The sequence below is a fragment of the Acinetobacter sp. FDAARGOS_494 genome, from assembly GCF_003812225.1.
Lineage (GTDB): Bacteria > Pseudomonadota > Gammaproteobacteria > Pseudomonadales > Moraxellaceae > Acinetobacter > Acinetobacter baumannii.
In genome coordinates this window covers 3,802,590-3,860,260 of the sequence record NZ_CP033866.1, presented here as the reverse complement: position 1 = coordinate 3,860,260, position 57,671 = coordinate 3,802,590, and the positions used below count along the sequence as shown (strand labels likewise).

Annotated in this window: 56 protein-coding genes (2 of these 56 cut by a window edge); 46 read left to right on the top strand and 10 right to left on the bottom strand. The window is 39.6% G+C overall.

Annotated features, from left to right (window positions below):
- The 4 genes from clpS to EG365_RS18735 all read left to right on the top strand — a co-directional run.
- Positions 1 to 357 carry the 3' portion of an ATP-dependent Clp protease adapter ClpS gene (gene clpS / locus EG365_RS18750; protein WP_001260033.1) on the top strand. Its footprint begins 57 nt before the window's first position, so only the last 357 of its 414 coding nucleotides appear in the window; its start codon lies beyond the left edge, outside the window; its stop codon occupies positions 355 to 357.
- Between the two features lie 9 nt (positions 358 to 366).
- Positions 367 to 2,643 (top strand): ATP-dependent Clp protease ATP-binding subunit ClpA, encoded by a 2,277-nt coding sequence (clpA, locus tag EG365_RS18745; RefSeq protein ID WP_000952702.1) that lies wholly within the window; start codon positions 367 to 369, stop codon positions 2,641 to 2,643.
- Between the two features lie 3 nt (positions 2,644 to 2,646).
- Positions 2,647 to 3,009, top strand: coding sequence for a YnfA family protein (locus EG365_RS18740; RefSeq protein WP_000904308.1), 363 nt, complete (start codon positions 2,647 to 2,649; stop codon positions 3,007 to 3,009).
- 427 nt (positions 3,010 to 3,436) lie between these two features.
- Complete coding sequence (locus EG365_RS18735) at positions 3,437 to 4,492, top strand: 3-deoxy-7-phosphoheptulonate synthase (RefSeq protein ID WP_000993015.1); 1,056 nt, start codon at positions 3,437 to 3,439, stop codon at positions 4,490 to 4,492.
- Between the two features lie 47 nt (positions 4,493 to 4,539).
- On the opposite strand, the gene EG365_RS18730 is transcribed toward EG365_RS18735, so the two are convergent.
- Both EG365_RS18730 and EG365_RS18725 read right to left on the bottom strand, forming a co-directional pair.
- Positions 4,540 to 5,457 (bottom strand): alpha/beta fold hydrolase, encoded by a 918-nt coding sequence (locus tag EG365_RS18730; RefSeq protein ID WP_001147222.1) that lies wholly within the window; start codon positions 5,455 to 5,457, stop codon positions 4,540 to 4,542.
- Between the two features lie 2 nt (positions 5,458 to 5,459).
- The gene (locus EG365_RS18725) at positions 5,460 to 6,020 is read right to left on the bottom strand and encodes a PadR family transcriptional regulator (protein ID WP_000056571.1); all 561 of its coding nucleotides are present in this window, start codon (positions 6,018 to 6,020) and stop codon (positions 5,460 to 5,462) included.
- Positions 6,021 to 6,155: 135 nt separating this feature from the next.
- Here EG365_RS18725 and EG365_RS18720 point away from each other — a divergent pair, with 135 nt between their 5' ends.
- From EG365_RS18720 to EG365_RS18705, 4 genes are all read left to right on the top strand, one after another.
- Positions 6,156 to 8,180, top strand: a complete 2,025-nt coding sequence (locus EG365_RS18720) for an NADPH-dependent 2,4-dienoyl-CoA reductase (RefSeq protein ID WP_000061160.1) — start codon at positions 6,156 to 6,158, stop codon at positions 8,178 to 8,180.
- Between the two features lie 70 nt (positions 8,181 to 8,250).
- Positions 8,251 to 8,658 (top strand): nuclear transport factor 2 family protein, encoded by a 408-nt coding sequence (locus tag EG365_RS18715; RefSeq protein WP_000171431.1) that lies wholly within the window; start codon positions 8,251 to 8,253, stop codon positions 8,656 to 8,658.
- Positions 8,659 to 8,700: 42 nt separating this feature from the next.
- A complete protein-coding gene (locus EG365_RS18710; protein ID WP_000266287.1) occupies positions 8,701 to 9,417 on the top strand; it encodes an SGNH/GDSL hydrolase family protein in 717 nt (238 codons plus the stop codon).
- A gap of 19 nt (positions 9,418 to 9,436) precedes the next feature.
- Positions 9,437 to 10,531: a YheT family hydrolase gene (locus EG365_RS18705; RefSeq protein ID WP_000513044.1), complete on the top strand. Its 1,095-nt coding sequence runs from the start codon at positions 9,437 to 9,439 to the stop codon at positions 10,529 to 10,531.
- Between the two features lie 52 nt (positions 10,532 to 10,583).
- Here the strand turns inward: EG365_RS18705 and EG365_RS18700 are convergent, their stop codons facing one another.
- The gene (locus tag EG365_RS18700; protein ID WP_000844944.1) at positions 10,584 to 11,429 is read right to left on the bottom strand and encodes a metal-dependent hydrolase; all 846 of its coding nucleotides are present in this window, start codon (positions 11,427 to 11,429) and stop codon (positions 10,584 to 10,586) included.
- A gap of 235 nt (positions 11,430 to 11,664) precedes the next feature.
- Complete coding sequence (locus tag EG365_RS18695; RefSeq protein WP_001284535.1) at positions 11,665 to 12,153, bottom strand: hypothetical protein; 489 nt, start codon at positions 12,151 to 12,153, stop codon at positions 11,665 to 11,667.
- Between the two features lie 223 nt (positions 12,154 to 12,376).
- Between EG365_RS18695 and EG365_RS18690 the strand changes: the two genes are divergently transcribed.
- Genes EG365_RS18690 through eno form a run of 3 tightly spaced genes read left to right on the top strand, consistent with a single transcriptional unit; the run spans position 12,377 to position 16,238 of the window.
- Positions 12,377 to 14,014, top strand: coding sequence for a CTP synthase (locus EG365_RS18690; RefSeq protein ID WP_000148660.1), 1,638 nt, complete (start codon positions 12,377 to 12,379; stop codon positions 14,012 to 14,014).
- A gap of 31 nt (positions 14,015 to 14,045) precedes the next feature.
- Complete coding sequence (gene kdsA, locus EG365_RS18685; RefSeq protein WP_000080538.1) at positions 14,046 to 14,903, top strand: 3-deoxy-8-phosphooctulonate synthase; 858 nt, start codon at positions 14,046 to 14,048, stop codon at positions 14,901 to 14,903.
- A 45-nt stretch (positions 14,904 to 14,948) separates the two neighbouring features.
- Positions 14,949 to 16,238, top strand: coding sequence for a phosphopyruvate hydratase (eno, locus tag EG365_RS18680; protein WP_000078452.1), 1,290 nt, complete (start codon positions 14,949 to 14,951; stop codon positions 16,236 to 16,238).
- Positions 16,239 to 16,334: 96 nt separating this feature from the next.
- On the opposite strand, the gene EG365_RS18675 is transcribed toward eno, so the two are convergent.
- On the bottom strand, positions 16,335 to 17,012 hold the full coding sequence (locus EG365_RS18675) for a DUF421 domain-containing protein (protein ID WP_000366082.1): 678 nt from the start codon (positions 17,010 to 17,012) through the stop codon (positions 16,335 to 16,337).
- Positions 17,013 to 17,639: 627 nt separating this feature from the next.
- On the opposite strand from EG365_RS18675, the gene ftsB reads away from it, so the two are divergent.
- The 19 genes from ftsB (at position 17,640) to EG365_RS18580 (ending at position 36,168) form a co-directional block, all read left to right on the top strand.
- Positions 17,640 to 18,029, top strand: a complete 390-nt coding sequence (ftsB, locus tag EG365_RS18670) for a cell division protein FtsB (protein ID WP_000895054.1) — start codon at positions 17,640 to 17,642, stop codon at positions 18,027 to 18,029.
- Positions 17,995 to 18,711, top strand: a complete 717-nt coding sequence (gene ispD, locus EG365_RS18665) for a 2-C-methyl-D-erythritol 4-phosphate cytidylyltransferase (protein WP_001216217.1) — start codon at positions 17,995 to 17,997, stop codon at positions 18,709 to 18,711. Before ftsB ends, ispD begins: the two co-directional genes overlap by 35 nt.
- Positions 18,712 to 19,059: 348 nt before the next feature.
- On the top strand, positions 19,060 to 19,731 hold the full coding sequence (locus EG365_RS18660; RefSeq protein ID WP_000565989.1) for a 3-oxoacid CoA-transferase subunit A: 672 nt from the start codon (positions 19,060 to 19,062) through the stop codon (positions 19,729 to 19,731).
- 18 nt (positions 19,732 to 19,749) lie between these two features.
- Positions 19,750 to 20,403, top strand: coding sequence for a 3-oxoacid CoA-transferase subunit B (locus EG365_RS18655; protein ID WP_000121755.1), 654 nt, complete (start codon positions 19,750 to 19,752; stop codon positions 20,401 to 20,403).
- Positions 20,404 to 20,415: 12 nt separating this feature from the next.
- Positions 20,416 to 21,627: a 3-oxoadipyl-CoA thiolase gene (pcaF, locus tag EG365_RS18650; RefSeq protein ID WP_000172918.1), complete on the top strand. Its 1,212-nt coding sequence runs from the start codon at positions 20,416 to 20,418 to the stop codon at positions 21,625 to 21,627.
- A gap of 2 nt (positions 21,628 to 21,629) precedes the next feature.
- The gene (locus EG365_RS18645; protein ID WP_000080989.1) at positions 21,630 to 22,985 is read left to right on the top strand and encodes a 3-carboxy-cis,cis-muconate cycloisomerase; all 1,356 of its coding nucleotides are present in this window, start codon (positions 21,630 to 21,632) and stop codon (positions 22,983 to 22,985) included.
- A complete protein-coding gene (gene pcaD, locus EG365_RS18640; RefSeq protein WP_000814777.1) occupies positions 22,982 to 23,767 on the top strand; it encodes a 3-oxoadipate enol-lactonase in 786 nt (261 codons plus the stop codon). Before EG365_RS18645 ends, pcaD begins: the two co-directional genes overlap by 4 nt.
- A 42-nt stretch (positions 23,768 to 23,809) precedes the next feature.
- Entirely contained in the window at positions 23,810 to 25,165 is a 1,356-nt protein-coding gene (locus EG365_RS18635; protein ID WP_000168125.1) for an MFS transporter, read from the top strand.
- Positions 25,166 to 25,180: 15 nt separating this feature from the next.
- Positions 25,181 to 25,594 (top strand): 4-carboxymuconolactone decarboxylase, encoded by a 414-nt coding sequence (gene pcaC, locus EG365_RS18630; RefSeq protein WP_000997505.1) that lies wholly within the window; start codon positions 25,181 to 25,183, stop codon positions 25,592 to 25,594.
- A 10-nt stretch (positions 25,595 to 25,604) separates the two neighbouring features.
- Positions 25,605 to 26,330, top strand: a complete 726-nt coding sequence (pcaH, locus tag EG365_RS18625) for a protocatechuate 3,4-dioxygenase subunit beta (protein WP_000077912.1) — start codon at positions 25,605 to 25,607, stop codon at positions 26,328 to 26,330.
- Positions 26,331 to 26,344: 14 nt separating this feature from the next.
- A complete protein-coding gene (gene pcaG / locus EG365_RS18620) occupies positions 26,345 to 26,974 on the top strand; it encodes a protocatechuate 3,4-dioxygenase subunit alpha (RefSeq protein WP_001067206.1) in 630 nt (209 codons plus the stop codon).
- Between the two features lie 68 nt (positions 26,975 to 27,042).
- A complete protein-coding gene (gene aroD / locus EG365_RS18615) occupies positions 27,043 to 27,870 on the top strand; it encodes a type I 3-dehydroquinate dehydratase (protein WP_014462804.1) in 828 nt (275 codons plus the stop codon).
- Between the two features lie 19 nt (positions 27,871 to 27,889).
- A complete protein-coding gene (locus tag EG365_RS18610) occupies positions 27,890 to 29,341 on the top strand; it encodes a right-handed parallel beta-helix repeat-containing protein (RefSeq protein WP_001094713.1) in 1,452 nt (483 codons plus the stop codon).
- Positions 29,342 to 29,400: 59 nt separating this feature from the next.
- Positions 29,401 to 30,720 carry a carbohydrate porin gene (locus EG365_RS18605; RefSeq protein ID WP_001134254.1) on the top strand — a complete coding sequence of 440 codons (1,320 nt, stop codon included), beginning with the start codon at positions 29,401 to 29,403 and terminating at the stop codon, positions 30,718 to 30,720.
- Positions 30,721 to 30,802: 82 nt separating this feature from the next.
- Complete coding sequence (locus EG365_RS18600) at positions 30,803 to 33,232, top strand: glucose/quinate/shikimate family membrane-bound PQQ-dependent dehydrogenase (protein ID WP_000004234.1); 2,430 nt, start codon at positions 30,803 to 30,805, stop codon at positions 33,230 to 33,232.
- 630 nt (positions 33,233 to 33,862) lie between these two features.
- The gene (locus tag EG365_RS18595) at positions 33,863 to 34,330 is read left to right on the top strand and encodes a DUF6438 domain-containing protein (RefSeq protein WP_001211835.1); all 468 of its coding nucleotides are present in this window, start codon (positions 33,863 to 33,865) and stop codon (positions 34,328 to 34,330) included.
- A 135-nt stretch (positions 34,331 to 34,465) separates the two neighbouring features.
- Complete coding sequence (locus tag EG365_RS18590; protein WP_000095339.1) at positions 34,466 to 34,879, top strand: YeeE/YedE family protein; 414 nt, start codon at positions 34,466 to 34,468, stop codon at positions 34,877 to 34,879.
- A 4-nt stretch (positions 34,880 to 34,883) separates the two neighbouring features.
- Entirely contained in the window at positions 34,884 to 35,297 is a 414-nt protein-coding gene (locus EG365_RS18585) for a DUF6691 family protein (protein WP_000789128.1), read from the top strand.
- A gap of 4 nt (positions 35,298 to 35,301) precedes the next feature.
- Positions 35,302 to 36,168 carry an MBL fold metallo-hydrolase gene (locus EG365_RS18580; RefSeq protein WP_001187023.1) on the top strand — a complete coding sequence of 289 codons (867 nt, stop codon included), beginning with the start codon at positions 35,302 to 35,304 and terminating at the stop codon, positions 36,166 to 36,168.
- Between the two features lie 53 nt (positions 36,169 to 36,221).
- On the opposite strand, the gene pcaU is transcribed toward EG365_RS18580, so the two are convergent.
- Positions 36,222 to 37,034 (bottom strand): IclR family transcriptional regulator PcaU, encoded by an 813-nt coding sequence (pcaU, locus tag EG365_RS18575; RefSeq protein ID WP_000030961.1) that lies wholly within the window; start codon positions 37,032 to 37,034, stop codon positions 36,222 to 36,224.
- 42 nt (positions 37,035 to 37,076) lie between these two features.
- On the bottom strand, positions 37,077 to 37,997 hold the full coding sequence (locus EG365_RS18570) for a LysR family transcriptional regulator (protein ID WP_001059569.1): 921 nt from the start codon (positions 37,995 to 37,997) through the stop codon (positions 37,077 to 37,079).
- A gap of 88 nt (positions 37,998 to 38,085) precedes the next feature.
- Here EG365_RS18570 and EG365_RS18565 point away from each other — a divergent pair, with 88 nt between their 5' ends.
- From EG365_RS18565 to EG365_RS18550, 4 genes are read left to right on the top strand one after another with little or no spacing between them, the layout of a single operon-like run.
- Entirely contained in the window at positions 38,086 to 39,327 is a 1,242-nt protein-coding gene (locus EG365_RS18565) for an acyl-CoA dehydrogenase family protein (RefSeq protein WP_000462463.1), read from the top strand.
- Positions 39,328 to 39,344: 17 nt separating this feature from the next.
- Positions 39,345 to 40,466 (top strand): phosphotransferase family protein, encoded by a 1,122-nt coding sequence (locus EG365_RS18560; RefSeq protein ID WP_000110882.1) that lies wholly within the window; start codon positions 39,345 to 39,347, stop codon positions 40,464 to 40,466.
- The gene (locus tag EG365_RS18555) at positions 40,463 to 41,161 is read left to right on the top strand and encodes a histidine phosphatase family protein (protein WP_000208322.1); all 699 of its coding nucleotides are present in this window, start codon (positions 40,463 to 40,465) and stop codon (positions 41,159 to 41,161) included. The genes EG365_RS18560 and EG365_RS18555 overlap by 4 nt, the downstream gene beginning before the upstream one ends.
- Positions 41,162 to 41,176: 15 nt before the next feature.
- The gene (locus EG365_RS18550; RefSeq protein ID WP_001140456.1) at positions 41,177 to 41,920 is read left to right on the top strand and encodes an SDR family oxidoreductase; all 744 of its coding nucleotides are present in this window, start codon (positions 41,177 to 41,179) and stop codon (positions 41,918 to 41,920) included.
- Between the two features lie 35 nt (positions 41,921 to 41,955).
- On the opposite strand, the gene EG365_RS18545 is transcribed toward EG365_RS18550, so the two are convergent.
- The 3 genes from EG365_RS18545 to EG365_RS18535 form a co-directional block, all read right to left on the bottom strand.
- Positions 41,956 to 43,212 (bottom strand): OprD family outer membrane porin, encoded by a 1,257-nt coding sequence (locus EG365_RS18545; protein WP_000418541.1) that lies wholly within the window; start codon positions 43,210 to 43,212, stop codon positions 41,956 to 41,958.
- 116 nt (positions 43,213 to 43,328) lie between these two features.
- Positions 43,329 to 44,678: a spinster family MFS transporter gene (locus EG365_RS18540; RefSeq protein ID WP_001076617.1), complete on the bottom strand. Its 1,350-nt coding sequence runs from the start codon at positions 44,676 to 44,678 to the stop codon at positions 43,329 to 43,331.
- Between the two features lie 412 nt (positions 44,679 to 45,090).
- Positions 45,091 to 45,558: a MarR family winged helix-turn-helix transcriptional regulator gene (locus tag EG365_RS18535; protein ID WP_000884019.1), complete on the bottom strand. Its 468-nt coding sequence runs from the start codon at positions 45,556 to 45,558 to the stop codon at positions 45,091 to 45,093.
- Positions 45,559 to 45,707: 149 nt separating this feature from the next.
- Here EG365_RS18535 and EG365_RS18530 point away from each other — a divergent pair, with 149 nt between their 5' ends.
- From EG365_RS18530 to EG365_RS18475, 12 genes are all read left to right on the top strand, one after another.
- The gene (locus EG365_RS18530) at positions 45,708 to 46,817 is read left to right on the top strand and encodes an amidase (protein WP_001021606.1); all 1,110 of its coding nucleotides are present in this window, start codon (positions 45,708 to 45,710) and stop codon (positions 46,815 to 46,817) included.
- A gap of 36 nt (positions 46,818 to 46,853) precedes the next feature.
- Positions 46,854 to 48,002 (top strand): acyl-CoA dehydrogenase family protein, encoded by a 1,149-nt coding sequence (locus EG365_RS18525; protein WP_060706136.1) that lies wholly within the window; start codon positions 46,854 to 46,856, stop codon positions 48,000 to 48,002.
- A 28-nt stretch (positions 48,003 to 48,030) separates the two neighbouring features.
- Complete coding sequence (locus EG365_RS18520; RefSeq protein ID WP_000387550.1) at positions 48,031 to 48,390, top strand: hypothetical protein; 360 nt, start codon at positions 48,031 to 48,033, stop codon at positions 48,388 to 48,390.
- A gap of 10 nt (positions 48,391 to 48,400) precedes the next feature.
- Entirely contained in the window at positions 48,401 to 48,928 is a 528-nt protein-coding gene (locus tag EG365_RS18515; RefSeq protein WP_000130492.1) for a nuclear transport factor 2 family protein, read from the top strand.
- 29 nt (positions 48,929 to 48,957) lie between these two features.
- The gene (locus EG365_RS18510) at positions 48,958 to 50,235 is read left to right on the top strand and encodes an aromatic ring-hydroxylating oxygenase subunit alpha (RefSeq protein WP_001084467.1); all 1,278 of its coding nucleotides are present in this window, start codon (positions 48,958 to 48,960) and stop codon (positions 50,233 to 50,235) included.
- Positions 50,236 to 50,245: 10 nt separating this feature from the next.
- Entirely contained in the window at positions 50,246 to 50,731 is a 486-nt protein-coding gene (locus EG365_RS18505) for an aromatic-ring-hydroxylating dioxygenase subunit beta (RefSeq protein WP_001056936.1), read from the top strand.
- A gap of 10 nt (positions 50,732 to 50,741) precedes the next feature.
- Positions 50,742 to 51,479, top strand: a complete 738-nt coding sequence (locus EG365_RS18500; RefSeq protein ID WP_000815900.1) for an SDR family NAD(P)-dependent oxidoreductase — start codon at positions 50,742 to 50,744, stop codon at positions 51,477 to 51,479.
- Between the two features lie 34 nt (positions 51,480 to 51,513).
- On the top strand, positions 51,514 to 52,467 hold the full coding sequence (locus tag EG365_RS18495) for a PDR/VanB family oxidoreductase (RefSeq protein ID WP_000210288.1): 954 nt from the start codon (positions 51,514 to 51,516) through the stop codon (positions 52,465 to 52,467).
- 45 nt (positions 52,468 to 52,512) lie between these two features.
- A complete protein-coding gene (locus tag EG365_RS18490; protein ID WP_001989499.1) occupies positions 52,513 to 53,469 on the top strand; it encodes a p-hydroxyphenylacetate 3-hydroxylase reductase component in 957 nt (318 codons plus the stop codon).
- Positions 53,470 to 53,667: 198 nt separating this feature from the next.
- Complete coding sequence (feaR, locus tag EG365_RS18485) at positions 53,668 to 54,582, top strand: transcriptional regulator FeaR (protein WP_001077862.1); 915 nt, start codon at positions 53,668 to 53,670, stop codon at positions 54,580 to 54,582.
- Positions 54,583 to 54,790: 208 nt separating this feature from the next.
- Positions 54,791 to 57,106, top strand: coding sequence for a primary-amine oxidase (tynA, locus tag EG365_RS18480; protein WP_002000896.1), 2,316 nt, complete (start codon positions 54,791 to 54,793; stop codon positions 57,104 to 57,106).
- A gap of 142 nt (positions 57,107 to 57,248) precedes the next feature.
- A protein-coding gene (locus tag EG365_RS18475) for a hypothetical protein (protein WP_002000891.1) crosses the window boundary here: on the top strand, positions 57,249 to 57,671 show its 5' portion. 795 nt of this gene lie beyond the right edge of the window; 423 of the gene's 1,218 nt are visible here — the first part of the coding sequence; the start codon lies at positions 57,249 to 57,251; its stop codon lies beyond the right edge, outside the window.

Below are 57,671 nucleotides of genomic sequence, written 5' to 3'. Positions count from 1 at the left end.
TCTGGCTATGTCGATTGGCACTTCAATCCACGCTTAAGTGATTCGCAAAACGAAGATCATGACGGAGAGGTTGTTGTGCAAACAGCACCTCCCGAACTCAAGCGTCCTCCCTTATATGCAGTAGTATTATTGAATGACGATTACACGCCAATGGATTTTGTAATTGAAATTTTACAACAATACTTTGCAATGAATCTTGACCAAGCAACTCAAGTAATGCTAACAGTACACTATGAAGGTAAAGGTACTGCCGGGGTATATCCAAGAGACATCGCGGAAACCAAGGCAAACCTTGTTAATAATTACGCTCGATCGCAAGGTCATCCATTACTTTGCCAGATTGAGCCTAAAGCATAAGGGGGTCACATGCTCAGTCGTCAATTAGAAGTATCATTACGTTTGGCTGTTAGCATGGCTCGTCAAAAGAGACATGAGTTTCTTACAGTTGAACATTTACTATTAGCCTTACTCGATAACGATTCGGCTGTGAATGCATTAAAAGCATGCGGAGCTGATATTGTTTCTTTACGTAAAGAATTAGAAGAATATGTAGAACAACATACTCCTAAGCTTGGCGAAAATAGCGAGCAAGCTCCACATCCAACAGAAAGTTTCGACCGCATTTTACAACGTGCAATTTTCCACGTTCAATCAAGTGGTGGTGACCGTACTGTTGAAGGTGCGGATGTTTTAGTCGCAATGTATTCAGAGCGTGATTCTTTTGCTGTTTATCTGCTTAAACGTCATCAAATTAATCGATTGACTTTAACTCAATACTTGTCTCATGGGACACGTAAAGACGAAGTTCAGGTTGAAGAAGAAGTTGAAGACATTGAGGGTGAAAGCAATTCAGGCAATGCTGGACCATTAGAACTTTATACGCTCAATTTAAATGTTGAAGCGCAAAAAGGTAAAACTGATCCACTCATTGGTCGTGAGAAAGAAATTGAGCGTACAGCACAAATTCTTTGCCGTCGTCGTAAAAACAATCCATTGTTAGTAGGCGACCCGGGTGTAGGTAAAACTTCAATTGCAGAAGGCCTTGCTTGGCTCATTGTAAATGGTAAAGCACCAAAACCGCTAAGCCATGCAGAAATTTACAGCCTTGATATTGGTGCATTAGTTGCGGGTACAAAATATCGTGGTGACTTTGAAAAACGTTTAAAACAATTGTTAAATGCTTTGAAGAAAAATCCGAATGCGATTTTATTCATTGATGAAATTCATATGATCATTGGTGCAGGCTCAAGTATGGGCAGTACGATGGATGCTTCGAATCTCATCAAACCAGCTTTAGCAAATGGTACTTTACGCTGCATTGGGTCAACCACGTTCCAAGAATATCGTCAGGTATTTGAAAAGGATCATGCGTTATCTCGTCGTTTCCAAAAAATTGACGTAAATGAACCGAGCATTTCTGAAACTATTGATATTTTACGTGGCTTGAAAACGAAGTTTGAAGATTTCCACCATGTACAGTATGACGACAAAGCTTTAGTTTCTGCGGTTGAGCTTTCTGCGAAATTTATTAATGATCGTTTCTTGCCGGATAAAGCAATTGATGTCATTGATGAAGCAGGTGCACAGCGCCGTCTAAAAGCAGAAAGTGAAGACAGTTTAATTACTGTAGAGAACATCGAAGATATCGTTTCTAAGATTGCGCGTATTCCGCCTAAAACTGTATCTAAAGATGATAAATCTGTACTTGAAAATCTTGAGCGTGACCTAAAACGTGTTGTATTTGGTCAAGATGAGGCAATTACTGCATTAGCTTCTGCAATCAAGTTGTCACGTGCTGGTTTGAAATCACCAGACAAGCCTGTTGGTAGCTTTGTGTTTGCTGGTCCTACCGGTGTAGGTAAAACTGAGGTTACGAAGCAATTAGCAAAACTTTTAGGTGTAGAGCTTGTTCGTTTCGATATGTCTGAGTATATGGAGCGTCATGCTGTTTCTCGCTTAATTGGTGCTCCTCCAGGCTATGTAGGTTATGACCAAGGTGGCTTACTCACAGATGCGATTCATAAAAATCCACACTGTGTGTTATTACTGGATGAAATTGAGAAAGCACATCCTGATGTGTTTAACCTGTTATTACAAATCATGGATCATGGTGCATTAACAGACAATAATGGTCGTAAGTCAGACTTTAGAAATGTCATTATTGTGTTGACGACGAACATTGGTGCAGAAAGTATTTCTCGTGCAAGCATTGGATTTACAGAGCAAGACCATAGTTCGGACAACCAAGAAGCCATGAAACGTGCATTCTCACCTGAATTCCGTAACCGTCTAGATGGTGTTATTCAATTCAAAGCTTTACCAACCACAGTGATTGAATCTGTAGTTGATAAGTTCTTGACAGAATTGCAAGCGCAGCTAGATGAAAAACGCGTAGTTTTAGATGTCGATCAAAGTGCACGCGACTGGTTGGCGACAAATGGTTATGATCGCTTAATGGGCGCTCGACCAATGCAACGACTCATTCAAGAACACTTGAAGAAACCATTAGCTGAAATGATACTGTTTGGTGAACTTGCAGATCATGGCGGTAATGTGGCGGTATCAGTGAAGAAAGAAGATGGTAAAGCAGTGGGTCTAAAACTTGAAGTGTTTGAAGATCACCATACGGCAGAACCAGCTTAATTTATGTTAATTGATAGTCTTTCTATAACCCGAATATTTAGTGTGTTCGGGTTATTTATTATTACTGCAATCGCTGAGATTTTGGGTTGTTACTTTCCTTATCTTATTTTAAAAGAAGGGAAGTCTGCGTGGCTATGGTTACCTACAGCACTGAGTTTGGCAGTGTTTGTCTGGTTGCTGACATTACATCCGGCAGCGTCTGGACGGATTTATGCAGCCTATGGCGGTATTTATATTTTTACTGCGCTTATGTGGCTTCGTTTTGTAGATCAGGTCGCTTTAACCAGATGGGATATCTTGGGTGGCGTAATCGTGCTTTGCGGAGCAGGTTTAATTATTTTACAGCCCCAAGGATTAATCCGTTAATTCTGAGAGTGATTATTTAAATTTTAAGTGAAAAAAATAAGCAATTTTTTCGCAAAAAATACTTGTCAAAGTCATCAACAATGCGTATTTTAGATTTAAGGAACATTTTTTAATATTTGAGATAAAGATGTTAAATCAATCTGTGAATTCTAACGCTTACTTTTATTTCTGGCAATTTAGATAGTTGCCTGAGCGTATTCGGGCACGAGAGTTGCCCATCACAGTTAATACCTGATCGGCAACCCCGATCAGGTTTTTTTATGCTTTATCTTTTTCAAATCGAGGACTTTAAAATGAACAACATGACTTATTCATACTTTAGCAACTTTTATTGGTTTTACTTTTGCCTACCTTTGCCAACGAATAGATCCAAAACGCTCAAATAAATGATCGGACTGATTAGGTTTCAGTCCAAAGGAAAAGACCAATGAATGCCTTAAATACTTTACTAACTCAAAGCAATACAAAAGAAACACCAGTTAGTTTACCTGTTCAGTTAAAAGCTAAATACCCGCTTGTGCAGACCTTCGCACGACAAATTGCAGAACATCGTCAAATTATTCAAAATATTCTTGCTGGCAAAGATCAGCGCTTAATGGTTATTACAGGACCATGTTCAATTCATGACCCAGTTGCTGTACTTGAATACGCAGATAGATTGCAAAAATTACAAGAAAAAGTAAAAGATCAAATCTTCATTGTGATGCGTGCTTATATTGAAAAGCCGCGTACAACAGTAGGTTGGAAAGGGTTTATGTATGACCCAAATCTTGATGGTTCATCTAATCTACAATTAGGTTTAGAAAAATCGCGTGAGCTATATTTACAAATTATTGAAAAAGGCTTACCGATTGCGAGCGAAATTTTAAGCCCAATGGCAACAGGCTATTTTGATGATTTATTGGCTTGGGGTGCAATTGGAGCTCGTACTAGTGAGTCCCAGATTCACCGTGAAATCTCAAGTCATATGCCATACAGTATTGGCTTCAAGAATGGTACGGATGGCTCAATTCAAATTGCTTTAGATGCTATTCAGTCTGCACAAAATGAGCATCAATTTTTAGGTATGAATCAGCAAGGTTTGCCTTCAGTGATTCAGAGTGCTGGAAATCCATTGCCACACTTGATTTTACGTGGAGCCAATCATGGTCCTAATTATGATTTGGCTTCAATTCAGGCAATTAGAGAAAAGCACAAACAAAACCTACCTGCCTTAGTTATTGACTGTAGTCATGGCAACAGTGGTAAAGATCCTTTACGTCAGCCAGAAGTTTTACAGCAAATCGTTGCTGAACGTCTAAAAACTCAGGTAAAGGGTGTCATGATTGAAAGCCATTTAGTTGATGGTAACCAGAAGATTTCATGTGAAATGACTTATGGTCAGTCGGTAACGGATGGTTGTTTAGGGTGGAATAAAACTGAACAGCTTTTGTTAAATGTTGCTAAACAATTAAAAGCAAGTGAATTAGCTCATTCGGCTTAATGATGTAAACATTTAAAAAGGGATCTGTTTTAGCAGATCCTTTTTTTTTAAGAAGCATGTTTAAGTTCGGATAAAAAAGTAGTGATTTCATGCCCGAATTTTTTTGGTTCGGTTAATAATGGCGTGTGGCCTGAACGTTCAAAATAAATTGTTTTTGCATGTTCGACACTATGTGCAATCAGGGTTTGCCCCGTTTCTGGATAGAGTGTCGAATTGCGTCCAATAAAGAAAGTTGTTGGGCACTGTAATTGCTGAAGTGCTTCACGATAATCTTCATTGTGGAAAAGATAATTTTCAACATACCAAAATAAGTAGTCTAAACGTTGAATCGGAAGAAGATATTTTTGTAAAAATGGTTGTTTTAACGCAGTTTTAAAAACAAAAGGGCTAAATGGATTGCTACTTTGCAATTCAATAAAATCTACCCACAAACGCACCAACTTTTGACGGTCCGGAAGTGATAATTCATAAAGATATTTAGCATTTTTATGGATTGATAATAACTGATAAATATCATTGAGTAATTGTTTAAATTGGGCATGTAATGGCCCAAATAACCCATATTGCCATGTAGCATCTACTGAAATTTTAGGCGTTTGATCGATATGTAAATAGGCCTTTAACTGCTGAGCGAGATGAGCATGTTTCATGCCATGCATTGCAGTGGTGGCTCCCATTGAGTAGCCCATTAAAATAAATTTATCTAATTTTAATTGCTCAATTAAGTGAGCAACATCTTGCCAGTGGCTTGATATGGCATCTTGCTCGGGAATTGCACAATTTTTTGAACCGCCAAAGCCCCGCCAGTCGGGAATAATAAACTCGTATTCTTTACGATTTGCATAGATAAAAGGTAGCCATTGCCAACTTTGCATACCTAAACCGGATAAAACTAATACCGGTTCACCACGACCAACACGGCGTACAAATAAACTTTCCTGATCGGGCATGGTGTAATAAGGCATGATTATTCTCCAGATACATTATCTTGAGCAAAGAGTTTTAATTGCGGGATGACTTGTTCCAACCATTTGATCCACTCAGTTTCCATAGTAATGCCGAGTTCTAAGATCATTTTATGAATATATAACACTCGATTATTCAAATCATCGCTATCTTTAAAATCTTTATCGTAAATAGTTTGGTAAAGCTTAAGCTTTTCTTGATGTAGACCAAGATGTCGTAACAGTTCGGGTAATATTTGATTATTGCCCAATTGCGCCTCAGCGCGCAATCTTACCATTAGGTCATCTCTAAGCTGTGCCGGTTCGCTTTGCTGCGTCATCCATGAAGCGAGTTCAATACGGCCAAGCTGTTCGACTTGATAAGTTTTTTTTCGGCCACTATCCATCTCATTTTCTAAAGTGGAAACCCAGCCTTTTTTAAGCATGTTATTGAGTTCACGATAAATTTGCTGATGTGTGGCATTCCAGAAAAAGCCCATAGATCGGTCAAAACGGCGGGCGAGTTCAAAGCCCGTGCTTGGCCGTTCTAGTAAACTGGTCAATAAAACATGAGGAAGTGACATGGCAATCCGTTTGTAAGCAAAAGTAAAGTGTGACTCATTAGATTATGCAACATGTTGCATAAAAGTCAAAATTTGATTATAAATTTGTGCAACAAGTTGCATTAAGCAAGCAGATTAGCAAGCCAAGGAGTTGTTATGTCGTTATATCCACATTTATTAAAACCATTAGATTTAGGTTTTACGACATTAAAAAATCGCGTATTGATGGGGTCTATGCATGTTGGTCTAGAAGAAGCGCCTGGTGGTTATGAGCGTATGGCAGCTTTTTATGCAGAACGTGCTAAAGGTGATGTGGGTCTTATTGTTACTGGCGGTATTGCACCCAATCAGGCAGGTTTAACCTTTGCTCATGCTTCTAAGTTAGATAGCACAGAAGAAGCCGAAAAACATAAAGTCATTACCGAAGCTGTACATGCTGCTGGCGGGAAGATTGCATTACAAATATTACATACGGGCCGATATTCTTATCAGCCAGAGATTGTTGCGCCTTCGGCAATTCAGGCACCTATTAATCCTATTAAGCCTAAAGCAATGACTTCTGCTGAGGTTCAACAAACGATTGATGATTTTGCAAACTGTGCGAAGCTTGCTCAATACGCTGGATATGACGGCGTTGAGATTATGGGTTCAGAAGGTTATTTAATTAACGAGTTTATTGCAGCCAGAACAAACCATCGTGATGATGAATGGGGTGGTAGCTATGAAAACCGTATTCGTTTTCCTGTTGAGATCGTAAAACGCACACGTGAAATAGTGGGTGAAAACTTTATTATTATTTACCGTTTATCAATGCTTGATTTAGTTGAAGGTGGTTCTACTTTAGAAGAAGTGATTCAACTTGCTAAAGCGATTGAAAAAGCTGGGGCTACGATCATTAATACGGGTATTGGCTGGCATGAAGCTCGTATTCCAACAATTGCCACCAAAGTTCCAAGAGCTGCATTTACTTGGGTCACTGAAAAATTAAAAGGTGAAGTTTCAGTTCCATTAATTACATCGAACCGTATTAATACACCAGAAATGGCTGAACATGTATTAGCGTCGGGTCATGCGGATATGGTTTCAATGGCACGTCCAATGCTTGCAGATCCTGATTTTGTTTTAAAAGCAAGTGAAGGCCGTAGCGATGAAATTAATACGTGTATTGGCTGTAACCAAGCTTGTCTCGACCACATTTTCTCTATGAAAATTGCAACATGTTTGGTTAATCCTCGAGCATGTTATGAAACAGAACTAATCTTTAAAGAAGCACAAAATCAGAAAAATATTGCTGTCATAGGTGCAGGACCAGCAGGTTTAAGTTTTGCTGTATATGCGGCAGATCGTGGACACCAAGTTAAAATCTTTGAAGCAAGTCATCAAATTGGTGGTCAGTTTAATATCGCTAAAACTGTGCCAGGTAAAGAAGAGTTCTACGAAACATTGCGCTATTTCAATCGTCAAATTGAATTACGCCCGAACATTGAACTTGTATTAAACCATCCAGCCACTTATGAAGAGCTAAGCCAATCAGACTTTGATGAAATAGTAGTTGCAACTGGTGTAACACCTCGTCAATTACAATTTGAAGGTATTGATCATCCAAAAGTGTTGAGCTACTTACAGGTGCTTAAAGAGCGTGCACCAGTAGGTCAGCGTGTTGCCATTATTGGTGCGGGTGGTATTGGTTTTGATACGGCTGAGTACCTAACCCATGAAGGTGAAAGTGGCAGTTTAAATCCAGAAAAATTTTATGAAGAGTGGGGTATTGATACTCACTATGAACATGTCGGAGGTTTAAAGCAGCCAAAAGTTGAAGCTTCTGAACGAGAAATCTATTTGTTGCAGCGTAAAGTTTCCTCAGTAGGTGCGGGATTGGGTAAAACGACTGGTTGGATTCACCGTACCGGGCTTAAGAACAGAAACGTGAAAATGTTAGCAGGTGTGCAATACGACAAAGTAGATGATCAAGGGCTTCATATTACTGTTGATGGCAAACCAACAGTGCTTGAGGTTGATAATGTTGTGATTTGCGCGGGTCAAGAATCATTTACTGCGATGTATGACCAATTAAAAGCAGATGGTAAGAATGTTCATTTGATTGGTGGTGCTAAAGAAGCAGGTGAGTTGGATGCTAAACGTGCTATTCGACAAGGTGCTGAACTAGCAGCGGTTCTTTAATGGCTTAAATGAGCATTGTCTTGGGTAAGAGAATGCTCATCACTAAAACCTATTTGAAGGAAAAATAAAAATGACACTCGAAATAACTAAACAGTCATTAGAAAAATGGCATCACATGATTCAATCAAATGACTTATCGAACTTAAATGATTTGCTGGCAGATGAAGTCGTTTTCCGTTCACCGGTTGCTTATAAACCTTATGAGGGAAGACAAGTTGTTTTCTTTATTCTCACCAATGTAATTCAGGTATTTCAGAATTTTACCTATCATCGAGAGTTTTACACGGAAAATGGTGAAAATGTAGTGCTGGAGTTTAGTGCGAATGTAGGAGATAAATCATTAAAAGGTATCGATATGATTCGTTTTAATGAGCAGGGTAAAATTATTGATTTTGAAGTAATGATTCGTCCATTGAGCGGTTTAGCTGCATTAGCTGAGCAAATGGGCATACGAATAGCTCAATTTAAACCTCAATAATTTTGTTAAATAGCCTAAGAAAGAATATTGAGGTATATAAAAATGTGGTTAAAACTTTCAACATTTTTTTTATTACCCGTATTGTTCATACAAGGTCATAAAGTTCGAAAGAACACACCACGTTTAGCAGAAGCCAAAGGTGAACGAGAAGGTAGAGCTGGTCAAGGTAAATCTTTATCTCTGCTTATTTTGGGGGATTCTGCCGCAGCAGGTGTTGGTGTAGAAAATCAGAAAGATGCTTTGTCTGGTGCTATTATTCAAGAACTGCAAAATGAATTTTCCCTACAGTGGAAACTTCATGCTAAAACTGGCGATACAACTCGACAAGTTTTTAATGCTTTGCAGCATTTAGAAGAGCAGAAGTATGATGTGATTGTGACATCTATTGGTGTAAATGATGTCACAAAGTTGATCTCTGCTAAATCATGGATTAAACAACAGAAGCAATTATTTGAGCATATACAGAAACGTTTTCAGCCAAAGTTGATTATCGTTTCCGGTGTGCCTCCAATGCAACATTTCCCGGCTTTACCGAATCCACTAGCTTGGTTGTTTGGGCAATATGCAGTGCAAATGAATCAAAAATTACAACAATGGTTAGCACCACAAAGCCATTTTAAGTTTCTTGAATATGATATTGAAACTTTTCAAGCCATGAACTTGCCTATGGCAAGTGACGGTTTTCATCCAAGTAAAGAAGTTTACGCAGTTTGGGGACGGCAGGTTGCAGCCATAGTGCGGCAATCATTTAACTCATAGTCATAGGTAGTTATTGGATATGGGCATATCTGTTTTTAATAAAATTAAAGATTTCGGTTCGGAGCTGTTCGATTTAGTGTTGGGCGCTGAGCATCCAAAAGTCTATTATCATCCTCAAGGAAAAATAAAAGATATTTTGGATAAGTTGCCACAACTTAAACAGAAATATCGTCCTACGCCTTGGCTCACAAATAGTCATGTTCACTTACTTTATTTTGATCTTATTAGAAAACAAACAATAAAGTTGGCATATGATCGAATTGATCAACTCACTATGAGTGATGGTGGTATTACCGCAATTGCTTGGTATGGCTATAACTTACCGCCAGATACACCAACAGTTGTAATTATGCATACCATTACAGGTACACCTGAGAGTATGCGTGAATTGGTACGCGATTTAAATCAATACACAGGCTGGCGAATTGCATTATGCCTGCGCCGTGGTCACGCAGGTTTGCCAATGCCTGTGCCGCAAATTTCTCTATTTGGTTCTACGAGTGATTTAAAAGAACAACTTAACCATATTCAAAGTTTATTTCCGGCATCGGATTTATATGCGGTAGGTTCTTCGGCGGGTACAGGGTTGCTAGTTCGTTATTTGGGTGAACAAGGCGAAGACACACCTTTTAAAGCTGCGTTTGCGATGTGTCCGGGCTATAACACGGAAATTGGTTTTAAAAATGTCCACCCTTTTTACAGCAAAATGATGACTAAAAAGCTCTTCAAGTATTTTATTTATCCGTACCAAAATACATGGAGCCAGATTGCATCTTTAGAGAAAGTTTTATCAGCAACCAATTTGGAAGAATTTGAAAAAGAATACTTCGAGATGGCGGGTTTTGAAGATTATGAGACTTACTGTAAATCTATTAACCCGATTTATGTGTTCGAAAATATTAAAATTCCTTTAATGATTTTGAATGCTGAAGATGACCCTGTGTGTTCTATTAAAAATTTAGAGCCATATAAAGAGCCGATTCAGCAGATGAGCAATGTTGCTGTGGTGACAACGAAAAAAGGAAGTCATTGTGCATTTTATGAAGGATGGCGCAGTACATCGTGGGCAGCACGTCTCATGGCTGATTATTTTTTAATTGAACATAATAAATAGATAATCTTTGAATATAAATAAAGCCCAGATCTCGGGCTTTATTTTTTATACTTTAAGATAAGAGGGATGATCTATCACTTATTCCAAGTTTTACTTTTGTAGCGGCAACTAAAGCTTTTTCATCTGTCTGGTTGGGGTGAAAATCAAAACGGTAGTATTCAAGAAATTTAGGAATCAACACTTTATATTGTTTGCTCGCAAAGTTAAAAAAGTTGCGCCAAGTTTTGAAATTGGTCAGTTGCTTATCTCGTTTCATTAGAGCAATATGGTAAATAGTTGAAAAGGCTGTAATCAGAACTAAACTGAATGTAAAAACTGCAACACGTGGAATATATGCATCTAATCCGTTGCCATATAGATGTTGATATAAATCGAATGCAACAGCTTTATGCTCGGTTTCTTCTACACTGTGCCATAACCATAGGTTGCGAATAGTGTTGTCGGTCATAAGCTCATTTACTGATTGCATCATGCTGACTACCAGAACAGCTGTATAGTGTTCTAATCCAACAGTTACCAATAAATTCCATTTTTTACTAAAAACTTTCTCAATAGCTTTAAGAACAATACCTGTAGCTTTCTCTAGTGATTCTGGATTTAAACCATATTGTTGTGCACTGACATGGAAAGCATGATGTTCTTTAGAATGCATTGCTTCTTGACCAATAAATGCGCCTATTTCTCTGTCTAGAATTTCATTCTCTTTAGCTTTAGCTCGTAAAGCACGGACAGATCTAACAAAGTATGATTCACCTTCAGGAAATAAAGTCGAAAGACCCGTGAAATAGTGGGTGAGAGAAGGCTCATGATTGCACCAATAGCGCGGAGTATCTTCAAAATTGTAGTCCATGCGGCGGACAGGAAAAGAGGCTGGTGTACGGTTTAAAGCTGTTTTCATTTTCTTGCTCCAATCTTCTTTTAGATTAAGTTCCAAAAAGGAACTTGTTAATAAAAATTATAAGCAGACTAGATTGGAGTCAATAAATTTCGAATGATTGAAAATAGATTGTCCTAAAATGATAGACAGGAGAGCTTTAAAGACAAAAAGTAATAAAATTAAATTTATTTGTATTATGACTATTTATATAAATGCCCAAATTAAAAAAATAATTTGGGCATTCTTGAACAGAAGCTTAGTTCTTAAGTGCTGGTGTTGCAGCAGCAATAGCAGCAGCAACGGCATCATCTTCTGTGTTCGCAGGTTCAGTTGCCTTAGCAGCTGGTTTTGACTGAGCTTTTTCCGGTTTAGGTTCAGCTTTAGGCTCAGGTTTTTTTTCTGGTTTAGGTTCTACTTTTGGTGTCTCAGATTTAGGTTGTTCAGCAACTTGTGTCTGTGAAGATTCATCAGAACGCGCAGGACGAGTTTCACGGCGAATTTCAGTTGTCGTGTTAGCAGTTTCTTCACGATGAACTTCAACTTGTGGTTGCTCTTGAACTTGAGCTTCTTGAGTATCTACACTCTCTAAAGATTCAAATTTTGCAGGCTTCTGTGGTTGAGGTTCTGAAACAGCAGTTTCAACCTTGTCTTGCTCTTCTTCTTTCGGTGTCTCTTTTTTAACGCATGCGGTTAACAATAGTCCAGCCGCAATTGCAGCACAGATTAAAAGTTTTTTATTTGCCATTGCCCTAAACAACATTTAATTGAGGAATTGGCATTATAACAGTAAATAGCTATGAAAAAATCATGTCAGATTGAGCTAATTTTTTATTAAAAATGCTGATAGAATAACCAGTTGTTTATTGTTCTTTGAATTGATGCGGTTTGACTTTGCTTTATAGGGGCAGAGTACAGTAAAATTGCCAAACATTGTAGGCCGATTTCGGCTTGATTGTACGAGAAACTTAATGACCCATTTTATTTTTGTCACTGGTGGTGTGGTTTCATCGCTAGGTAAAGGTATTTCTGCTGCTTCTGTTGCTGCACTTTTGGAAGCTCGTGGCTTAAAAGTCACAATGGTTAAAATGGATCCTTATATTAATGTCGATCCAGGGACAATGAGCCCATTCCAGCATGGTGAAGTTTTTGTTACCGAAGATGGTGCAGAAACAGATCTGGATCTGGGTTATTACGAACGTTTCTTACGTCGCGCGAAAATGACCAAACTAAACAACTTCACTAGTGGTCGTGTATATCAAGACGTTTTAAATAAAGAGCGTCGTGGTGATTACTTAGGTGGTACAGTTCAGGTTATTCCTCATATTACCGACAATATTAAAGAACGTGTACTCCGCGCGGGCGAAGGCTATGATGTTGCTATCGTAGAGATCGGTGGTACCGTAGGTGATATCGAATCTTTACCGTTTATGGAGTCGGTTCGTCAGTTAATGGTTGAGCTGGGCCATAAACGTACCATGCTTATGCATTTAACTTTGTTGCCATATATTAAGTCAGCAGCGGAGTTAAAAACAAAACCAACTCAGCACTCTGTAAAAGAGTTACTTTCAATCGGTATTCAGCCAGATATTCTTATCTGTCGTACTGAGTATGATGTTGATGCTGACACTAAACGTAAGATCGCGTTATTCACGAACGTAGAAGCTCGTGCGGTTGTCGTGTGTAAAGATGCGAAAACGATCTATCAAATTCCACGTGGCTTCTATGAGCAAAATGTAGATGACCTGATTTGTGAACGTTTTGGTTTTACTGATTTACCGGAAGCTGACTTAACTGATTGGGATAATGTTGTAGAAGCATTACTTAACCCAGAATACACAGTACGTGTAGCAATGGTCGGTAAGTATGTTGAATTACCGGATGCTTATAAATCTGTAAACGAAGCATTGTTACATGCTGGTATTAAAAATCGCGTAAAAGTACAAATTGATTATGTCAATGCTGAAGAGCTTGAAAGTCAAGATGTTTCTATTTTGAAAACAGCTGATGCGATTTTAGTTCCTGGTGGTTTTGGTGAGCGTGGTACTGAAGGCAAAATGAAAGCTATTCAATACGCACGTGAAAATAGTATTCCTTTCTTGGGAATCTGTTTGGGTATGCAGTTGGCTGTTATTGAATATGCTCGCCATGTTGCAGGTATGCCAGAAGCTTCTTCTACAGAATTTAACCGTTCTACAAAATATCCATTGATTGGTTTAATTACCGAATGGTTAGATGAGCGCGGTGAATTACAACAGCGTAGCCTTGAGTCTGACTTAGGCGGAACAATGCGTTTAGGTGCACAAAAATCAGAATTGGTTGAAGGCACAAAAACTCGTGAAGTTTACGGAAAAGCTGAGATTACCGAACGTCATCGTCACCGTTATGAAATGAATAATCGTTTCATTGAAGCGATTGAACAAGCGGGCATGAAGATTTCTGGTTATTCTTCAGCGCAACATTTAGTTGAAACTGTAGAAATTCCTGAACATCCTTGGTTTATTGCTGTACAATTCCACCCGGAATTTACAAGTTCACCACGTGATGGACATCCATTATTTGCTAGTTTTATTGACGCTGCAAAAACACAGCATCAAAAAAGTAAGTAATGCGATTTTAAAATAAACTGGGAAAGTTTAAATGTCACAATTAAAACCACAAGAAGTTGTACGTTTAGGCGATATACAAATGGCAAATCATTTGCCATTTGTATTATTTGGCGGAATGAACGTACTCGAGTCAAAAGATTTAGCTTTTGAAATTGCTGAAACTTATATTGATATTTGTAAACGCCTAGATATTCCATATGTATTTAAGGCGAGTTTTGATAAAGCAAACCGTTCTAGTTTGCATTCATTCCGTGGTCCTGGACTTGAAAAAGGTATTGAATGGTTAGGCGACATTAAAAAACATTTTAATGTACCAATTATTACCGACGTTCACGAACCATATCAGGCAGCGCCAGTTGCCGAAGTCGCTGATATTATCCAGCTTCCTGCTTTCTTAAGCCGTCAAACTGATCTTGTTGAAGCAATGGCGAAAACCCAAGCTATTATCAACATTAAAAAAGCACAGTTCTTGGCTCCTCATGAAATGCGCCATATTTTGCATAAATGTTTAGAAGCGGGAAATGACAAACTTATTCTTTGTGAGCGTGGCTCAGCATTTGGCTATAACAATTTAGTTGTAGACATGCTTGGCTTTGACATTATGAAAGAAATGAATGTACCTGTATTCTTTGACGTGACTCATGCTTTACAAACTCCAGGTGGTCGTTCAGATTCAGCTGGTGGTCGCCGTGCTCAAATTACAACATTGGCACGTGCTGGTATGGCAACAGGTTTAGCGGGATTATTCCTAGAGTCTCATCCAGATCCAGACAAAGCGAAATGTGATGGACCATCTGCATTGCGCTTGTCACAGCTTGAGCCATTCTTGGCACAACTAAAAGAATTGGATACTTTAGTTAAAGGATTCAAAAAGTTAGATACTCATTGATGCAGGAATTTGCATCGCGTTATTCATTCAACTGAGGAATTGTTCATGAGCCAAATCGTTGACATTCGTGCACGTGAAATTTTGGACTCTCGTGGTAACCCAACCATCGAAGCAGACGTCATCTTAGAATCTGGGGTGGTTGGTCGTGCATGTGCACCATCTGGTGCTTCAACTGGTTCTCGTGAAGCTTTAGAACTTCGTGACGGCGACAAATCTCGTTACTTAGGTAAAGGCGTTCGTACTGCTGTTCAGAATGTAAATAGCTCAATTCATGAATTGCTTGTTGGTCAAAGTGTTTTTGAACAAAAAGCGCTTGATGAAAAAATGATTGCTTTTGATGGCACTGAAAACAAATCTAAATTAGGTGCTAATGCAACTTTGGCGGTATCTTTAGCAGCAGCTCACGCAGCAGCTGCTGAACAAAAACTTCCATTGTTCCAATACATTGCTAACTTACGTGGTCAAACTACTTTGACTATGCCTGTACCAATGATGAACATTTTGAACGGTGGTGCTCACGCAGATAACACTGTTGATATTCAAGAGTTCATGATTGAGCCAGTTGGTTTCACTTCCTTCGCTGAAGCATTACGTGCTGGTGCAGAAGTATTCCATTCTTTGAAATCAGTTCTTAAGAAACAGGGTTTGAACACAGCTGTAGGTGATGAAGGTGGTTTTGCGCCTAACCTTCGTTCAAATGAAGAAGCGATTACAGTAATTCTTCAAGCAATTGAGCAAACTGGTTATAAAGCTGGTTCAGATATTATGCTTGCACTTGACTGTGCATCTTCAGAATTCTACAAGAATGGTCAATATATTCTTGAAGGTGAAGGCAACAAGTCTTTTACAAGCAATCAATTTGCTGATTACTTAGCTGGTCTTGTTAAGCAGTATCCAATTATCTCTATTGAAGATGGTTTGGATGAGTCTGACTGGGAAGGCTGGAGTTACTTAACTTCAATTCTTGGTGATAAAATCCAATTAGTTGGTGACGATTTATTCGTAACTAATCCTAAGATTTTACAACGTGGTATTGATGAAAAAGTTGGTAACTCAATTTTGATCAAATATAACCAGATTGGTACATTGACTGAAACTTTAGATGCAATCTACCTTGCTAAAGCAAATGGTTACACCACTGTTATTTCTCACCGTTCTGGTGAAACAGAAGATTCAACTATTGCTGATTTAGCAGTAGGTACAGCAGCAGGTCAAATTAAGACTGGTTCACTTTGCCGTTCTGACCGTGTTTCTAAATATAACCAATTGCTTCGTATTGAAGAGTTAACTAAAGCTGTTTACCGCGGTAAAGCTGAATTCAAAGGTTTAAACTAATCTTTTGAATAAAGCTTTATATATTTAAATATTGATGAAAAATTAATATCTAAATATAAGTGCTATTTCTAAGTGTTAGAAATAGCACTTTTTTATTTACCCTAAGCGCCGGGTTTTTAAAGATTCAGCCCAACTGTGGTGATGACAACGAGAGCATTCTTGATCTAGCTTATTTAAAATTTTAGTTTCGCCACATTTCATACAGGAATAAAAAGTATTAATTTTAAGAACTTCTGCTTTACGATAAGCATCAGGGAATAAGGGAAGTCCCCATTTGACATCTTCATCTTCATAATAAAGCAAGCTCAGAATACCATCCGATTCAAGCAGGGCTGTTCTGACTTGGCCTAAATGTTCAACGTTTTGTTGGCGCATTTCCGAAAAAAACTCATCATGAGAATAGGTCTGTTTTTGGAAATCTTTGTAGACTAAAAGACCTTCTTTAACGACACAGAGCGCTTTTCCTTCTAATAAGTCTTCAATTTTTTTATGTTTTACCATACCCCAAGTGACAAGACGATATAGAGAAAGAATAGCGATAAAAGCTATCAATGCATGGGCAATCGGTAAATCCTTAGTAAACATAGGATCGCCAGCAGCAGAACCTAAACATAAAATAATGGCAAGTTCAAATAAGGAGAGTTGCCGAATACCACGTTTACCAGATAGCCTTAGAAAACTAATGATAATGATAAACATGATGGTACAACGGACCAAAATTTCTAAAACAAAGGACCACGTTGTGTCACCTATAAGAATATTAGAAAGATCCATCTTTTTCTCACTTGTTTAAATATGTATAAAAAATACATTTAAAATTCATATCAGAATAAAATTAAAAAAAATATACTTTTTAAGTGGTTATTGGTTAAAAAATTGATATATGTGTATTGTTATATGAAATTAAAAGATATAAAACTCATGTATAGAATAGAAGGGCCGAGCTTGAAAAAAATGACGATACAACTATTAAATTTTAAAAAAATTCTGTTTTATTAATTTATCATCTTGAATAAAATTCCGACCGGAATCAAGCATTGTAAGTAATACAATATTTAAACTTTGGTCATTGGTGGTAAGAAGATAGTCTTCATGTTCAGAGAATCTATTTCTTTATATCTTTCAGGAGAGCTTTTTTATATTTATTGAGACACTTTTTTTGTTAATTAGAAGTATTTTTATATGCATAGATTGATTTATAAGCAGTTGTGTTGATAAACATTATTTTCCTTTCCAATTGAGTTGAATTTTGACAAAATGAAACATGTCACAATGGTCAATTTAAAGTAATATGACCATTCATCGTTTTGCAGGAACTTTGCAGGAATTTTGCATGCTGCTTGTAAATTGTCATACAATACAAAAACTTAATCAAAGTTTTTAATTAAAGCTCTTAATGCTATGTTAGAAGTATTTCGTTCCACTTCAAGCAAACTTATATTGCTACTGGTTATTGTTTTAGTGGCTATATTGCAATATCAGTTTTGGTTAGGTGAGGGTGGTTATTTTCCTCATCAAGCGCTTATGCAGCAGATTCAACAACAAGCCGAAGTAAATGACGAGCTTAAAGAGCGAAACCGTATTTTGGCAGCTGAAGTTTTCGACCTAAAGAATGGTACGGAGGCGATAGAAGAGCATGCTCGCCTAGATCTAGGTTTGGTTAAGCCACATGAGACATTTGTTCAAATGAGTACAATTAGTACTCATTACAAACCTATTTATATTGACCCGAACGCTAAAGTAGATTTGGAAACTAATGAGACACCTCCATCACCAGACATCCCAGACTAAATTATGGGCAGTTATCCCTGCGGCTGGTTCAGGTAGTCGGTTTTCCAAAACTGAATTAAAGCAATACCAATATATTCAAGATGCTACTGTTATAGAACATACTGTTAAGCGTTTAAGTCAGCTTCCGCTGACGGGTTATGTTTTGGCAATTGGAAAACAAGATACTTTTGCCTCAACTTTATCTTTTCAAGATAAGCATAAAGCGCATTTTTGTAATGGAGGCGTTGAACGTGTGCACTCGGTATTAAATGCTCTGAATTATCTATCACAGATTGCGGATGAGGATGATTGGGTATTAGTACATGATGCAGCAAGGCCTTGTGTGACTTTTGAATGCTTGAATACTCTTGTTAAAAATGCAATTGAGACTAATCAGAGTGCTATTTTGGCAATTCCTGTACGCGATACGCTAAAACAAGTGAATCAGGAACAGCAAATTGACAAAACTGTAAGTCGAGAGCTGTTGTGGCAAGCTCAAACTCCTCAAATTGCTAAAATCGGAATTCTTAAAAAAGCGATAGAAACAGCGCTAAAAAATAATTTGACTATTACTGATGAGGCGAGTGCACTTGAATCTATAGGAGAGAGTGTACTGGTGGTCATGGGGCGTTCTGATAATATAAAAATTACTTACCCCGATGATTTAGAACTTGCTCGCTTGATTCTACAATCACAAAATTAAGATTTTATTACAGGATAGATGGTAATTTTTAGTTATAAAATAGCCTAAGTAAATATGGTGTTTCTACATATCTATTCAAAATAATTAGTATTTTTTTACAACTTGTATTTGTAAGATTGAATAAGTAATTTACTTAGATAATGTTCGATAGTCGAACAAAAAAATCCTAAATCGAACAAAACTATATATAGCTGACTAGATCAAAATCTGAAAATTATCAAAAATGTTTAAAAGGGAAATCTAAGGGAAACACTCGGGATTGAGTGAAATATTTATCTATTCTTCTCGCCTCAGTGTGCCTAAATCTCTTACCTCTCTCTTCTTCAATGAGCACAATGGAGTTGTCTAATGATTGACAAAAGTAAGTCCTCACTAAGCGAGGTTTTATCGCAAATTAAAGATGGTGCAACCATTCTGATTGGTGGTTTTGGTACCGCAGGACAACCCGCTGAACTCATTGACGGTCTGATTGATCTTGGCGTTAAGGACCTGACCATTGTGAGCAACAATGCCGGTAATGGCGATTATGGTCTGGCTAAACTGCTCAAAGCCGGTTCTATTAAAAAAGTGATTTGCTCTTTCCCACGTCAGTCTGACTCTTATGTGTTTGATGAACTGTACCGTGCCGGAAAGGTTGAACTTGAACTGGTACCGCAAGGCAATCTGGCGTGCCGTATTCAGGCAGCAGGTATGGGCCTTGGGGCGGTGTTTACCCCAACTGGCTTTGGAACACTTTTGGCCGAAGGCAAAGAAACCCGTCATATTGATGGTAAAGATTACGTGCTTGAGTATCCGATCAAGGCTGACTTTGCCCTGATTAAAGCCTATAAGGGCGACCGCTGGGGAAATCTGGTTTACCGTAAATCTGCACGTAACTTTGGCCCGATCATGGCCATGGCTGCTGATGTCACCATTGCTCAGGTTTCTGAAGTGGTTGAATTGGGTGGATTAGACCCGGAACACATCATCACCCCAGGTATTTTTGTACAGCATGTTGTACAAGTACAGCCCGCACAGTAAGCAATAAGGAGAAATAACATGAGCTACCAGAAACTCAGCCGTGACCAGATTGCAAAGCGTGTGGCACAAGATATTCCCGATGGTGCCTATGTCAACTTGGGTATTGGTTTACCGACCAAGATTGCCAGCTACTTACCTGCTGATAAAGATGTCTTTCTACATTCTGAAAATGGTCTGTTGGCTTTTGGCCCACCACCAGCGGCAGGTGAAGAAGACCCTGAACTGATTAATGCGGGTAAAGAGTTTGTGACCATGCTTGAAGGCGGCAGCTTTTTCCACCATGGCGATTCATTTGCCATGATGCGTGGTGGTCACCTTGATATTGCGGTGCTTGGGGCATTTCAGGTGGCAGCCAATGGTGACTTGGCCAACTGGCACACGGGTGCACCAGATGCAATTCCTGCTGTTGGTGGTGCAATGGATTTGGCAGTTGGTGCCAAGAAAGTATTTATCACTACAGACCATGTGACCAAACAAGGTGAGCCGAAGATTGTGGCTGAGCTGACTTATCCAGTTACTGGTAAACACTGTGTTGACCGTATTTACACTGACCTGTGCGTGATTGACGTGACTAAAGATGGTTTAAAGGTGATTGAGAAAGTTGAAGGTCTTAGCTTTGATGAGTTACAGGCTTTAACAGGTGCAACTTTGATTGATGCGACTCAAGGGTAAGGAAGTAGGGAAATGACATTAAAAAACGCTTATATCATCGATGCCATCCGTACTCCATTTGGCCGTTACGCCGGTGGCCTTGCACCTGTCCGTGCCGATGACCTTGGCGCTGTGCCGATTAAAGCACTCATGCAGCGTAACCCGAATGTAGATTGGGAACAGGTCGATGATGTGATCTATGGTTGTGCCAACCAAGCTGGTGAAGATAACCGTAACGTGGGCCGTATGTCAGCATTACTTGCAGGGTTACCTTATCAGGTGCCGGCAACCACCATTAACCGTTTGTGTGGTTCTTCACTCGATGCCATTGCCATTGCTGCCCGTGCCATTAAAGCAGGTGAAGCGAACTTGGTGATTGCAGGTGGTGTAGAAAGCATGAGCCGTGCACCTTATGTGATGGGTAAGTCAGATAGTGCTTTTGGCCGTAGCCAGAAGATTGAAGACACCACCATGGGCTGGCGTTTCATTAACCCTAAACTTAAAGAATTGTATGGTGTAGACACCATGCCCCAGACTGCCGAAAACGTCGCTGAACAGTTCAACGTCAATCGTGCAGATCAGGACCAGTTTGCCTTGGTGAGCCAACAACGCACCGCAAGCGCGCAAGCCAAAGGCTTTTTTTCTAAAGAAATCGTGGCAGTTGAAATCCCTCAGCGTAAGGGTGATGCGGTGGTGATTGATACCGATGAGCATCCTCGTGCATCAACCACCCTTGAAGCTTTAAGCAAACTTAAACCTGTTGTGAAAGCAGATGGCACAGTCACTGCGGGAAATGCTTCAGGTATTAATGATGGTGCGGCAGCTCTATTGATTGCTTCTGATGATGCAGTTCAGGCATACAACTTAAAACCACGTGCCAAGATCATTGCTTCAACAGCCGTCGGTGTAGAACCGCGTATTATGGGTTTTGCTCCGGCACCAGCGATTAAAAAATTACTTAAACAAGCCAACCTGACTTTAGAGCAGATGGATGTAATTGAACTGAATGAAGCCTTTGCTGCACAGGCTTTAGCAGTGACCCGTGATTTAGGCTTACCAGACAACTCTGACAAGGTAAACCCAAACGGTGGTGCCATTGCTTTAGGTCATCCACTTGGTGCATCAGGTGCACGTCTTGTGACGACAGCTTTAAACCAGCTTGAACAAACAGGTGGCCGTTATGCCTTGTGTTCAATGTGTATTGGGGTAGGTCAAGGTATCGCATTGATTATTGAGAGAGTCTAATCATGAGCCAGTTATATGCCAGCTTGTTTTACCAAAAAGACGTCACTGAAATCTTTAGTGATTCATCTTTAATCACCTACATGATTCAGGTTGAAGTTGCGTTAGCCCAAGCGCAGGCACAAGTTGGCGTGATTCCTCAAAATGCAGCAAATACCATTGCCCAAGTAGCTGAACAGGCGTTAGAAAAGTTTGACTTTTCGGCTTTGGCGGTAGCAACTGGCTTAGCTGGGAATATCGCAATTCCATTTGTAAAACAGCTTACGGCAATTGTTAAAGATACTGATGAAGATGCTTCGCGTTATGTGCATTGGGGAGCAACCAGTCAGGATATTTTAGACACAGCTTGTATTTTGCAATGCCGTGATGCGTTGAATATTGTGGAAGGTCAACTTCAACAGTGCTACACCACAGCATTACACCAAGCTAAACAATATCGCCATCAAGTCATGATTGGGCGTACATGGTTACAGCAAGCTTTACCAATTACCTTAGGGCATAAACTTGCTCGTTGGGCTTCTGCATTTAAACGTGATTTAGACCGTATACAAGCTATGAAATCACGTGTGCTCACTGCTCAGTTAGGCGGTGCTGTGGGTTCATTAGCTTCTTTGCAAGACCAAGGTTCGCTTGTGGTCAGCGCATTTGCGAAGCAACTGAATCTGACTGTACCAACAAGTACATGGCATGGTGAGCGTGATCGTATTGTAGAAATTGCAAGTGTGCTTGGCATGATTGTCGGGAATACGGGCAAGATGGCACGGGATTGGTCACTCATGATGCAAACTGAAATTGCAGAGTTGTTTGAGCCAACCGCAAAGGGTCGTGGTGGTTCATCGACCATGCCGCATAAGCGTAATCCAGTTGCGGCAGCATCCGTATTGGCCGCGGCGAATCGTGTACCAGCACTGATGTCTAGCATTTATCAAAGCATGGTACAGGAACATGAACGTAGCTTAGGTGCATGGCATGCAGAGTGGTTAGCAATTCCAGAAATCTTTCAGCTTTGTGCTGGAGCATTAAGCCGTACTGGTGAAGTTCTACAAGGTTTTGAAGTTAATGCTGAGCATATGCAACAGAACCTTGAGTGTACCAACGGGTTAATTATGGCAGAAGCGGTGATGATGGCACTTGCACCCAAGATTGGACGTTTAAATGCTCATCATTTGGTTGAAGCTGCATGTAAAACAGCAGTAGCACAAAACCAGCATTTGTTTGATGTTGTTAGCCAACTAGATGAAGTAAAAGGGCAGTTTAGCCAAGAAGAGATAAGGAATATTTTCAAACCAGAAAACTATTTAGGCAATATTCAGCAACAGATTGATGCGGTTTTGAAAGAAGCACAAGGAGAGTCAAAGTGAAACAGACTATTAGCAATCGTCAAGGAAAACAGTTAGCAGTTTATACAGATTGTCTAAAAGATGCTCCTGTACTTGTGTTTTCTAATTCATTAGGAACAGACCATGGTATGTGGCAATCTCAGCTGAATGAATTAAAAAGTCATTTTAATGTCATTACATACGACACACGTGGTCATGGTGAAAGTGATGTAATTAGTGACACCACATTGCAAAACTTAGCTGAAGATGTTGTTGATATTTTAGATGCCTTGAATATTGAAAAAGCTCATTTTTGCGGCATTTCAATGGGCGGAATTACAGGGCTGTGGTTGGGTATTCATCATCCAAATCGTTTTAATAGCATTACAGTTGCGAACTCAGCAGCCAAAATTGGTCAAACCGAGGCTTGGTTAAGTCGTGCTGAATCGGTAGAAAAAAATGGTTTAGCCGAGCTAGTTAAAACTACCCATACCCGCTGGTTCAGTGAAAAATTTGACTATCAGCATAATGTGGTTGCACAGACAACGATTCAAAGTCTCGCAAACACGCCAGCACAAGGTTATGCCAATGCATGTCGCGCTTTAGCGTATGCCGATTTGAGAAATGAAATTGCACAAATCCAAATTCCAACGCTACTGATTGCAGGAACAGAAGATCCGGTAACGACAGTAGCAGATGCCGAATTTATGCAGAAGGCGATTAATAACAGTCAGCTTGCAAAACTCGAAGCATCCCATCTTTCTAATATTGAGCAACCACAAAGATTTACTCAGGAATTGACTAGATTTATTCAGCAAATCTAATCGCTTAGTAATTTAAAAGGAATTGGCCTTAAGGAGGCAAGTATGGCGTCTCAGGATTACGCTACACCAAGCAAAAGCATCGATGCTCAAGCACTGATTAATGATGCTCCACTTAGTAAATATCAATGGATGATCGCAATCATCTGTTTCTTAATTATTTTTACTGATGGTATTGATACAGCTGCAATGGGTTTTATCGCTCCAGCATTGGCTCAGGACTGGGGCGTAGATCGCTCTCAGTTAGGACCAGTGATGAGTGCTGCACTTGGTGGAATGATTATTGGAGCTTTAGTTTCTGGCCCGACAGCTGACCGCTTTGGCCGCAAAATTGTTTTAGCCTTTTCGATGCTTGTATTTGGTGGGTTCACCTTGGCATCTGCTTATGCAACCAACTTGGATAGTCTTGTCGTTTTACGGTTTTTGACAGGTATTGGGCTTGGCGCAGCTATGCCGAATGCGACCACTTTATTTTCTGAGTACTGTCCAACCCGCATTCGCTCATTACTCGTGACATGTATGTTCTGTGGCTACAACTTGGGTATGGCTACAGGTGGTTTTATTAGCAGTTGGCTGATCCCGACCTACGGTTGGCATAGTTTATTTTTGCTCGGCGGCTGGTCACCTTTAATTTTAATGATTTTAGTGATTTTGGTGTTACCTGAGTCTTACCGCTTTTTAATTGTGAAAGGCAAGAATCCAGAAAAAGTACGCAAAATCTTAAACCATATTGCACCAGCACAGATTCAAAATGCGACAGCATTTCATGTGCCTGAAGAAAAAACAGAAGTTGTTCAAAAGAAAAATGTCTTTGGAATTATGTTTTCTAAGCCATATGCCAAAGGTACGGTTTTGCTTTGGGTGACTTACTTCATGGGACTCGTGGTTGTTTACTTGCTAACAAGTTGGTTACCAACACTTATGCGTGAAACAGGTGCTTCGATGGAGCGCGCTGCATTTATTGGCGGTTTGTTCCAGTTCGGTGGTGTGGTGAGTGCATTGTTTATTGGTTGGGCAATGGACAAATTCAACCCGAACCGAGTTATCGCCATTTTCTACTTTGCCGCAGGTCTATTTGCAATTGCTGTCGGTCAAAGCTTAGGCAACTCAACCTTACTTGCAGTATTGGTACTTTGTGCGGGTATCGCCATTAATGGTGCGCAATCTTCGATGCCGGCGTTAAGTGCACGCTTCTATCCAACTCAGTGCCGCGCAACTGGTGTGTCTTGGATGACGGGTATTGGGCGTTTTGGTGCGGTATTTGGTGCGTGGATTGGAGCTGTGTTACTCGGTAATGATTGGTCGTTTACCGCCATTCTTAGTTTATTACTCATTCCAGCGACCGCTGCTGCTGTTGCGGTATTTATTAAATCAATTGTTGCGCATACCGATGCAACTTAATAGAGGTCTATCACAATGAATGATGAACAACGCTATAAACAAGGCATTGAGGTGCGGACTGAAGTTTTGGGTGAAAAACATGTTGGTCGGTCTTTGCAGAACCTAAATGACTTTAACCAGGATTTCCAAAATTTTATTAGCCGTTATGCATGGGGTGAAGTGTGGTCTCGCCCAGGCTTACCACGTCATACCCGTAGTTTAGTGACTATCGCAATTTTATTGGCACTGGGCCGCGAAGATGAACTACGCATGCATTTACGTGCTTGTTTCAACAACGGTGTAACTAAAGAAGATTTAAAAGAGCTGATCTTACACAGTTCACTCTATGCGGGTTTACCTGCTGCAAACGCTGCAATGCATATGGCTGAAGAAGTCTTTAAAGAGTTGGGGATAGAAGTAAACCCAATTGCAGCGAAAGAACAGGATTAAGGAGATAAAGATGTCACAACATAGCTGGGGTGCTTACGCCCAACGTAATACAGATGATCATCCACCAGCGTATACGCCAGGTTATAAAACAAGTGTATTACGTTCGCCAAAAAATGCATTGATCTCAATTAATGAGACTTTAACAGAAGTCACTGCGCCGCATTTTTCTTCAAATCTGTTTGGCCCAAAAGATAACGATTTGATTTTGAACTATGCCAAAGATGGTTTGCCAATTGGTGAGCGTGTCATTGTTCATGGCTATGTTCGTGACCAATTTGGTCGTCCTGTAAAAAATGCACTTCTAGAAGTATGGCAAGCCAATGCTTCTGGTCGTTACCGCCATCCAAACGATAAGTTTATTGGTGCAATGGACCCTAACTTTGGTGGGTGTGGTCGTACCTTAACTGATGAAAACGGTTTTTATATTTTCCGTACCATTAAACCGGGTCCATATCCATGGCGTAACCGTATTAATGAATGGCGTCCAGCTCATATTCATTTCTCTTTAATTGCTGATGGTTGGGCGCAGCGTCTGATTTCGCAGTTTTATTTTGAAGGAGATACGCTCATTGACACTTGCCCGATCTTAAAAACGATTCCTTCTGAAGATCAACGTCGTGCCTTGATTGCACTAGAAGATAAAAATAACTTTATCGAAGCAGATAGCCGTTGTTACCGTTTTGACATCACTTTACGTGGACGTCGAGCGACTTACTTCGAAAATGATTTGACTTAATCGGGAGCACGAGCATGAACAACTGGAATTTTCAGGAATTAAAAGAAACTCCATCTCAAACAGGTGGTCCTTACGTTCACATTGGTTTATTGCCACAACAGGCCGGTATTGAAGTTTTTGAAAACAACTTTAATAACCAGTTGGTTCAAGACCAAACCAAAGGTGAGCGTATTCGTCTTGAAGGTCAAGTGTTTGACGGATTAGGTTTACCGCTACGTGATGTACTCATTGAGATTTGGCAGGCCGACGCAAATGGTATTTATCCAAGTCAGGCAGATACGCGTGAGCAAAAAGCTGATCCGGCATTTCAAGGTTGGGGCCGTACAGGTGCAGACTTTGAAACGGGTGTTTGGAGCTTTAATACAATTAAGCCGGGCGCGACAGCAGGCCGTAAAGGTTCAACTCAAGCACCTCATATTGCATTAGTCATTTTCGCTCGCGGTATTAACTTGGGTCTTCATACACGAGTTTATTTTGAAGATGAAGCAGAGGCAAATGCTAACGATCCAATTCTAAATAGCATTGAATGGGCACCACGTCGCCAAACACTTATTGCGAAACGTTTTGAAGAAAATGGTGAAGTTGTTTACCGCTTTGATATTCGTATTCAAGGCGATGACGAAACTGTATTTTTTGATATTTAAGAAACACCTAAGGCTACACCTGATTATTCAAGGATGCGTGTAGCCTTTTTAAGGATGAACCTATGAACATGAAAACATTATTAAGCCTAAGTTTGCTTGCACTCCCATTTTTTACTGCACAGGTAAATGCTGAACCTGTTGCTTTAGCTGCTCAGGCACAACCTGCCGCTACAGCCGTTAAAACGATTGTTCCGATTACCGCAAAAACTAAAGAACAAGCATTGGCACAAGCTCAAGTCATTGCAAATACGGCAGATGCTGATTTAGCAGAGTTCCGTATCGATTTATTAAGCTTTGCCAGCGATACAAAACAAGTGATTGCCTTGGGCCATGAGTTGAAAAAGATTTTAGGCAATAAGCCAATGATTGCCACTATTCGTACAAAAAACGAAGGGAGTCAGCTTGAAATTAGTGATGCTGATTATGGTAAGACTTATCAGGCTTATTTAAAAAATCCGTTCATGGACTGGTTAGATGTTGAAATGTTCCGTGATCAAAAAGTAGTTTCAGAAATTGTTCAAAAAGCACATCAAAAGAAAGTGCTTGTTGTCATGTCTAATCACGACTTCCAAAAAACACCAAGCCAAGATGAAATTGAAAAACGCTTGTTAAAACAAGATCAAATGGGCGCAGATGTTCTCAAAATTGCTGTAATGCCTAAATCTAAACAAGATGTCTTCACTTTAATGAACGCAACTTTAAAAGTAAGCCAGCAAACCACTAAGCCATTATTGACAATGTCGATGGGGCAATTAGGTACGATTTCTCGTGTTGCGACTGCCAATATGGGCGGAAGTTATAGCTTTGGCATGATTGGTCAGGCTTCTGCACCGGGTCAAATTGATGTGACTAAGCTCAAACAGATTTTACAAACCGTTCAACCAACAAACCCGTAAATCATAAGGATATGATGAAATGAATACATTACGTTTAACTACTCTTGCATTAGGTTTGATGGTTTCAGGCATAGCTGCGGCTCAAACTTATGTGGTTGACCGTTATCAAGACGATAGCAATAAAGGCTCTTTACGCTGGGCAATTGAACAAGCCAATGCAAACCCAAGCGAAGCTAGCGAAATTTTGATTCAAGCAGTAGGCAAAGCGCCTTATGCGATTAAATTAAATAGTGCACTTCCTGAAATTAAAGCACCTGTCAAAATCATTGGTACTCAGTGGGATAAAACTGGCGAATACATCGCAATTGATGGTTCAAACTATATTAAAGGCGAAGGTGCAAAAGCTTGTCCAGGTGCAAACCCTGAGCAGTACGGCACCAATGTACGTACTATGACTTTACCGGGGTTGGTATTACGTGACGTCAACAATGTCACTTTAAAAGGTTTAGACATTCATCGTTTCTGTATTGGGGTATTGATTAACCGTTCAAGCAATAACCTTATTCAACACAACCGTATTAGTAATAACTATGGTGGTGCTGGTGTTATGTTGACGGGTGATGATGGTAAAGGTAACCCAACTGCAACCACGACTAATAACAACAAAGTCTTAGATAACATTTTCCAAGACAATGGTGATGGCTTAGAACTGACACGTGGTGCAGCATTTAACTTAATTGCGAATAACCATTTTGTTTCAACCAAAGCAAATCCAGAACCATCACAAGGTATTGAAATTTTGTGGGGTAATGACAATGCCGTAGTTGGTAATAAATTCGAAAACTATTCAGATGGCTTACAGATTAACTGGGGCAAACGTAACTATATCGCCTATAACGAAATGACCAATAACTCGATTGGTTTCAATATGACGGGTGATGGCAACATTCTTGATAGCAATAAAGTACATGGTAACCGTATTGGTGTAGCCATTCGCTCTGAAAAAGACGCAAATGCAAGAATTACATTGACTAAAAACCTGATTTGGGACAATGGTAAAGATATTAAACGTTGTGAAGCAGGTGGTTCATGTGTACCAGATCAGCGTTTAGGGGCAATTGTATTTGGAGTACCTGCACTTGAGCATGAAGGGTTTGTTGGTTCTCGTGGTGGTGGTGTGGTGATTGAACCATCTAAGCTTCAAAAGACATGTACTCAGCCAAATCAACAGGACTGTAATGCTCAGCCGAATCAGGGTATTAAAGCTCCTAAGTTAACAGCGAATAAAGGTTCAGTTACAGTAGAAGTTAATGGTTTACCAAACCAGCGCTATCAAGTTGAGTTTTTTGGCAACCAAAATGCAGCATCAAAAGAAGCTGAGCAATATTTAGGAACAATAACAGTAGCTACAGATACCGAAGGTAAAGCAAAAGCCAATTGGAAACCAACAGTCAAAGTTGCCTCAATTACAGCAAATGTGACTGATCGCTTCGGTGCTACATCTGAGCTCGGGTTTGTGCAAGTTAAATAACAAAAAATAAGGCGCCTCAAAACAGGGGCGCATTTCAGAAAAGACAAAAGGGACTTGAAATGCCAAATGTAATGAAACTGAGTGTGCTAACAATTGCTGTATTGGGCAGCCAATTTGCACTTGCAAATGAGCCATGGTCACAAGACCGTCAATGGTTGCTAGGCGACTGGAATGGAAAACGCCAGCAATTAGAGCAGCAGGGCTATAAATTTACGGCTTCTATTATGAGCCAAAGTGCCACAAATTTAAATGGTGGTTACAACGACAGCAATACTTTTGAAAATGCTGCACAACTTTCTTTAGGTGCAAACCTAGATTTAGAAAAAATTGCTGGTTGGAAAGATACAACAGCGAGCCTAGTCGTGACTAAACGTGACGGCAATGCATTAACTCTTGAGCGTATTAAAGACCCACGTTCTAGCCAATTGGGCAATGCTCAAGAAATTTATGGTCGCGGGAAAATTTGGCGTTTATCCCAAGCATGGGTGAAGAAGGGCTTTGTTGATAATACTGTACAGGTCAAATTTGGTCGTATGGGAATGTCAGAGGACTTTAATAGTTCTCAATGTGAGTTTCAGAACTTATTGCTTTGCGGTGGGCAGTTAGGAAAATCAATTGGTTCAATTTGGTATAACTCACCAGTCGGTGTTTGGGCTACAAACGTTAAATATCAGTTTGCACCTGAATGGACTTTAGGTGTTGGTGTGTATGAGGTCAATCTAGACAATATTAAAACTGAATCAAACAGTGATGGTTTTAATCTGGATATGAATAACGTCAAGGGTGCTACCATACCAGTTGAACTTGCATGGAAACCAAAACTTGCTGCTTTTAATGGTTTACCGGGTGAATATAAAGTAGGTGCGCTGTACTCAACCGCAGAAGCAAATGATATTAAAACTGCGGGTAAAGTGCATGACGGAAAACAAAGCTTCTGGATTAATGCACAGCAACAACTTAGCCATGCCGGCCAAGATCCGAAACGCGGTTTATATGTCAGTTTTAACAGCGTTGTAAATGATAAAGCAACGACTTTTGTTCAAAGTACGCAACAGCTTGCTCTTTGGTATAAGGGACCGTTTGATAGCCGTCCAAATGATTCGATTGGCTTTGGTATTGCCAATTATGTAGTCAATGATCGTGCTAAAGATAAACAGATCGCGACAAACGAAAGCCGCGGATACTATAGCTATGATCCGATTGCATCTGACTATATTCCAATTCAAGACGACGAGTTAAATGTCGAGTTGAACTATACCTATCAATGGTCTCCGGCCGTCATGTTACGTCCAAACATTCAATATATCCATCAACCTGCTGGTGTGAAAGAAGTCGATGATGCTTGGGTGGCAGGCCTGAGTGTAAAAGTTAATTTTTAATAATATTGATGGCTGGTTAGACATAGTTTAACTGGCCAAAATGCTTGAACTATTCGGGTTCAGTATATGTGGAGTAGGATCTATGTCTGAGTCAGATTCTAAGTTTCATATCTTATTCAAAATATGGTGTTTTATTTTAGGTTTAGCTTTATTGGCTACTGGTATTTTTTATATCGTGGGCGGTGGAAAGCTAGTATCTCTCGGTGGTTCCTGGTATTTCCTTATCTCAGGACTGTTTATAACCATTTCAGCAATTAGTATTTTCCGAAAAAAAGCGCTGGGCGTCTGGATTTTTGCGGCTGTTTTTGTTGGTACCGTAATTTGGTCACTCATTGATGCTGGATGGGAGTTTTGGCCGTTATTCTCGCGCTTAATGTTTCCTGCTGGTCTTTTTGCTGCGTTGTTATTTACCTTACCTTCAATTCGACGCTACCAATTTCAAACTAGTTTGGCATCTTCAGCCTATGCCGTAGGTGGCTTAGTTGTTGTGGGAATGTTGATTGCGCTCTATCAAATGTTCCAACCGCATCCAACAGTAGCAAGCTCAGGTGAAAAACTACCTTTAGTACCAGTTGACCCATCTAAAAAACAGGTGAATTGGGAAAATTATGGAAATGATGCGGGTGGTAGTCGCTTTGTTGCTCTCGATCAAATTAACCGAGATAACGTTCATAAACTAAAAGAAGCTTGGCGCTTTAGAACAGGTGATTTTACAACGGGTAGCGGTAATGGTGCCGAAGACCAAATGACGCCGCTACAAGTTGGAAATAAAGTCTTTTTATGTACGCCACATAACAACATTTTTGCAATAGATGCCGACTCGGGCAAACAACTCTGGAAAGCTGAGGTGAACTCTACAGCCGATGCTTGGGAACGCTGCCGTGGTGTTGCATACTTCGATTCAACTAAACCACTGGTGCAACCAACTTTAGCTGGTGCAACTCCGGTCAATACTGTTGCCAGCAACACAGCCTGTCCACGCCGTGTATATACCAATACGCCAGATGGCCGTTTAATTGCAGTCAATGCAGATAATGGTCAGCGCTGTGCGGACTTTGGTGTAAATGGAACGGTTGATCTACTCGAAGGCCTAGGCGGTGGGACTAAGGCTCCACGTTTTGAAGTGACTTCTGCACCGACTATTGCTGGAACAACTATTGTGGTGGGTAGCCGTATTGCCGACAACGTGGCAGCAGATATGCCGGGTGGTGTAATACGTGGTTATGACGTGATTACGGGTAAACTTCGCTGGGCATTTGACCCGCGTAATCCAGATCCTAACTATGTTCTTAAACCGGGTGAAACCTATAAACGTAGTTCGGCAAACTCTTGGGCTGCAATGTCATATGATCCACAAATGAATACAGTGTTCCTACCGATGGGTAGTTCATCTGTTGACATTTGGGGTGGTAACCGTAATCCGTTAGATCACAAATACAATACTTCTGTTTTGGCACTTGATGCGACAACAGGTAAAGAAAAGTGGGTATATCAAACTGTTCATAATGACTTATGGGACTTTGACTTACCAATGCAACCAAGTCTAGTCGACTTTCCATTAAAAGATGGTACGACTAAGCCAGCTGTTGTGATTGGAACCAAATCAGGTCAATTCTTTGTCCTTGACCGCGTAACTGGTAAACCGCTAACTAAAGTGATTGAACAACCAGTGAAAGCGGCAAATATTCCGGGTGAGCAATATAGCTTAACTCAACCGCGTTCTGTTGAAATGCCTCAAATCGGTAATCAGACTTTAACTGAGTCAGATATGTGGGGTGCGACGCCGTTTGACCAACTGATGTGTCGTATTAACTTTAAGTCAATGCGTTACGAAGGTTTATTTACCGCACCGGGTACTGATGTTTCATTAAGCTTCCCTGGTTCTTTAGGTGGCATGAACTGGGGTAGTATTGCTTTTGACCCGACACATCGTTACATGTTCGTAAACGATATGCGTCTTGGTTTATGGGTTCAACTCATTAAACAAACACCTGAAGATATTAAGATTCAGGCGAGTGGTGGCGAAAAAGTAAATACAGGTATGGGTGCTGTACCAATGAAAGGTACACCATATAAAGTGAATAAAAACCGCTTTATGTCCGCTTTAAGTATTCCTTGTCAAAAACCACCGTTTGGTACCATGACAGCAATTGACATGAAAACTCGTCAGGTTGCATGGCAAGTACCACTTGGTACAGTTGAGGACACTGGACCACTTGGTATTAAGATGGGCTTGAAAGCACCGATTGGTATGCCAACTATTGGTGGGCCAATGGCAACTCAAGGTGGCTTAGTCTTCTTTGCTGCAACTCAAGATTATTACTTGCGTGCTTTTGATTCATCTACAGGTAAAGAGCTGTGGAAGTCACGTATGCCAGTAGGTAGTCAAGGTACACCAATCAGCTATGTTTCACCTAAAACAGGTAAACAATATGTTGTGGTTACCGCGGGTGGTGCACGACAGTCTCCAGACCATGGTGATTATGTGATCGCATATAGTTTAGAGAAATAATGAAAGAGGGCAAAAGGATAAATTTTCTTTTGCCCTTATTTTTTTTAATATCTTTTTTCTATTAGAGTGTTTGCGTAAATTCTGTAATTTTAGTGAGATAGCTTTACCAAATAGTAAAAAAGTGCTTGAAGTTATTGCTAAACTTAAAATATTCCTATAATTGATTCATCCTGAACACTAGATATAGCCGAACTATTAAGCATTTTTTTATAATGTTTTACCTATAAATAAAATTTCAAAATTTATTAAGTTTTGTTTAACTTAAAGTTGTGAATTTTAATTAAAAATAAACATTATTGAGTTTTTAACTCTAAAAAACAGGTTTTTTTTGTTGGAAAAACGAGCGTAAATATATACTTATATTATATTTAAATAATGTATTGCATTAAGATAGAATGGTCGGCGCAGGTTATTACTACCCAGTAATAATTTGTATTTCAGGAATTTAAGCTTTAATTGGCTTAAGGCTCATCTAACGATGGGCCTTTTTTTATGTGCTTTATATTTTAATTTTCTTGATAACTAAAAATAGCCTAAGTAATAGCAAATAAACTATGAAAAATGAGTCTTTAATGACAATTTGCATATGATTTGTTAGATTAATGCCACTTGATAATAATAGGTGATGTAATGAGATTTTTAGTTCTTGCAACTTTATCCGGTTTGGCTTTAATGGGTTGTGCTTCTGTTCAACAAGCACCTAATACACAAGAAACCATTCGTTATGCTTCTAGTCCATGTTTCGGCGCATGCCCAATTTACTCAGTAGAAGTAACACCTACAGGTTTAATTCGTTTTGAAGGTAAGCAATATACAAAAGCAATTGGCGTTAAAGAAATTCAAGGTAGCGTAAAAGATTATCAAAAGCTTGCTGATGAATTAAAAACTTATCGTCCGCAAACAGGAACCCAATCTAAAACTGCAGGTTGTCAGCAAACTGCGACCGATATGCCTAGCTATTACATCACCTGGATTCAACCAAATGGTACAGAAACAAAATTAAGCCATTACACAGGTTGTATCTCTCCAGCAAATAATAGATTAAATAAAGTTATGGAAAAATTACCTGAACAATTAGGCATTAAAGATCTAATTTAATGATAAAAGCCTCAAAATCTTGGGGCTTTTTCTTGTTAAGAAGAATTATAAACTTAAAAGTTTTATATTAAGTATTTCTAAAAGAATCAGCGTATAATACAGATTATAAAAACATATATTGTTAAGAGTGCTTATATGTCAAGTATTGTCTATGCCTTTGTGGGTGGTTTATTACTCGGTATTGCAACAGTTGGGTATTTATATATAAATGGTCGTATAGCTGGAATTAGTGGTTTGCTTGCTCAATTCATTAGCCCATCTAGAGATATATTTAAAAGTTCTGCATTCTGGTTCATAGCAGGACTCGTGATTACACCTTTCATATATGGTTATTTCTATCAGCCTGAAATCGAAATTAAAGCCAATTCATTTGTACTTATTCTGGCAGGGTTACTTGTTGGTTTTGGTACACGACTTGGATCAGGCTGTACAAGTGGGCATGGCATTTGTGGAATGAGCAGGCTATCAAAACGCTCAATAATAGCGACCGCAGTTTTTATGTTTGCTGGCATGCTGACTGTTTATATCATTCGCCATGTGCTGGGGTAATCTTATGAAAAATATCTTTGCTTTTATATTTGGTGGTTTGTTTTCATTGGGGTTAATGATTTCTGGTATGTCTAACCCTGCAAAGGTTTTAGGGTTTCTAGATATTTTTGGGCAATGGGATATTAGCTTAATGTTTGTGATGCTAGGTGCTATTGCTGTGGCATTTATTCCGTTTCAAAGGGCTATTAAAAAACCAAAAACCATTTTTAATGAGCAAATTCAATTACCAACAAATACACAGATTGACCAAAGGTTAATTGTGGGTGCTTTTATTTTCGGTATAGGCTGGGGAATAGCAGGTATATGTCCAGCGCCCGCTTTAACTCTTATTGGATTAGGACATTTTGAAGCGCTTTATTTTATTGTCGCGATGTTAGTAGGAATGTTTATTTACCGAATTTTAAATAAAGGAAATTAAAGCTATGCAACAACCTCTAGTAAAAGATTTTTTTGATGAAAATACCAATACTTTTAGCTATGTTGTTGCAGATTTAGCGACTCGTCAATGCGCAATTATTGATAGTGTGCTTGACTATGATGCTGCTTCGGCCACTACAAAAACAACTAATGCTGATCTGATCGTCGATTATGTCTTGGCGCAAAACTTCAAAGTACAATGGATTTTAGAAACCCATGTACATGCGGACCATATGACTGCGGCTCAATATTTAAAATCTAAATTGGGCGGTACAATTGCGATTAGTCAAAAAATCTCGGTAGTACAAGAAACATTTTCGGCTATTTATAATTTTGATTTTAAGAAATTTAATGAAAATCAACCTTTTGATTATCTATTTGAAGATTATGAACATTTCAAAATAGGGGAAATAGATGCCTATAACATTCCTACACCAGGGCATACACCTGCTTGCTTAAGCTATGTGATTGGTGATGCTGTTTTTGTCGGGGATACTTTATTTATGCCCGATTATGGTTCGGCCAGATGCGACTTTCCTAAAGGAAGTGCTGCTGCACTTTATGATTCGGTACAAAAACTTTATACACTTCCCGACGACATGCGTATGTTCTTATGCCATGACTATAAGCCTGAAGGCCGTGACGAATATATCTGTCAAACAGATATAAAAACTCAAAAGCAAAGCAATATCCATTTAAATCGACGAGTTTCCAAAGAATCATTCATAAAAATGCGTCAAGAAAGAGATGCTACTTTGGCAATGCCAAAATTAATTCTGCCTTCAATTCAAATTAATATGAACGGTGGAAATTTTCCGGAACCTGAAGCGAATGGCATCCGCTATTTAAAAATCCCATTTAATTACTTTTAGAAATAGCCTAAGCAAAAATAAAATTAATCTTATGGAAATAGCCTAAGTAATATTTAGAGAACTTGTCTTAAATCCCGCGCAGTCTCTTGCAATAGCGGCAAAATATGTTGAATTAAATATTCTTCAGTTGTTCTCATGGTTGGAGAAACAATATTTAAGGCAGCAACTACTTTAAAGTCTTGTCCATAAATCGGTACGGCGAGCGCATGAACACCTAATTCATGCTCTTCACGTGAATAACACCAATCTTGTTCTCGGATTTCTTTGAGTAACTCTAAAAATTTATCATTTTCGACATGCGTATATTTAGTTAAACGCTGAAGCGGATATTTTTGGAGCCAGTCCAATTGTTCTTCTTGGCTTAAATGTGCCAGTAAAATTTTACCCGCCGAGGTTGCATGAGCAGGTAAGCGGTTACCCAAATGCAAACCATATGGATTTACGCGGTCGGTTTGTTGATGCGCGGCACTACGGGCAATCGTAATGGCTTCATAACCATCAAGTACCATCACCGAATAAATGAGAGAGGTTTGGTTAGTTAGAAGATTTAATAAAGGTTGAGATACTTTTGGAAGCTGAGCTGCACCTAAATAAGCTCCTGAAAATTTGAGTACTTTAGGGGTTAAATAGTAATAGTGGCCATCTGATTCAAGATACCCTAAATATTCTAAAGTTAATAAATGGCGTCTTGCTGCCGCTCGGGTAAGCCCAGTTTTTTCAGCAGCCATAGAAATGTTTAAACGATGTTGATTACTACTAAAGCTATCTAAAATCGCCATGCCTTTACCGATGCCAGCAATGTAATCTTCATGACGAATCGTTTTTTTGTTGTCCTGATTCTGGATTATCCGTTCATCTTTACTCATTACTGGTCCTTGTACGATAGAAGCTTAATAGATCAATTCGCTTTACTGAAAAAGTTTAATAATTTCATGTCGCAAAAATTGATGTCTTAAATTATCCCTTAAATCTTCGTGCCAAAACATACCCATTTTAATATTGGTCATCTCAAAAGGTAGAGAATGTAACCGAATCTCAGGACTATAAGATAAATGCTGCAAAATCATACGGGGCATGGTAAGTATTGCGTCGGCTTGGGCTCCCAAAACTTGTAACGCCGTTGAGTAGTTTTGACAGCGCATAAATACATTTCTTGAAATTTTTTGGTGTTGGTTTAAATAAATATCTTCAAGTAAAGCGCCCGTACGGCGTGATGAAACACCAATGTGCCGTCCACTGATATAACTAGCTAAATCGACTTCTTTAAGTTGGCTGCAAATAACGAACTCATCTGTGACCAAATGATCAAAGGTAATTTTTGGAGATAAGTATTGTTCTAGATCAATCACGAAATCGAGCTGCTGTGTCGCTAAGTCTGCCATAATATGTTTTCGATCTAGCTTCATACTGACAAACTGCAAATCTAAATTAAGATTTTGAAAATGTTGAGCCAATCTTGGAAGAATAATTGGCTCAATTTCATCATGCACGGCGATTTTTAAGCTTTTTAAACTGGTTGGGTCGAACACATGTCTCTGTTGGCTAATATTTTGAATGGTTAAAAGTGCTTGCTTAACAGTTGGATAAATCTGTTCTGCAAAAGGCGTTGCAGACATTTTATTGCCTACACGTATAAATACTTCATCTTCTAGTTGTTGACGTAATCGTTGCAAAGCATGACTTGCTGCCGATTGCGTAATATTGAGACTACTTGCCGCATTTGAAATACTTTTTTGCTCATAAATCGCGATAAAAAGCGGATATAAATTAATATCAATTCGGTGAAAAAAACTTAAGTCTAGACCATGTAGGTTATGAATATTATTCATGATGCATTATTTAATAAAATCATTTCATTCATATTAAGTTTCAAGTTATGTTGATGTAAAGACCAGATAATGATGTAAAGGAAAAAGAATGTTTGAACTCTCAAAAAAAGCTCAGGATTTTGCTGAGCGAACTAAAAAATTTATTCAAGAAGAAATAGAACCTGTCGAAGCAAAATTTTGGGAAGAAGTTCATGAGTTAAATCCAGATGGAAACTGGAAAAAATGGCAGTGGCCCGAGCTTTTAGAAACTCTAAAATCTAAAGCTAAACAGGCAGGCCTTTGGAATATGTTTTTACCCGATGAAAAGCTAGGTGCAGGGTTATCAGTTCAAGAATATGCACATATTGCTGAATTGACTGGTCGTAGTTTATTGGCGCCCACGGTTTTTAACTGTAATGCACCAGATACGGGAAATATGGAAGTGTTATGGCGCTATGGCAGTGAACAGCAAAAACAACAATGGTTAGAGCCTTTATTGGATGGAAAAATTCGCTCTGTTTTTTGCATGACTGAACCAGATGTTGCATCAAGTGATGCCACCAATATGCAAGCGACCGCACTCATTGACGGTAATGAAATTGTTTTAAATGGCAAAAAATGGTGGTCGTCTGGTTTAGGTGACCCAAATGCTAAAGTCATTATTTTTATGGCCCATACTCCAGATGAAACTAAAGACCGCCATTATCAACACTCTATGGTTTTAGTACCGATTGATACGGCGGGTGTAGAAATTCAACGGATGTTACCTGTGTTTGGTGACTATGATGCGCCACATGGACACGGTGAGGTTCACTTTAATAATGTTCGAGTGCCTATTGAAAACTTTATTGGTGGAGCGGGTCAAGGTTTTGAAATTGCACAAGGTCGTTTAGGGCCGGGGCGTATTCATCATTGTATGCGCTGTATCGGAGCTGCTGAAAAAGCACTAGAGCTTATGATTGATAGAGGCATGTCTAGAACGGCGTTTGGCAAAGAAATTCTAAAACTCGGCGGAAACCTAGAGCGTGTAGCCGATGCGCGGGTAGCCATAGATCAAGCCAGACTTTTAACCTTGTATGCTGCTTATAAAATGGATACTTTAGGAAATATGGCCGCTTTAACAGAAATATCTGCAATTAAAGTGGTCGCTCCAAGCGTATTAGAAAAAGTAGTCGATATGGCGATTCAGCTACATGGCGGTGCGGGCGTTTCAAGAGATACACCATTAACAGGTTTCTTTGCTCAAGCACGCAGTTTACGTTTAGCTGATGGTCCAGATGAAGTACATAAAGGCATGATTGCCAAATTAGAGTTGGCCAAACGTGGTTATGGTCGTCATAAGAAAGTATAAGTTTAAAGGAAGTGAATATGTCGGTAATTGATGTAGGCGGTGAAGTACGTGAAGGTGAAGAGCTTGATATTGGGGCAGTTGAGAACTGGTTAAAAAACCAAGGTGTTGAGTTGGTTGGTCCAGCAGTCGTTACTCAATATACGGGCGGGGCGTCGAATTGGACTTATCGTTTAAAATATGAAAATACCGATTTAATTTTGCGACGTCCCCCAAAAGGAACAAAAGCGAAGTCAGCCCACGATATGGCCCGTGAATATATGGTGCAGAAAAATCTTGCCCCTTATTATCCAGTGCTTCCTAAAATGGTTGCACTTTGTCAGGATGAATCGGTCATTGGCTGTGATTTTTATGTCATGGAACGCATTGAAGGCATTATTCCTCGTGCAAAATTACCGCCTGAGCTTGGTTTTAATGAAGATGATGTTCATGAGCTTTGTGTAAACGTTATTGATAAGTTGATCGAGCTACATCAAGTTCCTTATGAGAACACGCCTTTAGCTGAACTAGGTAAAGGTACAGGATATTGCCGTAGACAAGTTGAAGGTTGGGATAAACGCTATGAAAAAGTCCGCACAATCAACGTTCCTTCATTTAAATATGTTCGAAAATGGCTAAACGATAATATCCCTCAAGATTCTACAACTTGTATTATTCACAATGATTGGCGTTTTGATAACGTGATTTTAGATCCAGAACATCCAACTGAAGTGATTGGAGTGCTGGATTGGGAAATGGCGACTTTGGGTGATCCTTTAATGGATTTAGGTAGTGCTTTGGCCTATTGGGTTGAGCCTACGGATAATATGATTTTTAGATCGACACGTCGTCAGCCTACTCACTTAAAGGGAATGTTCTCTCGCAAAGAAGTTGTTGACTATTATTTGCAAAAAACTGGTCTGGAGCCTCAAAACTGGACTTTTTATGAAGTGTTTGGTGTATTCCGTTTAGCAGTGATTGCCCAGCAAATCTATTACCGTTATTACCATAAACAAACAAGAAACCCTGCTTTTAAAGATTTCTGGATAGTGATTCATGCACTACATATCAGAGCTTTAAAACTTATCGCCCAGCAAAAATTGCAAGAATCGGAATTTGCTCAGCAATCTCTACAGAAAATACAGGGTATTTTAAGAAGATGACCACAATTTATCTGGTAAGACATGGTCAGGCATCATTTGGTAAAAGTAATTATGATGAGTTGTCTGAAAATGGTGAAGCTCAGGCGACTTTGTTAGGCCAATATTTTAAGCAAATATTGAAAGAACAACCTTATGTGGTTGCAGGAACCATGCAGCGCCACGAGCAAACTGCAAAGCTCGCACTCAATGAATGCTTTCCAGATGCGGTGATTCATCATAATAATTTATGGAATGAGTTTAATCATCAGCAGGTTTTTGCCCGTTATGAGCCGCGTTTTGAACAGCCTGAACTGTTAAAAGCCGATGTCGCAAAAGAGCATAACCCTCGCGCGTATCTTGCCAAAATCTTTGAAGGTGCGATTGAACGATGGACCGACGGCGATTTTCATCATGAATATGATGAGTCTTGGCCACACTTTAAAGAAAGAGTCGAAACGGCACTACAGCAACTTTGTGATGAGTTAGCAAAAAACAAACCTCGTTATGCAGTCGTTTTTACCTCGGGTGGTGTGATTTCGGTAGCAATTGGCAAGCTGCTTGAACTGAGCCCTAATCGAACTTTTGCTTTGAATTGGGCAATTACCAATACAAGCCTCACGACTTTACGTTTAGTTGGAAATGAAGCTCAGGTTTTAAGTTTAAATGAACACCATTTTATAAAAGCTGAACGTCCCGATTTACTGACATGGATTTAAAATAAGGATAAAAGCATGGCAAAGACAATTTTAATTACAGGTGCAAGTTCTGGTTTAGGCGCAGGTATGGCGCATGAATTTGCAGCGAAAGGTTATAACTTGGCGATTTGTGCACGCCGTTTAGACCGATTAGAGACTTTAAAAACCGAACTAGAAAATCAGTACGGTATTAAGGTGATTGCAAAAAGTCTGGACGTTACCAATTACGATCAGGTTTTTGAAGTTTTTCGTGCCTTTAAACAAGAATTTGGCTATTTAGACCGTATTATTGTAAATGCCGGAGTCGGAAATGGTCGCCGTATTGGTAAAGGTAATTTTGAAATTAACAGAGCTACGGCCGAAACAAACTTTATCTCTGCTTTAGCACAGTGTGAGGCAGCGATTGAAATTTTTAGAGCGCAAAATGCAGGTCATTTGGTGGTGATGTCATCCATGAGTGCGATGCGTGGGTTACCAAAACATTTATCGACCTATGCGGCGAGTAAAGCTGCAGTTGCTCACTTGGCCGAGGGTATTCGTGCTGAATTACTAGATACTCCAATTAAAGTCTCAACCATTTTCCCAGGTTACATCCGAACTGAAATGAATGAAGGTGCTAAACATCTACCTTTTGAAGTCGACGCCAAAACAGGGTGTAAAGCTTTAGTCAAAGCGATCGAAAAACAACCTGTAAAAGCTTATGTACCGCAGTGGCCGTGGTTACCAATGAGTATTGCCATGAAGGTTTTACCTTTGAGATTGGTTAATAAATTAGGATAAAAAATTACCCCCTAAAATTAGGGGGTAATTTTTATTTAGAATTTTTTGGTGTAATTGACGAATAAACGGTCTTCGCCAAAGTCATTGCCGTGTTTAACGTTGTAGTCAATACGAATATATTGCAGGGCAAAGCCTTTTAAGAGCGGCTGCTGAAATGTATAGTTTAAAATCACATTAGACTCAGTTTCGTGGTTTTTCTCACCATTAGCTGCTTTAAAGTCATGACCGTAAACATATTTCACCATTGCGTTTAAGCCCGGAACGTAATCTTTAAAGTCATAGCCATACATGACATGGTAGGACTTTTCATCTTCTTTGAAAAAGCCTGTGGCATTCCAGTTAATGAAATAAGTTTCTGGTAAGAAGCCATCTGGTAGCGGGTAAGCCGACTCACCAATAATTTGTTGGTAACCCAAACCAAAGGTATGGTTTTTTATTTTAACTGTTTCAAGTAAACCAATGTTCTGGGCATCAATATCAAAGGTATTGCCGTCATCTTTCGCATTAAAGTATTTAAATTTGGAGGTCAGGGCAAAAGTTGGTTGTTTCCACGTATGCTCAAGCCCTACATAGTGTTTATTGTAGAGATCTTCTAAATTACCAAAATAGTATTCGCCCTTCAAAGACGGCGTAAACTGATAGCGCAGGTCAATATAATTTAAGCCATCAGATTCTTTGGTCATTCCATTTGCTGTGAACGAAAACTTTTTAAAATCTTCTTCATTTCGTGGCGAGACTTTTTCCACACGGCCAATTTCTGCGTAAAGTTGATCTGAAAGTTGTGATTTAAGATTGGTTCCCCAATACGAGGTGAGTAACTGGCGGCTAGCATCAACCGCCGTTACAGGTAAATCTAGCCAGAGTTCACCAACACTTAAAAGTGTTTTGTCATAACCTATTTTTAAAGTCGCGCCGTATTTTAGATAGTCAGATGCTTGAGATTGCGTTTCTTTATTAAAAGGCAAAACAGTATCTGCGACATGTTTGTCTGAACTCAAACGTACGGCGTATTGAACGGAAGCGTCAGCTCCAATCGTAATAGGTTTATCTGCTATGACTAGTGGAGTGTCATGCATTTTCGATTTATAAAATAAAGATGCTGCCTGAGACCAACTACCGGTATCTTTAAGGACGTCATTATCAAAATCACGATTGATATAGGCATTTTTTAAAGTGAATTTCCACTCATCTTCAGTTTGCTGATTTGGATTTGCAGCCCAAGAACTGCTGCACATAATAAATAAAGTGGCAACAGCTAAAGTGTGTGGTTTAAAACGGTGAAATAATTCCATAATCCATTTCCAAGATATATGCCAGTCCTCGGCATTACGTATTGTGAAATATTGGTGTGGTGTTCCCTAAATTGTTTAAAGGGAACTCCTGTTTTTATAAGTGGCTGTTGCTTCAATTAATGTAATTTTTCAAGCTTCATGCTTTCACTAAAGGATTTACAGCCTTTAAAAAGTAGAGCCAAAGCCAGTACACAGGACAAACCACCCACAATAGATAAAGAAGAACCCACCATTAATGGATTGCCAAAAAACTTATCTGTAATAATTGCGACTAATGTTGTACCAACACCTAGTCCAATTAAGTTACTTACCAAAAGGAATAGGGCAGAAAGGCGTGCTCTAAATTGGTTCGGTGCTAACATTTGCAATGCTGTTGCTGAAATCACAAGTGGGAAGGAGGCAAAGAACATTGCAGGAATGAGCAAAGTTACTGAAAGCCAGAGTTGATCTGTTTGGGTAAAAAATGCAATTGGAATAATCAGGCCAACAATACCAATCACACCCGTGAACATCGGTGCATCTTGGCGTCCTTTTTTAATAAACCAGTCGTTTAGCCATCCTGCACAAAACACGCCTAAAGTATTTGCAACTAGCAATATAGTGCCGAGCATATAGCCTGTTTCAGTCGGCGCGAGTTGAAACTTACGAATATAAAATGCTGGTGTCCAACTAGTCAGACTGTAGAGTGCCATTGCATAAAAGGTAAAACCTAAATAGTGACAAGCAAATGTTTTTGCATGTTTCTTGATAAACTGAAGGCACTGCGTGAATTTAACTTGGTCAACTTGTCCGCTTTGGTTGAGCTGCTGTCCTTTACGTGCAGGATCTTTAACTGTCAAAATAAATAGCAAACCAATAATAATGCCGGGTAACCCCACCACTAAAAAGGCAATTTGCCATGCCTTGAGTGCACCTAATAAAGGAACTTCAATGAGTGTCACGCCTTTAAGCAGGTTAATCACGTAACCGCCAACTAAAAAGGCGATACCTCCACCTAAGAAAGCACCAATTGAATAGATCCCGACCGCGCGGCCTAGTTTGTCTTTACTGAACATGTCACTAAACATTGAATAGGCCGCTGGAGATAAAGCTGCTTCACCAACGCCCACAGCCATACGGCTTAGGAATAGTTGAATAAAGTTTTTACTTAAACCGCAAGTTGCTGTTGCTAAGCTCCAGACAATAATCCCGATTGAAATCAATTTTGGTCGGGAAAAACGGTCGGCAATATAGGCTAATGGTAAGCCCATCACAGCGTAGAATAGTGAAAAGGCAAGGCCATGTAACAAGCTAAATTGAGTATCTGAAAGTTGAAGGTCTGCTTTGATGGGTTCAATCATCAACGCTAGAATTTGACGGTCAATAAATGAAAAAATATAGGCCAACATACAAAGTATGACCACATACCATGCATATGCATTGGTTTTCTTTTGTGTCCTTTCAACAGCGATATTACTTTGGTTCATACACTTAATCCTTATGTATAAAACGCTTTAAAGAAATTGATCTCTAGCTTCTATTCATCCTCAAAATTTTTGATACGTCCCCATTTGAAATGAATAATGAAACGGCTAGAAATGATTGAATTTGGTTTGGTAAGGGGCCTTGGAGAAGGTGACTTAACACAAACGGAAATAGTAATGCTGACTAAATTATTGAATTATTATTTTCTTTTTATATGTAAAATTCCATTACTTGTTGAGTATGTTTAGATACCTAAAAAGTATGTTAAGTGAGCTATTGGGAGGGTTTAACTGTTATAAATATTTGAATTTAATAAATTTTATTATTTATATTGGATTTTTTATAGTGAGCAGCTAAAGAAAGACTAGCTTTAACTGCTCTAGAGCCAAGTTAATTTAGTGTCGATGGAAATAATTAACTTGATGGCATGAGATCAAATAATTTTTTTAACTGATGATTTAGATTATGCAGTTCATCTTCTGAAAAAGCATTGAGGATCCCCGCTAAGGTAACCACACTAATTTGGTTAATCTGTTCAACCAGCTCAACACCTTTGGCCGTTAATTTCACCATCGAAATCCGTTCATCAGCGGTAGAAGAGTAGACTTCCACAATTCCATCTTCTACCAAACGATATACAGCCTTTGTTGCTGTGGTGAGTTTTAAAGTAGAAAGATTGGCAATGTCAGTGATACTGGCTTCCCCAAGCGCATTAGTGCTTAAAATAATTTTGCGGCGAGTATTATCAATGCCAAGTTTCTTTATAGATTTTTCAATAAGTTGTGAATATTTACCATTAACTTGGGAAATCCAAAAAAAGGGGAAGTTTTGAATACTCGACGGTTCTTTATTGGGAAGAAATTGTTCTAAATGATCAAGCATAGCTAAGCAATAACTTAGTAAAAAAAGGGTAATTCTATTATAAACAAAATTTTGCATATTTCCTTGAACACACATTAGAAAAATTACTTGACAATTCCATTAAATTTTCTGATATTTTAATTAATGGATAAAAATACATGGAAAAGTGAATGAATATTATTAGCCAAAGTGTGCAAAAAGGAAGCGGCAAACTTAAGGTGATGGTGAAGGACACAATTGATATTCAAGGACTAAAAACCATTGCTGGCAGTAAAGCTTTATTAGAAGTTGAACCTGCGCACGATGATGCAGAGGTGGTTAAAAACATCTTAAAAGCTGATTGCGAAATTATTGGCAAGACAAATTTGCACGAATTGGCTTTTGGAATTACGGGCATTAACCATGCTTTTGGTACACCTATCAATCCTAAATATCCTGAACTTATTCCGGGCGGCTCTTCAAGTGGTTCAGCCGCGGCAGTTGCAGCAAAACAAGCTGACTTTACTCTAGGCACCGACACGGGCGGCTCTATCCGTATGCCCGCTGCGTGCTGCGGAGTTTTTGGTTTAAAACCGACTTTTGGTCGGGTAAGTCGCGAAGGCGTATACCCGCCGTCAAGTTCTTTGGATTGCGTTGGTCCTTTTGCAAATTCAGTCGAGATGATTGAAAAAGCTATGCAAATTATTGATCCAACTTTTAAGCCGGCTGAATGCACTCGTACACCAAAACTTGCGCTGCTCAATGTCAAAGCAGATGAGGTTGTTTGGAACTGTATTTATCAAGCACTTCAAAAAGCGAATTTAGAGACCGTTTTAGAAAAAGTTGAACATTTTGAAGCAGCTTATGATGCAGGCATGCAGATTATTAACTATGAAAACTGGCAAGCTTTTGGTGAGTTAACCCAAACAGGCTTAATTGGTTCTGATGTAAATAATCGTTTATTAAAAGCAGCCCAAACCACTTTAGAGCAAGTAAAACAAGCAGAAGTTGTGAAAGCACAACTGACAGAGGAACTCGATGCTTTATTAGAAAAATATGACGCATTGGTTCTGCCGACACTTCCACAAATTCCACCAAAAGTTTCTGAAGCTGAAAACACGGTCGCTTTTTTGAACCTAACCGGTTTAGTTCGACCATTTAATTTATCAGGCCATCCAGCTATTTCAGTGCCACTTGAAACCAGTGAAGGTTTGCCTGTGGGCTTACAGATCGTATCAAAGCATCAAAAAGATGAGCAATTATGTGCAATAGCTAAATTTTGTGTTGATGCAATGCAATAAATTACAAGGAGTTAGATGATGAATAAGTTGTCTAAAATGGAGTTTGCTTCTCAAGACAAAGCAGTTGACTTAGATGCTTTGTGCCAAGAAATTCGTGAGCGTGCCTGTGCAGGTGAATTTGATAATCAGGCCTATGTGAGCCAAGACATTATCGAAAAACTTAAAAAAATTGGTGTTTATCGTGCCTTAGTGCCTAAACGTTTTGGTGGTGAAGAATGGTCACCGCGGCAGTTTTGTGAGTTGATCGAAACTTTATCTAAAGCTGACGGTTCAGTGGGTTGGGTGGCAAGTTTCGGTATGAGCCCCGCGTATTTAGGAAGTTTGCCGGAAGAAACGCTTAAAGAGTTATACCAAAACGGGCCAGATGTCGTATTTGCCGGAGGTATTTTTCCGCCGCAGCCTGCCGAAATTACCGATGAAGGTGTGGTGGTGCGCGGACGCTGGAAATTCTCAAGTGGTTGTATGGGCGCTGACATTGTTGGCGTGGGAATTTCACCCCTTAAAAATAATGAAATGCAAGGTTTACCACGCATGGCAGTGATGCCTGCCAACAAAGCCAAAATCGAAATGACATGGGACACTGTTGGCCTAAAAGGTACCGGAAGCCATGATTTGGTGGTTGAAGATGTATTGGTCGAAAAGAAATGGACCTTTGTACGTGGCGAACCTTCAAAACTCAGCGAGCCATTTTTTAAATATCCATCACTGTCTTTAGCGACTCAAGTATTAACCGTGGTGGGTATTGGGGTTGCAGCTGCCGCATTAGAAGAATTTGAAAAATTAGCACCGGGTAAAGCATCTATTACGGGTGGATCAGAAATTGCAAACCGCCCAGTGACTCAATATGAGTTTGCTCAAGCTGATGCAGAGTTTCAGGCGGCAAAGTCTTGGTTTTATCAAACCATGGATATTGTGTGGAATGAGATTATTGCTGGTCGTGAAGCAACTGCTGAACAAATTAGTGATATGCGTTTGGCATGTACCCATGCAGCGCGAGTTTGCGCCAAAGTCACCCGAAAAATGCAAATGCTTGCGGGTATGACAGCGATTTATACCAACAATCCATTTAGCCGTTTTGTAAATGACACCAACGTGGTGACCCAACATGCCTTTATGGGTGATGCAACTTTACAAAATGCAGGTTTAGTCAGTTTCGGATTAAAGCCAACCCCAGGTTATCTATAAGTTTAAATTTTGAAAAAGGAATATTGAGATGGAAGCTAAAAAACCATTACGCGTGTTGTTTTGCATGGGTATTAACCAGAACTTTTTTGATGCAGAACCTGCTGAAGCAAAAGCGGTTTGGGCAGCATTTGGTGAAATGTGGAATGGCATTCATGACCTACCTGGTGTGCATGTTTTTGGGAATCTTGATGATGACCAAAGCATGGTGGGTGCAAGTACGGGCTGGCCTTGGACCACTTATTTGCTTGCAGATGTTCCGGATATTGAGACAGTACATGCAGCTTGTAACTTGTTTAGAACGACCGTGGTGGGTGAAGGGCCATACAAACTTTGGAAATATTGCAAAGTTGAAGCTCGTGTTGGGCGTGAATTGATTATTCAACGTTAGGGCGACCGCAATGACTGACAAAGTGAATATTGCAGAAATTATAGAACTGCTAGAACGGTTGGAAGCACACAATGCTATCCGTAACTGCATAAATCGTTATATGGAAATCTGCGACGAGCTCAATGCAAATACAGATCTTTATGAGTTGATGAATCTTTTTGATCAAGACTGTATTTGGGAAGGTATTGGCGATAAATATTCCAAATCTTTTGGTCGTTATGATTCTTGGCAGTCGATTTATGACATGTTCAAACGCTATACACAAAAAGAATCTCACTTTGTCATGAATGCACACTTTGTAAATTCAGAACAAATTTATGTAAATCAAAATGATGCAAATGCTTTATGGCTGATGTTGCAAACCTCAACTTTTCAAGATGGCCGTAGTCATCTAAATGCAGCAAAGCTCAAGGTGAAGTTTCAGAAGCAAGCAGATGGAACATGGAAAATTAAACATTTCCAAACACAGAATATTTTCAGTCGTCCGGTATCGCATTGGCACAGTGAAGCCGAGTTGCCGGTACCTTCCCAGGAATGACCCAGGACATATTTAAAAGGACTATTGATATGAACAGTATTATCCCAACGCATAACATTGGCATTGATTACGATGCTTTAGTTAAAAGTGACCGTGCCCATACTTCTCTTTATAAAGATGAACGCATTTTTGATGAAGAAATGGAAAAAATCTTTTATAGCACTTGGGTGTGGGTTGCGCATGCTAGCGAAATTCCAGAAGCCGGAAGCTATAAAACCATTAATATCGGTAAACAGCCTGTTGTAGTGGTGCGTGACCGTAAAAAGAAAGTCCATGTACTTTTAAACCGTTGCCGTCACCGCGCAGCAACCGTATGTGAACATAAAAAAGGAAAAACTAACAGTTTTGTATGCCCGTACCACGGTTGGAGCTATGCACTTGATGGCAGTTTACGTGGTGTGCCATCTCCGGAAAGTTACGGCGATTGTTTAGATAAGTCAGAATTACCGCTGGTGAGTCTACGGGTAGAAGAATATAACGGCATGATCTTCGCTTCATTTAAAGAAGACATTCAACCGCTTGAAGAGTTTCTTGGGCCTGCGAAAAAATGGATTGACCTGTTTATGAAACAAGGCGCAGGTTATCCAATTAAAGTGTTGGGTGAACACCGTTTCCGTTTCCCGGGTAACTGGAAAATCCAGCTTGAAAATACCACCGATGCATATCACTTCCCGTTGGTACATAAGTCATTCTTAAGTTCTGTAGATGAAAAAACCGAAGAACTCTTTAACTTCGAAAACCAGCCGGGCTTTGTTGAAGACTTAGGTAATGGTCACAGTGTCATGGTGATGATTCCTGAACTGGTCAATTTAGAAGAAGACTTAATGGAGCGACCAATTCAAGAGCGTTTCGAAGACTTGGCTCAAGCTTTGCGTGACGAAGGGCATGAAGAGTTAGAAGTACGCCGTATTGTTCGAGCAGTGGGTGGTTCTGGCTTTAACTTAAATTTATTTCCGAATATTGCATGCTCAATGGCGTTCTTCCGTGTGTTACAGCCAATTTCAGTTGCTGAAACAGAAATTCATCACTCGGTGATTACCATGGACGGCGGTCCACAAATTGCCAATCAATATCGCTTACGTTTGCATGAACATTTCCAAGGCCCATTTGGTTTTGGTACGCCAGATGACTCTGAAGCTTGGGAACGCGTGCAACACGGTGCCAATGCGGGTAATGATTTATGGATCATGTTGAACCGCGGTTTACCGGGCGAAGTCAAAACCGAAGATGGCTTAAAAAGTGATGTCAGTGCTGAAACAGGTATGCGTGCAGCATATCAGCAGTGGAAAAAGATGATGACAGCTTAAGGAGAGAGCAATGAATATGAATCTGCAATTATTAAATGAAGTCACTGCTTTCATCTGGGCTGAAGCAGATATGTTAGACCACAGTGAATACCGTGAATGGCTCAATTTATGGAATGAAAAGGGCATTTATATCATTCCGATTGACCCGAATCTCACAGACTACGAAAACAACTTAAATTATGCCTATGACGATAATCATATGCGTAAGTTACGGGTAGAGCGTCTTGAAAATGGTGAGGCAATTTCTACGGCACCAAAGGCGAATACGGTACGCAGCATTTCGCGAGTACGAGTGATTCAAGATCAAGATGATGAAATCGTTTTACGCTGTGCTCAAAATTTACGTGAATTCCGTAAAGAAAACCTCAAGCATTACACGGCAGATATTACGTACCATCTAACCCGTGATGCCGATACTGGCTTTAAGATTAACCGTAAAATCATCAACTTGGTTAACTCAACCGATACCTTGGCTGGTATTAGCTACATTCTTTAGGAGCGGTAACATGAAACAGGTTGTTTTAGTGACAGGTGCTGCTTCTGGACTCGGTAATGTGATTGCTGAATATTTTGCGAGCCAAGGTCATCAAGTGATTTTGTCAGCCAGTACGCTTGAAAAAGCCGAAAATGCTAAGGCACAAAGTCAGTATGCCCAAAATATATTTCCTTTAAAGCTGGATATTTCGGTCGAGGCAGATTTTCATGCAGCGGTGCAATGGATTGAAGAGAAATTTTCTAAACTTGATGTGTTAATTAACAATGCCACCGTCACCAAAGCAACGCCTGTATTAGAAATTACCGCAGCCGATTTTGATTGGGTGACCCAAGTTAACCAACGCGGCACCTTTCAGGCTTGTCAAATTATTGGTCAATACATGGCCAAAAAAGGTTATGGACGCATCATTAATATGGCGTCTTTAGCGGGACAAAACGGCGGTACTGCAACGGGTGCACACTACGCGGCAACCAAAGGGGCCATTGTGACGTTAACCAAAATTTTTGCCAAAGAGTTTGCGGCAAAAGGTGTTACGGTCAATGCGATTGCACCGGGACCGATGGAGTCACCGATCGTTCATAGTGTGGTGCCAGACGAAAAAATGGAACAGTTCATCCAGAATATTCCGGTTAAAGCCTTAGGAAGTATGCATTTTATTGCTGAAACTTGTGGGTTGCTTGCGAGTCCAAATGCGAGTTTTGTGACTGGTGCAACATGGGATATTAACGGTGGTTTATTCATGCGCTAAGCCACAAGCTTAGGCATGAAAAGGGAGTTAAATCATGACTACACTTTATGATGTTGTCGTTAAAAATCGCCATGTGGAAGGTGGAAATATTGCAGTTATGGAGTTTGAATCTGCAACTTCTGCTGCATTACCAAAGGTTGAACCCGGTGCACATATTGATGTGCACTTACCGAATGGTATGGTGCGCCAATATTCGCTTTGCCAAAATCCAAATGACGAAGGAAAGTTTCGCCTTGGAATCTTACGTGACCCTGAATCACGTGGTGGCTCGATTTCTGCATTTGATGAAATTAAAGATGGGATGCAAATTCAGGTCAGTGAGCCGAAAAACTTATTCCCACTTTTAAAAGCCAAGCACAGTGTGTTGATTGGCGGTGGAATCGGGATTACGCCGTTAATTACGATGGCATATCAACTTGCACATGAAGGTGCATCATTTGAGCTTCACTACTGTGGTGCTAGCCCTGAAAAATGTGCTTTTGTTGATGAAATTAAAAATGGTGTGTTAGCACAATACACAACTTTCCATTTTAAATCCGAAGGTGCAAGTCACAGAGCATTTTTTGAATCTGCCATTAAAGATATTGATCCTGAAAGTCATATTTATACCTGTGGTCCAGTCGGTTTCATGGATTGGGTGATTAATCTCGCCACAACTCACGATTTTCCTGAGCAGCAAATCCACAAAGAGTATTTCCAAGTCGAAACTGACACCTCGGGAGATTCATTTGAGGTGGTGGCTGAGCGTAGCGGAAAAATCATTATGGTCGAAGCTGGCGAAACCATTTTGCAGGCTTTGGCTAAAGAAGGCATCGAGATTGAGATGTCTTGCGAGCAAGGCGTATGTGGAACCTGCATGTGCGATGTGATTGAAGGCGAACCTGATCATCGAGATGTTTATTTTACTGACGAAGAAAAGGCCAGCAATGAGCAAATATTAGTGTGCTGTTCACGCTCTAAAACACCGAGATTAGTTTTAGATATCTAATGCTCTCGCGATTTATATGGATGTAAGAGAAGGTTTAGGAGAAAGATGATGAATGTATTACAACAAATAGATGAGTTTACGGTCGATCCACTACAGTTTCGACGAGCATTAGGAAATTTTGCAACAGGCGTTACCATTGTGACTGCACAAAATGCACAAGGTGAGAAAGTCGGTGTAACCGCAAATAGTTTTAACTCGGTATCACTCGATCCACCACTTATTTTGTGGAGCATTGATAAAAAGTCTTCAAGCTTTTCCGTGTTTGAAGAAGCGACACATTTTGCAGTCAATATTTTATCGGGTACGCAAATTGAGCTGTCTAATAGGTTTTCGAGACGCAATATTGATAAATTTACCGACACCAATTTTCAACTTGGCGCAGGACGCGCACCTATTTTAGAAAATTGTTCTGCGGTGTTTGAGTGCGAACGTTATCAAGTGATCGAAGGGGGTGACCACTGGATTATTATTGGTAAAGTGGTTCGTTTCCATGACCAAGGCCGAAGCCCGCTGGTTTACCATCAAGGTGCATATTCTTGTGTCATGCCGCATCCAAGCCTTCAAGTTAAGCAAACTGAACAGAGCAGCGTAGACCAAACACATTATGGGCACTTATATAATAATGTCTGCTACTTAATGAGTCGTGCTTTTAAAGCTTATCAAACCGACTATATTCCTAAGCAAATGGCTTCGGGTTTCCGGACAAGTGAATCACGTCTTTTGCTCGTTTTGGCCAGTGGTACTGCCTCAAGTAAAGAAGATTTACCGCGAGATATTGCTATGCCAATGCAAGAAGTTGAAAGGTCGGCTGAAATTCTAAAATTTGAAGGATTATTGGTCGATCACGATAATTTGTACGCCCTGACCGAGAAAGGCAAACAAACGGCGCAGTATTTATTTGATATTGCCGATAGCCATCAAAATGAGGTGTTTAAAAAATATTCTGATGAGCAAAAGGATATTTTTATTACCATGCTGCGAGATTTTGCGGGAGTAGCATAAGCCCCATTAAGCTGATAAATTGAATTGATTTATCAGCTTCTTTACATCTAGCTGACTATCATCAAAACAATTCCACGGATAAGGAATTTTTGGCACACAATTTGTTTATCAATAAAACATGATTGCAAATATGCCAAGACAGTGCACCACCACAAGCGCAAAATCTTGAGCGGTGGCACATGTATAGAGAGGTAAGGGATGAACCAATATGTAAGTGATGCATTACTCACATGGACGCACCATATTAAAAATGTGTGCGGCAATTTTGAAACCGATTTTGATGGAACCCGTAATTTATTCATTGGTGAGGTTCAGTGCTTTTTATTGGGCGATACCGAAATTGCTTTTATTAAAAATAATGCCAATAAAATTGTCCGAAAAGCCGATGAAATTGATCGAGTAAATAATCGTTTTTGTTTTTTGATTTTGCAGTATTCGGGAAAAATGCTGCTCGAGTATAAGAATGAGACTCTAAGTCTGAATGAAGGCGATATTGTGTTGGTAGACCCGGTCGAAACTATTTCGATGTATCCGCAAGGTTTGGTGAGTCAGATTTCAGTGCACCTGTCGCGTGAAAAATTACTTAAAGAAAATATTAGTACCGAATATTTTGGAAAACTGATTACGCAAAATATGAGTGGTTTTTTACTCAAGAATATTTTGAAAAATATGTCTGCTGAAAACATCAAACTTTGGTATGCAACGGAAGATGGTAATGCTTTTGAAGATGCGCTGATTGCTTTAATCAAACCCACAATCAATTATAAAAATATTAATAGCCCAAATAATCTAATGGAAAAAGCCGAGCGCTATATCATAGAAAACTTAGCAAAACCAGATTTAACACCTAAATTAATTGCAGAGCATATTGGGGTATCTCTACGTCATCTCTACCGTTTGTTCCTTCAAGAAAATTTATCTATTAACAAATATATACAGCTCAAACGCCTAGAAAAAGTCAAGGCAGATTTACTCGATAAAAGAAACAAACAAAGCTCGATTACCCAAATTGCCTTGAAGTGGGGTTTTTGGGACGGTGCTCATTTTTCAAAGATCTTTAAAAAGACCTATGGTATCTCTCCTAAAGAATTTAGAGAGGGTATGTCAGTTTAAATTTTCATCTCTCAATGTCATTTTTAGACAAATTCGACGTCATTCTTGAACAAGCTAGCCCTATGTAACTGTGTTGAAATTAAATTCATTAGAGCAGGTTAGATAAGCTTAATAACCATAAAACTATTAAGTTGGTCTAATGAATTTCACTCACAGGAAAGTGCATTTTAACTGTCTGATTCAGATAGTTCAGGGATAGATGAAAAGGATGAAACCAATGCGTAAACAACGATTATTGAATGACATACAAAAAATACTGGCACTTAACTTATCAATCGCTGCAAGCTTTTGGGGACTTAATACTCAAGCGTTTGCGCATGGTGGAAAGGCCGAAATGGTCTCACTTTATCAAAACATGAGTGAGCAAGGCGCTAAAGTTGTCAAAGACGATTTTACCAATACTTATATGATCACCAAAGGTTCTATGGTAGTTCGGGCCAAACCCAATTCAGATCAGGTTTTGGTGAATGGCAAGCCTTTCAAACTCAGCGTGCCTTTATTAATTAAGGATGGTAAGCCTGTTATTGGAAAAGATTTTTTTAATGAAGTCTTCCAGTCGGGGTTAGATCAAACTTTCAAAATTGAAAATACCTTTCACCCGCTCAATAGCTTAAATTCTGACGAAATCAAAAAGACCTTTGATGTGATTAATCGCTCGAAATACGCCTATAAAAATATGCGTTTTGCCGAGTTAAAGCTTAAAGAACCTGAAAAAGCCAAAGTATGGGATTACTTTATTAATCATAAAGATTTTAAAGAAGATCGTATTGCCTCATTTATTTTATTAAAGGGCAATCAAGCGATTGAAGGTGAAGTTAATCTTAATACTCAACAAGTCACAAAATGGAATGTACTTAAAGATACTCACGGTATGGTGCTGCTAGATAATTTTGAAGCTGTACAACGTGTAATTGAGACAAGTAAAGAATATCAAGATGCGTTACGCAAACGTGGCATTACTGATGTGAAGAAAGTGATTGCTACTCCGCTAACTGTTGGATATTTTGGCGGTAAAGATGGTCTGGATAAACAACTCAATATATTAAAAGTCGTTGCTTACCTCGATGTAGGAGATGGGAACTACTGGGCACATCCTATTGAGAACCTAGTTGCTGTAGTCGATTTAGATAAAGAAAAAATTATCAAGATTGAAGAAGGCGCAATCATTCCTGTGCCAATGGCAAATCGACCTTATATGTCGAATAAGCCCGTAGCAAGTAAGCTAAAACCACTCAATATTATTGAACCTGAGGGTAAGAACTTTAGTATTACTGGCCAAACCATACATTGGGGCAACTGGTGTTTGCATGTGGCGTTAGATTCTCGTGTCGGCTTGCAGCTTTCAACTGTGACTTATAAAGATAAGGGCGTAAAGCGTAAAGTCATGTATGAAGGGAACTTGGGTGGAATGGTAGTTCCATACGGTGACCCTGATATTGGTTGGTACTTCAAATCTTATTTGGACTCTGGCGAATATGGGATGGGAACACTTACCTCATCTATTCTTCCGGGAACAGATGCACCCGACAATGCAGTTTTACTTGATGCCGTGATTGCAGACTATAAAGGCCAGCCACAAGTGATTCCAAATGCCATTGCTGTGTTTGAACGTTATGCAGGACCTGAATATAAACATCACGAAATTTTTGGCAATCAGGATGCCAGTGAAGCACGCCGTGAACTTGTCGTGCGCTGGATTAGTACAGTTGGAAACTACGATTACATGTTTGACTGGGTATTTTCCCAAAATGGTGTAATTGGAATTAATGCGGGTGCAACGGGTATTGAAGCTGTTAAAGGTGTTAAAGCACGCACCATGCATGACAGTACTGCCAAAGAAGACACCAAATATGGAACTTTAATTGACCATAATATTGTGGGTACAACGCATCAGCACATCTATAACTTCCGCTTAGACATGGATGTAGATGGGGAAAACAACAGCTTTATGCATATGGACCCAGTGGTGAAAGCCAATGACAAAGGCGGTGTTCGTACAAGCTCAATGCAAATTGATAGTAAAGTCATTACGAATGAGCAAAATGCGGCTGAAAAATTTGACCCATCTACGATTCGCTTACTCACGAATTTCAACAAGGAAAATAAATTAGGTAATCCAGTTTCTTACCAATTAATTCCATTTGCAGGTGGAACACACCCTGTGGCAAAAGGAGCCAATTTTTCTAAAGATGAATGGTTATTTAAACGTTTGAACTTTATGGATAAGCAAATTTGGGTGACTCAATACAATCCAGATGAACGCTATCCTGAAGGGAAATATTCAAACCGTTCGACTCATGACACAGGGTTAGGACAATTCATTGGCAACAATGAAAATATTGAAAATAAAGACCTTGTGGTGTGGATGACAACAGGCACAACCCATGTGGCACGTGCTGAAGAATGGCCAATTATGCCGACAGAATGGGTTTATACCCTAATCAAACCTTGGAACTTCTTTGACAACACCCCGACTTTAAACTTGGGTGAAGAAGAGCAAAGCACGCAGCACGACCATCACTAAAGACCAACATGACGAGGATGGGTAACGAATAAATTACCCATATCTGAGCACGGTTAGGCCGTTCGCAAAAAGGAATTTCTCAATGAAAAATTTATTTTCTCAGGTTATGAGAGGGACTTTCTTTGTCTCATTTTTTTCAACTGTGCATGCTAGTGAGCTAGAAATTAAGCCAACATTTGAAGCAACTTTTGGAGCTTTTAGTAGTGGTAAAAGCTATAACGGCGAAAACCTACATGATGAAAGAATCAATTGGCAAGAAGGCCATCTTAAATATGGTGCTAAAGGACAATACACCTTTAAAAGCAATCAGCTCTATGCAAGTTTGAGTGGTATTAGTTCGGCCACATTTGGTGATGGTGACGCAGGCCAAAACAGTAATGGCAAAGAACGTAAAACAGATGTGAATGAATGGGTCATTGGTTTTAAAGACGGTACTAATAAAGATGAGTTGAAGACTTATGATTTAAGTATTGGCCGGCAAAATATCATGATTGGTGATGGGTTCTTTATTGCGGGTGATGCATTAAACCTTGGAAAAGCGCCTGCGGATGGCACACTAGATCGG

Coding starts and splice junctions, on each gene's coding strand:
- EG365_RS18720 (WP_000061160.1), top strand. CDS start 6,156: ATGTCGTTATATCCACATTTATTAAAACCATTAGATTTAGGTTTTACG.
- ftsB (WP_000895054.1), top strand. CDS start 17,640: ATGTTAGAAGTATTTCGTTCCACTTCAAGCAAACTTATATTGCTACTG.
- EG365_RS18565 (WP_000462463.1), top strand. CDS start 38,086: ATGTTTGAACTCTCAAAAAAAGCTCAGGATTTTGCTGAGCGAACTAAA.
- pcaF (WP_000172918.1), top strand. CDS start 20,416: ATGACATTAAAAAACGCTTATATCATCGATGCCATCCGTACTCCATTT.
- pcaU (WP_000030961.1), bottom strand. CDS start 37,034: ATGAGTAAAGATGAACGGATAATCCAGAATCAGGACAACAAAAAAACG.
- EG365_RS18635 (WP_000168125.1), top strand. CDS start 23,810: ATGGCGTCTCAGGATTACGCTACACCAAGCAAAAGCATCGATGCTCAA.
- pcaC (WP_000997505.1), top strand. CDS start 25,181: ATGAATGATGAACAACGCTATAAACAAGGCATTGAGGTGCGGACTGAA.
- EG365_RS18655 (WP_000121755.1), top strand. CDS start 19,750: ATGAGCTACCAGAAACTCAGCCGTGACCAGATTGCAAAGCGTGTGGCA.
- EG365_RS18695 (WP_001284535.1), bottom strand. CDS start 12,153: ATGGCAAATAAAAAACTTTTAATCTGTGCTGCAATTGCGGCTGGACTA.
- EG365_RS18730 (WP_001147222.1), bottom strand. CDS start 5,457: ATGCCTTATTACACCATGCCCGATCAGGAAAGTTTATTTGTACGCCGT.
- EG365_RS18535 (WP_000884019.1), bottom strand. CDS start 45,558: ATGCTTGATCATTTAGAACAATTTCTTCCCAATAAAGAACCGTCGAGT.
- tynA (WP_002000896.1), top strand. CDS start 54,791: ATGAAACCAATGCGTAAACAACGATTATTGAATGACATACAAAAAATA.
- EG365_RS18690 (WP_000148660.1), top strand. CDS start 12,377: ATGACCCATTTTATTTTTGTCACTGGTGGTGTGGTTTCATCGCTAGGT.
- pcaG (WP_001067206.1), top strand. CDS start 26,345: ATGAACAACTGGAATTTTCAGGAATTAAAAGAAACTCCATCTCAAACA.
- EG365_RS18725 (WP_000056571.1), bottom strand. CDS start 6,020: ATGTCACTTCCTCATGTTTTATTGACCAGTTTACTAGAACGGCCAAGC.
- EG365_RS18675 (WP_000366082.1), bottom strand. CDS start 17,012: ATGGATCTTTCTAATATTCTTATAGGTGACACAACGTGGTCCTTTGTT.
- EG365_RS18570 (WP_001059569.1), bottom strand. CDS start 37,997: ATGAATAATATTCATAACCTACATGGTCTAGACTTAAGTTTTTTTCAC.
- EG365_RS18490 (WP_001989499.1), top strand. CDS start 52,513: ATGATGAATGTATTACAACAAATAGATGAGTTTACGGTCGATCCACTA.
- EG365_RS18550 (WP_001140456.1), top strand. CDS start 41,177: ATGGCAAAGACAATTTTAATTACAGGTGCAAGTTCTGGTTTAGGCGCA.
- eno (WP_000078452.1), top strand. CDS start 14,949: ATGAGCCAAATCGTTGACATTCGTGCACGTGAAATTTTGGACTCTCGT.
- clpA (WP_000952702.1), top strand. CDS start 367: ATGCTCAGTCGTCAATTAGAAGTATCATTACGTTTGGCTGTTAGCATG.
- EG365_RS18645 (WP_000080989.1), top strand. CDS start 21,630: ATGAGCCAGTTATATGCCAGCTTGTTTTACCAAAAAGACGTCACTGAA.
- feaR (WP_001077862.1), top strand. CDS start 53,668: ATGAACCAATATGTAAGTGATGCATTACTCACATGGACGCACCATATT.
- EG365_RS18540 (WP_001076617.1), bottom strand. CDS start 44,678: ATGAACCAAAGTAATATCGCTGTTGAAAGGACACAAAAGAAAACCAAT.
- EG365_RS18530 (WP_001021606.1), top strand. CDS start 45,708: ATGAATATTATTAGCCAAAGTGTGCAAAAAGGAAGCGGCAAACTTAAG.
- EG365_RS18560 (WP_000110882.1), top strand. CDS start 39,345: ATGTCGGTAATTGATGTAGGCGGTGAAGTACGTGAAGGTGAAGAGCTT.
- EG365_RS18585 (WP_000789128.1), top strand. CDS start 34,884: ATGAAAAATATCTTTGCTTTTATATTTGGTGGTTTGTTTTCATTGGGG.
- EG365_RS18545 (WP_000418541.1), bottom strand. CDS start 43,212: ATGGAATTATTTCACCGTTTTAAACCACACACTTTAGCTGTTGCCACT.
- kdsA (WP_000080538.1), top strand. CDS start 14,046: ATGTCACAATTAAAACCACAAGAAGTTGTACGTTTAGGCGATATACAA.
- EG365_RS18505 (WP_001056936.1), top strand. CDS start 50,246: ATGAATATGAATCTGCAATTATTAAATGAAGTCACTGCTTTCATCTGG.
- EG365_RS18590 (WP_000095339.1), top strand. CDS start 34,466: ATGTCAAGTATTGTCTATGCCTTTGTGGGTGGTTTATTACTCGGTATT.
- EG365_RS18555 (WP_000208322.1), top strand. CDS start 40,463: ATGACCACAATTTATCTGGTAAGACATGGTCAGGCATCATTTGGTAAA.
- EG365_RS18515 (WP_000130492.1), top strand. CDS start 48,401: ATGACTGACAAAGTGAATATTGCAGAAATTATAGAACTGCTAGAACGG.
- EG365_RS18580 (WP_001187023.1), top strand. CDS start 35,302: ATGCAACAACCTCTAGTAAAAGATTTTTTTGATGAAAATACCAATACT.
- EG365_RS18710 (WP_000266287.1), top strand. CDS start 8,701: ATGTGGTTAAAACTTTCAACATTTTTTTTATTACCCGTATTGTTCATA.
- EG365_RS18525 (WP_060706136.1), top strand. CDS start 46,854: ATGGAGTTTGCTTCTCAAGACAAAGCAGTTGACTTAGATGCTTTGTGC.
- pcaH (WP_000077912.1), top strand. CDS start 25,605: ATGTCACAACATAGCTGGGGTGCTTACGCCCAACGTAATACAGATGAT.
- EG365_RS18605 (WP_001134254.1), top strand. CDS start 29,401: ATGCCAAATGTAATGAAACTGAGTGTGCTAACAATTGCTGTATTGGGC.
- ispD (WP_001216217.1), top strand. CDS start 17,995: ATGAGACACCTCCATCACCAGACATCCCAGACTAAATTATGGGCAGTT.
- EG365_RS18495 (WP_000210288.1), top strand. CDS start 51,514: ATGACTACACTTTATGATGTTGTCGTTAAAAATCGCCATGTGGAAGGT.
- EG365_RS18740 (WP_000904308.1), top strand. CDS start 2,647: ATGTTAATTGATAGTCTTTCTATAACCCGAATATTTAGTGTGTTCGGG.
- EG365_RS18500 (WP_000815900.1), top strand. CDS start 50,742: ATGAAACAGGTTGTTTTAGTGACAGGTGCTGCTTCTGGACTCGGTAAT.
- EG365_RS18700 (WP_000844944.1), bottom strand. CDS start 11,429: ATGAAAACAGCTTTAAACCGTACACCAGCCTCTTTTCCTGTCCGCCGC.
- EG365_RS18660 (WP_000565989.1), top strand. CDS start 19,060: ATGATTGACAAAAGTAAGTCCTCACTAAGCGAGGTTTTATCGCAAATT.
- EG365_RS18510 (WP_001084467.1), top strand. CDS start 48,958: ATGAACAGTATTATCCCAACGCATAACATTGGCATTGATTACGATGCT.
- EG365_RS18735 (WP_000993015.1), top strand. CDS start 3,437: ATGAATGCCTTAAATACTTTACTAACTCAAAGCAATACAAAAGAAACA.
- aroD (WP_014462804.1), top strand. CDS start 27,043: ATGAAAACATTATTAAGCCTAAGTTTGCTTGCACTCCCATTTTTTACT.
- EG365_RS18520 (WP_000387550.1), top strand. CDS start 48,031: ATGGAAGCTAAAAAACCATTACGCGTGTTGTTTTGCATGGGTATTAAC.
- EG365_RS18610 (WP_001094713.1), top strand. CDS start 27,890: ATGAATACATTACGTTTAACTACTCTTGCATTAGGTTTGATGGTTTCA.
- EG365_RS18705 (WP_000513044.1), top strand. CDS start 9,437: ATGGGCATATCTGTTTTTAATAAAATTAAAGATTTCGGTTCGGAGCTG.
- EG365_RS18600 (WP_000004234.1), top strand. CDS start 30,803: ATGTCTGAGTCAGATTCTAAGTTTCATATCTTATTCAAAATATGGTGT.
- EG365_RS18595 (WP_001211835.1), top strand. CDS start 33,863: ATGAGATTTTTAGTTCTTGCAACTTTATCCGGTTTGGCTTTAATGGGT.
- EG365_RS18715 (WP_000171431.1), top strand. CDS start 8,251: ATGACACTCGAAATAACTAAACAGTCATTAGAAAAATGGCATCACATG.